Origin of the sequence: Spirabiliibacterium pneumoniae, from assembly GCF_014884995.1 — a bacterium.
Classification (GTDB): Bacteria; Pseudomonadota; Gammaproteobacteria; order Enterobacterales; family Pasteurellaceae; genus Spirabiliibacterium; species Spirabiliibacterium pneumoniae.
This window is the reverse complement of sequence record NZ_JABMII010000005.1, coordinates 1-57,671: the sequence shown is the minus strand read 5'-3', so window position 1 is coordinate 57,671 and position 57,671 is coordinate 1. Positions and strand designations below refer to the sequence as shown.

Sequence of the window (57,671 nt, the reverse complement as noted above, 5' to 3'; positions counted from 1 at the left end):
AGCCAATTAGGGCTGCGTAATACTGAAATTCAAATTGTGTGTGGGTATCGTGCGCCAGCAACCAATGCTGCAATGCGTCGTCGTAGCCGTGGCGTTGCCAAAAATAGCTACCATACGCGTGGTCAGGCGATTGATTTTCGCATTGATGCCGTTTCGCTTGCTCAGGTGAGAAAAGCGGCTATGGGGCTGAATAATGGTGGCGTAGGTTATTATCCACGCAGTAATTTTGTACACATTGACACAGGTCCTGTGCGCACTTGGCGAGGTTGATATGCATGTGGAACTGATTCCTGTTTCGGCGTTTCAACAAAATTGTAGCCTCATTTGGAATGATGATAAAAGTGCGGTTATCATTGACCCAGGTGGTGAAAGCGCGCGTTTAATTCAATTTATCGAAGAGCATGGTCTGAAGCTGGAGAAGATTTTACTCACTCATGGGCACCTTGACCATGTGGGGGCGGCGAAAGCCTTGCAAGATCATTTCAATGTCGAAATAATTGGGCCGCACGTTGACGATCAATTTTTGTTTGACTCCTTACCTGAGCAGTCTGCTCGTTTTGGTTTGCCTGAAATCAGTCCATTTTTGCCTGATTGCTGGCTCACGGAGGGCGAACAAATCACCTTCGGTGATATGACATTCGATGTGTTGCACCTGCCAGGGCATACCCCCGGACATATTGGCTTTATTGAAAAAAGTAAAAACGTGGGATTCACAGGGGATGTGCTATTTCACGGTAGCGTTGGGCGCACAGACTTCCCACGCAGCAATCATGCTGATTTAATTCACGCCATCAAAACCAAATTGTTCGCATTTAATGACGATCTGATCATTATCCCTGGTCATGGGCCAGCGACCAATATTGGGCGAGAGCGCAAGCTCAACCCGTTTGTACAATAAAAAAGTGCGGTTTGTGACCGCACTTTTGTTTTTTCCGCACTTTACTAATTCACATCGCACGTTAGATTAATCCTGACCGCACTTTGAGTTTTAATCATCGTAGTATGGCGGCATACCCTCCTCAGGGCGCGTTTTGAAACGGCGGTGTAGCCACATATATTGCGTGACATCTTTTTCAATTTCATGTTCAACCACTTTGTTCATTTGGGTGGCGACTTGTATCTTGCTTTCGCCACGGGTAAATAAAACAGGTGGTGAGATGGATACATGGTAGCCACTGCCGTCGTGCTGGCGCAATGGGGCGAATGGCACGATGGTTGCATTGGCATTTGCTTTGAGTAAGAAATAGGTGCCTGTGGTGGTGGCGGCATCACTCACGCCAAAAAAAGGCACAAAGACTGCGTTTTTCCGCCCATAATCGTGATCGGGCGCATACCATACAGTTTCGTTATTTTTTAAGGCATTTAACACGCCACGCAGGTCTTTACGATCAAGCAACAATTTGTTAGAACGAATGCGGCCACGGTATTGAATCCAGTCAAAAACAGGGTTGTCGTTTGGGCGATAAACGCCCACACCAGGGTGCTGCATACCGATAATCCGAGCCCCCAATTCAAGGGTTAAAAAATGTATGCCCACTAACACAATGCCGCCTTGACTGTGGGCTTTTAAATGTTCAAGTCCCGAGATGGTTGACCATTTTTTAATACGCCAATCAGGCCAAAACCACGCCATGCCTGTTTCAATGATCGCCATACCCACCGCACGCAGGTTTTGCGCCAAGATTTCTTCACGCTCTTGAGCTGATTTTTGCGGGAAGGCTAATTCAAGATTACGTCGTGCGATGCGCGCGCGGCGTTTACCGATTTTAAGGCGAATAAACAGCCAACTTAAACCGTGTCCCAGTTTGAGCAGCACAGGGTAGGGTAGCCATAAAATCAGGCGAAACAGCCCAACGCCAAGCCACAAAAGCCAATAGCGTGGATGTAAAAAAGCCAGTTTAAATGGCGGAAGGTGGTGTTTATCACTCATAGGGTATCCTTGTTTGAAAACGCTATTTTACCGAAGATGACAAAAAAGATAAACCAATGCAGGCAAATTGCGCATCAGGGCGTGATTTTTCTGTCAGCGCGGGGGAAATATGTTAAAATCAGCAAAAAATTTGGAGCAGGTATGACGCAATATATCACACAGTTTAATCATGCCAGTGTGCTGGTGCTCGGCGATGTGATGTTGGATCGCTATTGGTTTGGCGCAACGCAACGCATTTCGCCAGAGGCGCCAGTGCCTGTGGTGCAGGTCAATCGTAATGAAGAGCGAGCAGGTGGCGCCGCGAATGTGGCGATGAACGTTGCTGGGCTGAATGTGGCGGTGAAGTTGCTGGGGCTGGTGGGCAATGATGAGCCTGCGCAGACTTTATCCACCATGCTAAGTGAGGCGAATATTGAATGTGATTTTGCCCATGTTGCCTCGCATCCAACCATCACCAAATTGCGTATTCTGTCGCGCCATCAACAATTGCTGCGCCTTGACTTTGAAACGCCTTTTGAACAAGGGCAAAGTGCGGTTTTATTGGATAAATTAAAAGCTGCCGCACCGCACTTTGGTGCGCTGGTGCTTTCTGATTATGGCAAAGGCACGCTGCACAGCGTACAAGAGATGATTGCCATTGCCAATGCGCATAATTTGCCCGTATTGATTGACCCCAAAGGCACTGATTTTGCCCGTTATCAAAATGCAACCTTGTTGACGCCGAATTTATCGGAATTTGAGGCTGTGGTGGGCGTGTGTCACGATGATGAAACATTGTGTGCCAAAGGGCTTGCATTGATTGAAGAGCTTAATCTTAAAGCGCTTTTGATCACCCGCTCAGAAAAAGGTATGACCTTGCTGCAACTCAATCACCCTCCTTTGCATTTGCCAACCCAAGCCAAAGAAGTGTTTGATGTCACTGGCGCAGGTGATACCGTGATCAGTGTGCTGGCAACGGCGATAGCCGACGGTCGCAGTCTGGAAGAAGGCTGTTATCTCGCAAACGTTGCGGCGGGTGTCGTGGTCGGGAAAGTGGGCACCTCGACCATCAGCCCTGTTGAACTGGAAAATGCGGTGCATCAACGCACGGAATCAGGCTTTGGCGTGGTGGATAAAATGCAGTTGCAGCAATTGGTGCGTGATGCCAAAGCGCGCGGTGAGAAAATTGTCATGACCAATGGCTGCTTTGATATTCTCCATCCAGGCCATGTGTCATATCTTGAAAATGCCCGCAAACTGGGCGATCGCTTGATTGTAGCGGTAAACAGCGATGACTCTGTGCGTCGCCTGAAAGGCGAAACGCGCCCAATTAATGATTTACAGGCGCGTATGGCAGTGTTGGCAGGCTTGGCGTCGGTCGATTGGGTTGTACCGTTTGAACAAGACACCCCACGTGATCTGATCGCCGATATTCTGCCAGATTTGCTGGTCAAGGGGGGCGATTATAAGCCCGAAGAGATTGCTGGCAGCCAAGAAGTTTGGGCGAATGGTGGCGATGTGCAGGTGTTGAATTTTGAAAATGGTTATTCCACCTCAGGCGTGGTAGAAAAAATTAAATTACAAGGTTAGGAGTTAGCGATGAAAGTTGTGGTGTACAGCACAAAAAAATACGATAAAAATTATCTTGAACTAGTGAATGTAAAATATGGATTTGAGTTGGAATTTTATGATTTTATGCTCACTGAACGCACCGCCAAAATGGCAGAAGGGGCAGATGCGGTGTGTATTTTCGTCAATGATGTGGCGGATCGTCGTGTGCTTGAGCGGCTGAAATCCTTAGGCATTGGCATTGTGGCGCTGCGTTGTGCAGGATTTAATAATGTTGACATTGAGGCTGCCGCCGAGCTTGGCATCAAAGTGGTGCGCGTGCCGGCTTATTCGCCTGAGGCAGTCGCAGAGCATACGGTAGGCTTAATGCTCACGCTTAATCGCCGTATCCACCGCGCCTATAACCGCACGCGCGATGCTAATTTTTCCCTTGAAGGATTGATGGGGTTTAATATGTATGGGCGTACTGCGGGGGTTATCGGCAGTGGTAAAATTGGGATTGCCGTAATGCGTATTCTCAAAGGGTTAGGCATGAACTTGCTGACCTATGATCCCTACGAGAACCCTCTGGCGATAGAATTGGGTGCAAGATATGTAGATTTAGATACGCTTTACCATCAATCCCATGTGATCACGCTGCATTGCCCTGCCACCCCTGAAAACTACCACATGCTCAATAAAGCGGCGTTTGACAAAATGCGCGACGGCGTGCTGATTGTTAACACCTCGCGTGGTTCGTTGATTAACACTAAAGATGCGTTGCAGGCGTTGAAATCGCGTAAAATTCGTGGCCTTGGCATTGATGTGTATGAAAATGAACAGGGTTTGTTTTTTGAAGACAAATCCAATGATGTGATTCAAGACGACACCTTCTCATTGCTGGCGGCCTCGCATAATGTGTTGATGACAGGCCATCAGGCTTTTTTAACCGAAGATGCCATCACTAACATTGCGGAGGTAACATTGCGCAATATTGCTGATGTCGTGCTGAATATCCCTTGTGCCAATGAGGTGAAGCCCTAAGGCAGTTGCATAAAAGTGCGGTTTAGTCTTATTTGTACTGCAAGACTTGAAAAATCGTGCATTAGCCCTTATCCTGATAGCATCACTAAACAGTAAAGGATGGAAAAATGAGTGAAGTATTACATGTAACAGATGCCAGTTTTGAAAAAGACGTTTTGCAATCCGACATCCCTGTGGTATTGGATTTTTGGGCACCGTGGTGTGGCCCTTGCAAAATGATTGCGCCAATTTTAGATGAAATTGCAGCAGAATTAGGTGGCAAAGTGAAAATTGCTAAAATTAATGTTGATGAAAACCAACTGGTTGCCGCTAAATTTGGTGTGCGTAGCATCCCGACCTTGGTGATTTTCAAAGAAGGTAAAGCGGTAAACACACAAGTGGGTGCCTTGCCGAAAACACAATTGACTGCATTAATTGAAAAATCAATTGCGTAATGTCGAACTCATGCAAAAGTCTCTCGAAATGAGAGGCTTTTTTGTGTAGACTGACCGCACTTTTGTATCAAAGTGCGGTTTTGTTTTATTGTAACCCGCAGTCTAAGCAGTACAGATATTGCCCGTTAGGGTCGTTGAAGTGGCTCAGCGTGCCCAATTGCTGCGCTGCCATGCCCAGTGGAGATTGCGGTGTGATGCCAAACGCATTAAGCACGATCTGCTTGGCTTTGGCTTGCCCATCACTAAGCAGTTTGCCCAGCAGGCTGTCGTCTTGTTCAACGAACCATTGCACTTTCACATGCTCGGCGTTGGCTAGCCCTGCTTGGGTGCGTTTTGCATTGATCAGCGTGATGGTTTCATCCACTGCGGTGTTGAAATCGCCCAGTTGATCGACCAATTTTTTATCAAGTGCGGTTTGCCCAAGCCAAACTTGCCCTTGCGCCACGCTATCAACTTGCTCACGGCTCATATGCCGCCCTTGTGCCACAAGGGTTAAAAATTGTTGATAACCATGCTCAATACTCAGCTGTAAATATTCTTCCACCGCTTTTGGCAGTGGATTGGTTAGCGCCACTTGGCTCAGCGGGCTGGTGGCGACACCGTCGCTGTGAATGCCAAGTTTAGCCAAACTTTTTTCCACGGTGAAAAAGGCGGAGAAAATCCCAATGGAGCCTGTCAGCGTGTTAGGGCTTGCGATGATTTTATCGGCATTGGCTGAAATCCAATAGCCTCCAGAGGCTGCCATGCCGCCCATTGATACCACCACAGGCAAACCTTTGGCTCTAAGGGCTTGTAGAGATTGACGAATTAACTCGCTAGCAAAGGCGCTGCCGCCAGGGGAGTTAACCCGCAAAATCAGCCCTTTCACGCTGTCATCACGGCCAACGCGCTCAAGTTGTTCAACCACGCTGTCGCCACCCACCGCTTGCGCTGTGCTGTAACCATCAATGATTTCACCTTCCACATTGACGACAGCAATTTTATTTTCAGCGTCAATATCAAAACGACTTGGCAGCAGGGCAACATAATCGCTGAGCGTGATGTGTTGATAGTGGCCATCCTCATCTTTGCCGAATACGCCAGCCAATTCATTGTTAATGGTGTGATCATCTGCCAGCGCGCTGACAAAATGATGATTCAAGGCATATTGCGCGCTGTCGCCATCATTGGCTTTGAGCTGAGCGATCAGCTGTGCGGGCTCAGGTAAAATCGCACTTTGTTCAATGTTGCGGTTTTGTGCGATGGTGCGCTCGTAGTTTTGCCACAGTTGGTTTAGCCAAAGTGCGGTATTGGCTTTGGCTTCGACTGACATATCATCACGCATAAATGGCTCGACAGCGGCTTTATAGGTGCCCACGCGGAAGATATGCGGGGTGACATCGAGCTTATCTAACAAAGATTTGAAAAAGAGCGTGTTCGTTGCCACGCCTTGTAACTCCACTTCACCAACAGGGTTAAGAAAAATTTTATCAGCGTAGCTTGCCAGCAGATATTGTTTTTGCGAATAATTATGCCCTAGCGCATACACAGGCTTGCCGCTGGCCTTAAAGTCTTTTAACGCATCACCGATAAACTGCAAAGAGGGCACATCTCCGCCGATAAAATAGTTGAGATCCAACACAATGCCTTTAATACGATCATCCCGCTGCGCTGTTGTAATCGCATTCACCACATCAAAGGTTGAAATTTGGCGTGGCATATTGCGCTCATCAAATTCTTGCAATAAGCCCAAAACATCGCGTGTTGGGCGATTGTCAGCTAAAAAGCCATCTAAGTTGAGCACCAGTGCGCCAGCAGGCTCGGGAATGTCGCTGCTACTGCGGATAAAAAGTGCGGTTACGCCAAAACACAGCAGCACAAACAGCACGAAAAAGACATTCAACACCAAATCGCGCACAAAGCACAGCGCGCGCCACACGAAACGCAGCAATGAAAGGATCGCTTGCATAAAATTCCTTAGTGATTGATTAAAAATGGGGTATATTGTATCAATAATTTTGTGAAAACATAGCCTTAAGGAGTAAAAAATGCACGCTTTGGATCTCTTGCTACAACGCCGTTCAAACAAAAAACTCATTGCCCCTGCGCCGAATGCCGAGCAGCTGGAAAAAATGATCCAAGCGGCAATGCACGCACCTGATCATGGCAAACTCAAACCTTACCGTTTTGTGGTGATTAATGAAGCAGCACAAGATAAACTGGAATCTTTACTCGTTGATGCGGTTGAGGAGCTAAATCTTGGAGAGGAGCGCAAAGCCAAAGCGCATAGTGTGAGCCATCGCGCGCCGATGATGATTGCGGTGGTGGCTAAAATTAACCCTGATCTCGAAAAAGTGCCAGGTTGGGAGCAAATGCTGTGTGCGGGGTGCGCCACCTATGGCTTGCAATTAGCGGCTAATGCGCAAGGTTTTGATAATGTGTGGGTAACTGGCCCATGGGTGGAGGGAAGTGCACTGCGTGCAGCACTGGATTGCAAGGAGCACGACAAAGTGGTGGCGCTGGTAATGGTTGGCACGGCAGAAAATAAAAGCGATGCCTGCCGTGAATATGCTATTGATGACTATCTCAGCTATCTTTAGTCTGTGCACGATAGCGGCTAGGTGACACACCTGCGTGGGTTTTGAACACTTTAGAGAAATGGGACTCCGACTGATAGCCTGCTTCAAGTGCGATGTTGAGCACTGATTTATTGGAGTTTTTCAGCAGCATTTGCGCTTTTTGCATTCTTAAATCCAGTAAAAATTTACCCGGCAGCGTGTTGGTTTTTTGCTTGAACAGGCGAATAAAATTAGCACGCGACATCGCGCACAGCTCGGCAAGTGTCACCATATTCCATGGTTTTTCAGGGTGTTTCAGCATGGCATCCACAGCGTGAAACAGCCGTTTGTCTTGTAGTGCGGCAAAAATGCTGTGCCCGAGCGCATCGCCACGGTGAATATAATCGCGAATTAAATAGGTCAACAGCACATGACACAAGCCGTTGATAATTGCATGGGAACCGAGTTGCGCTTTAGCCTCTTGCTGTAAAATCATCACAATCGGCATCGTCACTGTCTCTTGACCAGAGAGAATCCAATAATCGGGCATCACTTTAGGCAACAGCGCGCTTTGCGTGTAGTCAAAATAGCCACAAAACATCTCAAAATCGTATTCTTCACTGCTTTGATGCAGCTCAAACACCCCGTGTGAACGGGGTTTAAGGGCGTTGTTGACCGCACTTTGTGTTGATGTGCCGAGCAAATGACACAAGCCATTTGGAAAAAAGAGAATGTCACCTTTTTGCAACTGGTGGGTTTGCTTGCCAATTTGTACGCGACATTGCCCAAGTGTAATGATGTGAAATACACCACGTGGCTGTGTTTCATGGCGAAGCTGCCACTCACCACAAAAGCGGCAGAGCACATTGATTTCCCCACGCACATCGGCGAGCTGAATCAAATTATCGAGATAGTCCATCAAAATCGCCCTTTATATTAAAAAACCAAAAATTGATACTATTTAGCAAGAATTTATGTCCTAAAGTATCAATAATACCCTCAGTCAATCACGAAGTGAAACACTTTAGTTAAGTTAAGGAGAAATTATGTTTACAGATTGGAAAAACCACACCGCATTGGTGAAAAAAGCGTTTGGCAAATTGGGCCAAAAACACCCTAAAATGCTTCAAGCCTACGGCGCATTAAGCAAAGCTGCCGCTGAAGGCGATGTGCTGGATGCCAAAACCCGTGAGCTGATCGCACTCGCTGTGGCCGTAACCACTCGCTGTGAAAGCTGCATTTCTGTTCACGCGCAAGAAGCTGTTAACGCGGGTGCCACTGAAGAAGAAGTGGCTGCGGCTTTAGCCACAGCAATCGCATTGAATGCAGGTGCTGCTTACACCTATTCATTGCGCGCATTGGAAGCTTTTGAAGAGCAAAAATAATTTTTGATTTAAAATAAAACCGCACTTTGCAAAGTGCGGTTTTTTCTGTTTTATTTTTCCCCTTGAGCCAAAATGAAGGCTCGCAGTTCATCCAAGTTAGCTTCACGCAGCGGACTTGTCGGCTCATTTAACAGGCAAGATACCGCAAAAACACGTTGTTTAACCAATGAATATGCCAACACATCTAATTTTGCACGCGCCGCCCAGTCGATAAATGTGATTAAATACGAATAGCCCAACTGCTGCCATGTTTGATAATTGCCTGCTAAATACACTGCCGCAGCGCGCAGCATATTACGCGCCTGTGGTTCTTGGATAAAGCCGAGCGTGAAACATGCGCGAGTCAGCCAGATAAAGCGCACTAATTCAGAGCCAGCGCTATTGACATTCCTATCTTGCTCAGCAATCAGATAGCCAAAATCACGTAGGCATTGATCATATTGTTTAAAGTGCGGTATGCTGCTGATCATCTGTTCTTCTTGATGCAGCACAGATTGCCAAAGCGCTTGCATAGCAGTCATCGCACTGTCGTTATCGGTGACTTTCCATGAAGTTTGTAACATCGCTTTCAGCTCAGTTAAACCTGCATCATTGGGTTTCATGCCTTCAAGGGCGTTGAGATACATCGCATCTGTGCCTGTTAAAGCGTAATGCGGATTGCGCTCAAGCTCAATTAAAGCACTATTTTGATTTGAGCAAATTAACGTCACTTCATAAAAACTTTCTGCCAGCGCGGCAAATTCTTCCGCTTTATTTTGCAAGGCAAAGTGCGGTTTGGCAGTTTTCAACGTGCCAAAAAAGCACCGCCCCAACGGCTGATTGGCTCTTTTGACAAAAAGCAAGCTGAGAAATACCTTAAACGCCGTATAAAGCCCCAAAATCACCAACCCAATGATTAGCACCCAGCGTGGTAATGCTTGCGAAGGCGATATAAAGGTGAAATAGCATAAAAATAATAGCGCCAATAATGGCATCAAAAAATTAAATTGCTTTAAATACAAGCGCTGCTTGAGGTTCATGATAATGCTCTCTATTTTATCTTATCTTATTTCAAGCGTATCAAATGATTTCACCACATCATCCACAGCTTTTACGCGGGTTAAAAAGTCTTCCAACAGGTTCAATGGCAGTGCACTTGGCCCATCACATTTCGCTTTGTCTGGATTAGCGTGAGATTCTAAAAATAACCCAGCTAAGCCTGTAGCCATGCCTGCCAGCGCTAAATCAAGCACTTGGTCACGACGCCCGCCAGAGGCCGCCGCACCTGCTTCACGTTGTTGCAATGAGTGAGTGACATCAAAAATAATCGGCAAATTGTCACACACCTTTTTCATCACCCCAAAGCCGAGCATATCTACCACCAAATTGTCGTAACCAAAATTGGCGCCACGCTCGCACAAAATCAAATCATCGTTACCCGCTTCATTGAATTTTTCCACAATGTTTTTCATCTGGTGCGGGCTTAAAAATTGTGGCTTTTTAATATTGATAGTGCGCCCCGTTTTCGCCATCGCCACCACCAAATCGGTTTGGCGCGCCAAAAATGCTGGCAACTGCAGCACATCGCATGTTTCCGCAACTGGTTCACACTGCCACGGTTCATGCACATCCGTGATCACAGGCACATTAAACTCACGTTTCACTGCTTGAAAGATTTTCATCCCCTCATCAAGCCCCACCCCGCGATAAGAGTGGATTGAAGAGCGGTTCGCCTTGTCAAATGAAGCCTTGAAAACATACGGAATGCCTAGTTTATTCGTCACCTTGACATATTGCTCACAGGCGCGCAGCGTAGAATCCAAATCTTCCAGCACATTAATGCCACCGAAGAGCGTGAAGGGGGAGGTGTTTGAGAGTATGATTGTATTTCTAGTAGACATTCTTTTTCCTTACTATGATTTAAAAGTGCGGTCAAACCGCACTTTATGTTTTATATTGCCACTTTGTCGCATGCCACTTGATGGTGTTCTGAGCCTTTGAGTTCAGGTTTATTCAGGGCGCAGGCGCTGTCAGCCAGTGGGCAGCGGGTGCGAAATACGCAGCCAGTGGGTGGGTTAATTGGTGACGGCAGATCCCCTTCAAGCAATTGAATATGTTTGTTGCGCTCAAGGTTAGGATCAGGAATGGGCACAGCTGACATCAGTGCTTTGGTGTAAGGGTGCTTGGTGTCGGTGTACACTGACACATAATCGCCTAATTCGACGGCATTGCCTAGATACATTACCAATACGCGATCAGAAATATGCTTGACCACGGCTAAATCGTGGGCGATAAAAATTAACGATAGCCCCATTTCTTTTTGTAATGATTTTAAGAGGTTGACCACCTGCGCTTGAATAGACACATCCAGTGCGGAGACAGGTTCATCACAAATAATCAGTTTCGGTTCAATGATTAGTGCGCGTGCAATCCCAATGCGTTGGCATTGTCCACCAGAAAATTCATGCGGATAGCGGTTGACTAAGTTGGGCAATAATCCAACTTTTTCCATCATCGCTTGTACTTTGGCTTTAACCTCTTTGCGGCTCAGTTTGGGCTGATAGTTTTTTAATGGCTCAGAGATAATATCACCAATCGTCATGCGCGGATCGAGCGATGCGAGTGGGTCTTGGAATATCATTTGAATGTCGTTGCGAATGGCATGCCATTGCTTTTGACTTTGCTTGCTTAAATCTTGCCCAAGCCACACCATTTTTCCACCTGCCGATGGAACAAGCCCAATAATGGCGCGCGCTAGCGTAGATTTACCACAACCTGATTCACCTACGATACCCAGTGTTTCACCTTGGTAAAGTTTGAACGACACATGATTAACCGCTTTGAGCGTTTGTGTTTTGGTAAAAAAGCCTTTTTTTTCATTTTTAATATGGAAATGAACGCTGAGGTTGTCCACTTCCAGCAGTAATTTTTTATCGATTTCAGACATTATATTTCTCCCACAGGAATAAAGCATGCACGTAGGCGATTACCGTCAAATCGGGTTAGCTCTGGTGTTTGCATACATTGCGCACTGGCGCGTCGGCAACGTGGTTGGAATGGACAGCCACCTGGCAAATTAAGCAAATTTGGTGGGTTGCCTGGAATGGTGGTGAGATGGTGACTCTCTTCATTGAGCTTGGGCACTGCTTCAATCAGCCCAATGGAGTACGGATGTGTTGGATTGTAGAAAATCTGTTCCGCATTGCCATATTCCATCGTGCGCCCTGCATACATCACCAGCACGTTATCACAAATACCCGCCACAACCCCTAAGTCATGGGTGATCATGATGATCGCCGTATTAAATTCCCGCTTTAGCTCGTTAAGCAATGTCATGATTTGTGCTTGCACCGTCACATCAAGTGCGGTTGTTGGCTCATCAGCAATCAGTAATTTCGGCCGACAGAGCAAAGCCATGGCAATCATAACACGCTGGCGCATGCCGCCTGAAAATTCGTGTGGATACATCTCCATGCGCTTTTTCGCCTCGGGCATTTTCACGGCATCAAGCATGGCGAGTGATTCATTGTAGGCCGTTTTTTTATCCATGCCTTTGTGCAGCATTAAAACTTCCATCAGCTGATCTTTGATTTTCATATAAGGGTTCAGCGATGTCATGGGGTCTTGAAAGATCATGGAAATTTGTTCAGCGCGAAAGCGATTTAATTCACGCTTTGGCAAGTTTAGTATTTCTTTGCCATTAAATTTGGCAGAGCCTTCAATTCGACCGTTATCGGCCAGTAAGCCCATAATAGCAAAAGCTGTTTGTGATTTGCCTGAGCCTGATTCTCCCACAATGCCGAGCGTTTGCCCCGCTTTGAGTGAAAATGTCAGATTGTTGACCGCGGTGACATCACCGTCGTGCGTGCTGAAAATAACACGCAAATTGTTAACATCTAATAGTAAATCTGATTGTGTATTTTGCATTATTATTATCCTTAGCGATCTTTGGGATCAAGCGCATCACGCAGGCCATCGCCGATGAAATTAAAGCAAAATAGCGTGATAACCAAGAACAGAGCTGGGAACACTAGCAGCCATGGCATAAATTCCATTGAGCGTGCGCCGTCGTTTAATAATCCGCCCCAGCTGCTCAGTGGCTCTTGCGTACCTAATCCGAGGAAGCTTAAAAAAGATTCAAATAAAATCATACTTGGTACTAAAAGTGACGCATACACCACCACCACGCCCAACACGTTAGGCACAATGTGCTTCCAAATGATTTTACGAGACGACGAGCCGCACACGATAGCTGCTTCGACAAATTCTTTGCGTTTTAAACTTAATGTCTGCCCACGTACAATCCGTGCCATATCCAACCATGACACCATGCCGATAGCAAGGAATATTAAAAAGATATTTTGTCCAAAAAAGGTGACTAGCAAGATCACGAAAAACATAAATGGAAATGAGTTGAGGATTTCTAAAATCCGCATCATCACAGCATCCACCTTGCCGCCTACATAGCCTGAGGTAGCACCATAAAGTGTGCCAAACAGTACGGCAATTAATGCACCGGCAATGCCAACCATAAGTGAAATGCGCCCACCAATAGCCACGCGCACCAATAAGTCACGACCAGATGAGTCGGTGCCGAAATAGTGCATGGTGTCAAAATCAGGCGGATTTGACATCATACCCCAGTCGGTGTCATCAAATGGGAAAGGGCTGAGCATTGGTGCGAAAATAACAAACAAGGCAATGCACACGAGTACAAACAAGCTCACTAAAGCAGCCTTATTGTGAAAAAATCGACGGCGAGCATCTTGCCATAGGCTGCGTCCTTCAATTTCAAGCGTTTGTTCGGCCACTTTTTGTAATAATTCACTATCATCTTTTTTTGTTAACATAATATTTTCCTTGAATAGTAAATTAGTAGCGAATCTTCGGATCTAAAATCGCGTACAAAATATCCACCACCGCATTAAAGGTGATGGTTAGCGCACCGACTAAAATGGTTAAGCTCAAAACCAATGAGTAGTCGCGGTTAAGTGCGCCATTAACGAAAAGCTGCCCAATCCCAGGTAAGCCAAAAATACTTTCAATTACCATTGAGCCTGTGATGATCCCTACAAAAGCAGGCCCCATGTATGAGATTACGGGCAGCAGAGCAGGACGCAGAGCGTGCTTTAAAATGATTCGGCGTGTAGGAAGCCCTTTTGCTTTAGCTGTACGGATAAAATTAGAGTGCAGCACTTCAATCATTGACCCACGGGTAATGCGTGCAATGCTGGCAATATAAGACAATGAAAGTGCGGTCATCGGTAAAACAATATTGGTGAATTGCCCGCTATTCCAGCCGCCAGCAGGTAGCCAGTGCAATACAATAGCAAAAAATAATACTAGTAAGGGGGCAACAACGAAACTCGGGATCACGACCCCTGTCATCGCAAAAGTCATGATGAGATAGTCAAGCCATTTATTTTGTTTTACTGCGGCTAACGTACCAGCACTGACACCGACCACAAAGGCTACAATGAAAGCAAAAAAACCCAGTTTTAATGACACTGGAAAAGACTCGGCGAGAAGTTGATTTACAGTGAAATCTTTATATTTAAATGATGGTCCAAAATCACCATGGGCAAGGTCAACAAGGTAGTTTCCATATTGGGTTAAAATAGGTTCATTGAGATGATATTTTGCCTCAATATTAGCCATCACTTCGGGCGGATAGGCTTTATCACTTGTAAATGGGCTTCCAGGTGCAAGCCGCATCATAAAAAACGACAGTGTGATCAACACAAAAAGTGTTGGTATCGCTTGAAGCAACCGTCGAAAAATAAGTTTTAGCATAATCGTCTTATCAGTTAGTTAAAAAGGGAAAAGTGCGGTTAAGAATAATCTCGACCGCACTTTGCGATTATTAAATATTAATGTTTAACAATATAAACGTCTTTAAAATAGTAAGACTGCGTTGGGTTAAGCGCAGCAAAACCTTTCACATAGCTTTTTACTAAACGTGGTTGTACATAATGATATACATTGATGGCAGGCATATCTTTATTTAGCAACTCTTCCGCTTTTGCGTAATCCGCAAGACGTTGTTCATCTGTTGGGGCAACTTTAGCATCAGCTAACAGTTTGTCATATTCTGGATTATTATAAAATGCTGTATTTGCAGGGAAGTTTGACAGATAATAATTCAAGAAAGTAGTCGGTTCATTGTAATCTGCGCACCAGCCTGCACGGGCGATATCATAATTACCACTGTGACGGGTATCAATGTAAGTTTTCCACTCTTGGTTTTCAAGTTTTACATTAACAATACCATCAAGATTTTTCTTCCAGATAGAGCTTGCAGCGATAGCCGCTTTTTTATGATTTTCATCGGTATTATAGAGCAGATTGAAGTTCAGTGGATGTGATTTATTAAAACCAGCCTCAGAGAGCAGTTTTTTCGCTTCTTCGTTACGTTGTTGTTGACTCCAATTTGCCCATTCTGGATTTTTAATGCTTTGAGAATCCGCTGTTGATGGTGGTGTAAATACATAGGCAGGGGTTTGACCTTGTGCCAAAACTTTGTCTGTGATGATGTTACGATCAAGTGATAATGCTAATGCTTTGCGAACGCGTGCATCATTAAATGGTGCTTTTTTATTGTTAATTTCGTAGTTATATGTACATAAGATAGGACCAACTACTAGTTCGTTAGGTAATTCTTTTTTTAATTTTGGAAACATTTCAGGCGGTAATGTTTTTCCTGTAATGTCAACTTCACCAGCGCGATAGCGATTCACATCTGTGCTACCTTCAACAATTGGTAAGAAGGTGACTTTGTTTAACACTGTGTGTTCATTATCCCAGTAGTGAGGATTACGAGTTAAAACAATTTTCTCGTTCACTCGATGTTCGTCAAGTTTAAATGCACCATTGCCAACGATATTGCCAGCTTTAGTCCATTGATCACCATATTTCTCAACCGTATTTTTGTTAACAGGGAGTAATACATAATGCTCAACTAATTTATCCACATATGGGATTGGTGCATCAAGATCTAATTGCAGAGTATAATCATCAACAGCTTTAACACCGAGTTCACTAACTGGTTTTTTGCCTTCAGCAACGTCTTTAATATTTTTCATTGAAAGAAATTCAAGATAGGTTTGATAAGGGCTAGCTGTTTTAGGATCAGTTAAGCGTTGCCATGAATAAACAAAATCATGTGCTGTTACGGGTTCGCCGTTTGACCATTTCGCATTATCACGTAAATGGAATGTCCACGTTTTATAGTCATCAGAGTGTTCCCAAGATTTTGCCACACCAGGTAAAATATTGCCTTTTTCATCAGAATTAACTAGTCCTTCATAAAGTTGGTGCGCTAATCCACCTTCGACATCTCCTTGAATTTTTGCTGGGTCCAAACTCGCTGGCTCGGCTGAGTTATTAAAGATGACCTCTTGTTTCTCAGCTAATTCTGTTCCAGCAGGCACTTGAGCGGCAAAAGTATTGGCACACAGTGCACTGACTCCTAGAGCCATAGCAAGGCTAAGGCGTGATAAATGTAATGTCATAATCGATCTCCTTCAAGACAGTAAAAAATAGGTACACATATTGTGTGCGAATAGGGGTATTTTTTCATAAAATCAGCATAATTTAAATAAAACATTTTTTAAAAAGAGAAAAATTGGTATAACGTGATATATTTTTTAAAATAATGTTTATTTTTTGCACAAATTTGTATAAATCCTAGTATCAAAATACAAAGTGCGGTTGTATGCTATGCTATCTACAGTGAAAATAGAGGTGTTATGAAAAAGACAGAAGAATACGATGAACAACAGTTTAATGATGTGGTGAGCGATGTGATTCGTTTGACACAATATAGCCACGGCGCAGGGTGTGGTTGCAAAATTGCCCCAAAAGTGTTGGATAAAATTTTACACTCAGAAGCAGGTAAATGGTGTGACCCAAATTTGCTGGTAGGTAATGATAGTCGAGATGATGCTGCTGTGTACGACATTGGTAATGGCACAGGGATCATTTCTACAACCGATTTTTTTATGCCTATCGTCGATGATCCATTTACTTTTGGTCGCATTGCTGCAACCAACGCTATTAGCGATATTTATGCCATGGGCGGCAAGCCGATAATGGCGATTGCGATTTTGGGTTTCCCGATTGATAAATTGCCGCCAGAGGTGGCTCGGCGCATTGTTGATGGTGGGCGAACAGCTTGCAAAGAGGCGGGCATTTCGCTTGCTGGTGGGCATAGTATTGACTCGCCAGAGCCGATTTTTGGGCTTGCCGTAACAGGCATCATTGCCACCGATCAAGTCAAGCAAAATAATCAAGCCAAAGCAGGGGATAAGCTGTTTTTAACTAAGCCCCTCGGGATTGGCATATACACCACGGCAGAAAAAAAAGGCAAATTAAAGGCGGAACACAAAGGAAAGGCAGCTGATTTGATGTGTCAAATGAATAAAATTGGTGCTGCATTTGCGCATTTGCCTGGTGTACATGCAATGACTGACGTTACAGGCTTTGGGTTGCTAGGGCATTTAAGCGAAATTTGTCAAGGCTCGAACTTACAGGCAAAAGTGCGGTTTGCAGATGTGCGGTGCTTGCCTGACTTAGATTATTATCTTGAAAAAGGTTGTATTCCTGGCGGTAGCAAACGTAATTTTGATAGCTATGGGCATTTAATTGCGCCAATGACAGAAAAACAACGCGCGATTTTGTGTGATCCACAAACGTCAGGTGGTTTGCTAATTGCAGTGAGCGATGAAGCCGTGGAGGCGGTGAAACAGTTGGCAGCAGAAAGCGGCGTTGCACTTTATGGCATTGGTGAACTGAGCGAATTGTCTGACAACGATGTGATAATTGAGGTTGTTTAAAAAGGAAAGTGCGATCAGGTTAAGACCGCACTTTTGTTTCATACAGATTATTTGCCGTCCCAAGCTTTGAGCGCATCATTGCGTACTTTGAGCTTGCCTTGGCCGTCTTTTTTGAAATAACCTTCAGCTAAACCGCCTTCCCAGTCACCATAATTCGGGTTGGGTAACATGATGAATTTTTTGCCAAATAGGGCTGCGTTTTTGGCGACAAAATCACGACGTTCGCTGTTGGCTTTGTGGTAGGTTGCATCACCAAAGTCATTGAGATTATCACCGACATAGAGCACAATCTCATAGCCCTGTTTTTCAATTTCAGCAAAACGTGCGGATTTAGCGGATTTATCGGTTTTTAATAATAAAGTTTTATCGTTGACCCCCGTGAAACCGAGTTGTTTCATATTGTCCACTGTGCCATCAAGCTCACCTTTGGCTTTGCGGTTGGAAACGTAAAACATGGTGCCGCCGTGGCTATTAACATAGTTAGCAAAAGCCACCGCACCTGGCAAAGCGAGCGCTTGGCGAGCATTGACCCACTGCGTCCATGTTTCTCCGCTAAAACTTTTGCCATTTTTGGCCTGCCATGCAGCATAGGCGCTATTATCGACTAATGTTTCATCTAAATCAGCGACAACAGCTTTTTTCTTGCCTTTGTGGGTTTTGGCTTGGTTAAATGCTACTTTAGCGGTGTTAAACGCCTGATAAGCCAGCGCTTGGTATTCACCTGATTGTTGCATCCAGTTGACCCCCAGCACGCTTTGTTGAGCTAATTGTGCTTCACTGTTGTCAGAATGTGCAGCGCAACCTGTTAATGCAACCAATACAGACAACGACAGCACGCCAAGTTTCCATTGTTTCATACAGCTTCTCCTTGTGATCAATTTTCGTGCATACTCTAGCATAAAAAAACGGCGAGTGAGTGGTAAATATACAAAATTGTGACTAAGCTTTGATTTTTTAATGATGCAATTTGCGGTAGAATAGCCCAATAATAACAACGAAGGAGAAATTATGTCTGCACAAAGCGGAATTTTGTTAGAGCACTGTCGCGCGGGGATTTTTATTGAAGCGCAAGTGCAGGATTTGGCGTTGGTTAAACGCGAATGTTGTACTTTTTTATCGAATATCAGTGAATTGCAGCACCAATATCCTGATGCAGGCTTGGGGGCCGTGTTGGCATTCGGTGACACGATTTGGAAACAAATTGGGCCGGCTGGCTCGGCAGTTGAACTCAAGGCATTCACGCCATTAGGCAAGGGTAATTTGCGTGCACCAGCCACGCAGCGCGATATGATCATTCACATTCAAGCGTTGCGCCAAGATGTCTGTTTTTCAGCAGGGCTAATGGCGATGGCGGTATTTGGTGCGGGTATCACGGTGGAAGAAGAAACGCATGGTTTTCGTTGGGTTGACGAGCGCGATCTCACTGGATTTATTGACGGCACTGAAAATCCTGTGACAGCCGATCGCCCGCGTGTGGCAGTGATTGCTGACGGGCAAGACGCTGGCGGCAGCTATCTTTGTGTACAGCGCTATGAGCATCAACTTGATAAATGGCAAAAGTTAAATGATGCCAAACAAGAAAAAGTGATTGGGCGTACTAAGCCTGACAGTATAGAGTTAGATGATGTGCCCGATACTTCACATGTGGGACGGGTGGATTTGAAGGAAAATGGAGAAGGCTTAAAAATTCTGCGTCAAAGTCTGCCTTATGGCAAGGTCAGCGGCGCCCATGGGCTCTATTTTGCTTCTTATTGCGCGCGGTTGCACAATATTGAGCAGCAGCTGCTGAGTATGTTCGGTGAGCTTGATGGCAAAACCGACCGCATTTTAGGTTTCACCAAAGCGGTCAGTGGCGGGTATTATTACGCGCCATCGGTTGAGCAGCTTGAGGCATTAAGTGGCGAATAACATCAAGTGCGGTTTGAATAAAAGTGCGGTTTGAATAAAAGTGCGGTTGGCTGAGGCGAACCGCACTTTTTGATATTAAAAAACAATAAAAAAGCCGATGGAACATCGGCTTTTTTGGGTAAACGTAAAAATTAACGTTTTGAGAATTGTGGACGACGACGTGCTTTGCGAAGACCCACTTTTTTACGTTCAACGCGACGAGCATCACGTGTCACGAAGCCTGCAGCACGTAGTGCTGGGCGAAGGGTTTCGTCGTATTCCATCAATGCGCGAGTGATACCGTGACGGATAGCACCAGCTTGACCAGAAATACCACCACCTTTGACAGTGATGTAGAGGTCTAACTTATCGGTTAATTCCACTAATTCCAACGGTTGACGTACGATCATGCGTGAAGTTTCACGACCGAAATAAGCGTCAAGTTCACGTTGATTGATAGTGATTTTACCACTGCCCGGTTTGATAAACACGCGGGCTGAAGAGCTTTTGCGGCGGCCTGTGCCGTAGTTTTGATTCTCTGCCATAGTCTTGACCCCGTGATTAAATGTCTAATACTTGTGGTTGCTGTGCGGCATGATTATGCTCAGCGCCAGCATACACTTTCAATTTACGATACATCGCACGACCCAATGGGCCCTTTGGCAACATACCCTTAACTGCGATTTCAATCACACGCTCAGGACGACGTTCGATCATCTCAGCAAAAGTCGCTTGCTTGATTCCACCGATGTGGCCTGTGTGCCAGTAATACATTTTATCGCTGTGTTTTTTGCCAGTAACAGCAACTTTCTCAGCGTTGATTACGATGATGTAATCACCTGTATCGACGTGTGGAGTATATTCAGCTTTGTGTTTACCACGTAAGCGACTTGCGATTTCCGTAGCGAGGCGACCTAATGTTTTACCTGTCGCATCAACCACATACCAGTCACGTTTTACGCTTTCTGGTTTTGCTACAAAAGTTTTCATTAAAAATACCATTTATAAAAATTTAAACCCTATGCTCAAAGAGCACACCTTAAACTGTCAAGCCACCCCTTCGAGTGTTTGTTACAGTCAAAAATTTTACACGGCTGGGAAAACCAATGTAATAACAGGGTCGCAAGATTATACTGAATCTAAAATCAAATTGCGAATTTTTTTCGCAAAAAACGTGCCTTGCGTGGCAAAAATGCGTTTTAGGGTTAGACATCGGGCAAATTCCGATTATAATTCATCTGTTACTGTTTGATTTTATTGCTAGGAGGGATTATGGAGCAACTTACATCCACACAACAGTTATGGCTTATGGGTGTTGGCGGGTTAATTATTGGTTTTGTGATTGCATTTTTTGTCATTCGCATTAGCAGCGGCAATGTGCGCAAACAATTGCAAACGCAATCTGAACTCAAACAAATGCGCCACGAGGTGGACGAGCAAAAAGCCAAACTGGAGACTCACTTTGCTGAAAGTGCAGATTTGATGAAAACCCTTGCGCAGGATTATCAAAAGCTCTACAAACATTTAGCCAGTTCTTCTGTGACTATGTTGGCAGAAGACAAATCAAAAGCGTTATTTAATCAGACCGCACTTTTAGCGCCCGTTGAAGCGAAAACAGTAACAACGCTGGAAGGTGAGGCTGAAAAAATAGCAGAGATTACTACTAGCGAGCCACCGAAAGACTATTCTAAAGGCTCTTCAGGCTTGCTGAAAACAGAACAAAAATGATTTTAACCCAGCGCAAGCTGGGTTTTTTATACCCTACCGCACTTTATTAAGCTTAGACTAAAGCACAAAAAATTAAGCGATTTAGTCAATCATTATGGTTGATAGCGTTGCTATACTAGGCTCTCATAATGTAACAAATGCACGAAGGATAAAAATAATGCAAAAAAAACTCTTAACTTTGCCGATTAGCTATTTCAGCATTACTTTAGGATTATTTGCCATCGGCCTTGGCTGGCGACAATATGAGGCGATGCAAGGACTTGAAAGTGCGGTTTCAAGTGCGATATTGATGGCCTCCAACAGCATTTGGCTGCTGTTTGTGCTGTTTTATGTGGCCAAATTTATGTTCAACTTTGCTCAGGTGAAAACGGAATTTTTAAATCAAGTGCAGTGCTGTTTTTTCAGCCTGATTCCGATAACACTGATGCTGTTCAGCCTCAGCATTAAACCGCACTTTCAAGCACTGGCAGGTGTACTGATTGGCGTTGGCACACTGGCGCAACTTGTGTTTTCTGCTTACCGTTCAGCTGGCCTTTGGCGTGGTGGGCACCCAGTTGAGGCCACCACGCCGATTTTGTATTTGCCTACCGTAGCGGCTAATTTCGTGAGTGCTATCGCATTGAAATCACTGGATTTGCCTAATTATGCGATGTTATTTTTTGGTATGGGAATGATCTCTTGGCTCACTCTCGAGCCTGCTATTTTGCAACGCCTGCGCAATGCAACGCCTATCGCAGAAGCCACGCGCCCGATTTTAAGCATTCAACTCGCCCCTGCGTTTGTGGCGGTGAATACTTATTTGCACATCGTTGATGGCAAACTGGATTATTTTGCGCTTGCGCTCATCGGATATGGGCTATTGCAATTGCTCTTTTTGCTGCGCTTGTTGCCGTGGATTGTGCAAAATAGCTTTAAAATTTCGTTTTGGGGCTTTTCATTCGGCTTGGCCTCCATGGCCACGGCGGGGGTGTATCTCATGGGCTCGCCTGAATGGGGCATGGACACCTTAGGTTATGTGTTCTTTGTGTTTGGCTCGGCGTGCATCGCGCTTTTAGTGCTCGGCACCTTGGTGCAGCTGCTGCGGGGCAAATTCTTCCCCGCCTAATGTAGGCATAAAAAAACGCACAGCGATTGACTGTGCGTGTTAAATGGCGGAATGGACGGGACTCGAACCCGCGACCCCCTGCGTGACAGGCAGGTATTCTAACCAGCTGAACTACCACTCCTAAATTAGATGACTACTCACGTTGAGTGAAAAAGTTGGCGGAATGGACGGGACTCGAACCCGCGACCCCCTGCGTGACAGGCAGGTATTCTAACCAGCTGAACTACCACTCCGCGCTAAAGTGGGGGCATAATATAAGGGTTGAGCGATTCAGTCAACCCTTTTTTGACAATTCTTTTTTATTTGCTTAATCCATAGCCGAATTAGTGCACGCGTTTTTGCCACAGGCAGTTGTCGCCACTTTTTTTGTTAATCAGCTTCATATATTCCTCGTGGGCAGCACGTTCCTCATGGCTTGGCTCTAGCACCCGCAAATTGGCCACCACCTGCTTCGATAGCTTGACCGCACTTTGCCCCGCGCCACCTCGTTGGGCGGATTGCTCGTCTTCAAACAAAGTAAATTGCCCGCCAGTCATTTTCAAATAGACATCGGCGAGAATCTCGGCATCGAGTAACGCGCCGTGCAACGTGCGGTTGCTGTTGTCGATGTTTAGGCGATCGCACAAGGCATCCAAATTATTGCGCTTGCTAGGGTATTTTTTCTTCGCCATTGTTAGGCTGTCGGTGACCACGCAAAGATCGGCAATTTTTTGTGCTTGAATTGGCTTGACCGCACTTTTACTGAATTCATAGTCTAAAAAGCCGACGTCAAACGGCGCATTGTGAATAATGAGTTCGCTGTCGCGGATAAATTCAATAAAGTCTTGTGCGATTTGGTCAAAATCAGGCTTGTCGGCGAGCATTTCATCGGTGATGCCGTGCACGGCGACCGCCTCTGGGTCAACACTGCGATCAGGCTTGATATACACATGAAAGGTGCGCCCCGTTAGGCGGCGGTTGATCATTTCCACCGCACCAATTTCAATTACACGATGCCCCTCAAAGTGCGGTTTACCTGCTTCGGTGTTCATTCCTGTGGTTTCCGTATCCAGCACCACTTGCCGTGTTGGGGTTATGGCAGTCATAATGTTCCTTATCCGCTAGGGATTTTGACAATTTTAAGGTATTCTTGCGTGGTTAAGGAGTTTATCACAGTGACAGATAAGATTGAAATATTCACCGATGGATCCTGTTTGGGTAACCCTGGTCCTGGCGGCATAGGCGTGTTGTTACGTTATAAACAGCACGAAAAAACGATTTCGCAAGGGTTTATGTGTTCTACTAATAATCGCATGGAGCTTTTGGCGGTGATTGTGGCACTCGAATCGCTTAAGCGGGCGTGTCATGTGGTGCTTTACAGTGACAGCCAATACATGAAAAATGGCATTAATCAGTGGATTCACAACTGGAAACGTAATAATTGGCGCACGAGCGCGAAGCAGCCAGTGAAAAATAAGGATTTATGGCAGCGATTAGATATCGCTATTGCGCGCCATCAAATTGAATGGCAGTGGGTGAAAGGGCACGCGGGGCACACCGAAAATGAACGGGTGGACGCGTTGGCTCGGCAAGGTGCTGAAAACCCAACACAGCGTGATGAAGGTTACGTTGAGGTGTGCGAAGAAGCACTTTGACGGGAGGTCAGCGCGGCACTTGGTTGCAACAGGGGCTGGCGAAACCGCACTTTTTCGGTATTCAAGGTTGGCGATAGCACCGTTTTGCGCGCAACAATGACGCGCAAGTGATTGCCTGAAAGTAGGGATAGGCGTGCGAGAGAGGCTTGTTCGATGATTTCAAAGCCTAACAAATCCAGCCAGTCGATCACACGCCAAAGAATAAACTGGCGAAAAGGCAAAGTGCGGTCGTGCCTGTGTTGATCTTGAAAATGGCGTTTGCATACAAGAGTGCTGCATGGGTTGAAAAGCGACAGAAAAAGATAGCCGTCATCGCAGAGCACACGGTTGACCTCACGCAGCACTTGGTGCGGGTCAGGGCTGAAATTTAAGGTGTTGATAAGCCAGCAGTTATCCACACAGTTTTCCACTAACGGCAGGTGATGGAGATCTGCTTGTAGGAGCACACGAGCTGGGTTGTGAGTGAAGTGCGCAGGATCGGGGCTGAGTTGTAAATGAATGTTTTGTGTATCAGGCGCGATAATTTCACCACTGAGATTGCCGAGAAATGCGTGAGACAACCCTTTGCGCTTATTCGCCCACGGCATGAAAAATGCGCTCAATGCCTGACAATAGCGTTCGCCTTGTTTGAGTTGTTGCCAGCTGTATGGCTGACGAAGTGGCATGCTGGATTTAGCGCGCCGCATAGCATTCTCCCAATAGTGAAGGACATATATTATGTTGATACCATTAAATGCGTTAAATGACAACTATATTTGGCTTTATCAAAGCCATCAGCGTGGCGTGTTGATTATTGATCCTGCTGAAACACAACCTGTGTTGGATTATCTCAGCGCGCGCACTATTGAACCTGTAGCCATTTTGATTACGCACAATCATGGCGATCACACGGGCGGCATTGATGGCATTTTAAGCCAATACCCCACATTGCCTGTGTATGCGCCCGAAGAGGTGCAAGGTGGTTTTCATTGTGTTGTACCAGATAGCACGTTGACCATAGGTGGTTATACGGTGGCGGTAATCCCAACGTTTGGGCATACGGCTGGCCATGTCAGCTATTTTATAGAAGGGCACTTGTTTTGTGGCGACAGCTTGTTCTCTGCAGGTTGCGGGCGGGTATTCACAGGCGATTATGCGGCGATGTTTGCAGGCTTGCAGCGGCTCAATGACTTGCCAGCAGAGACGATCATCTGCCCTGCCCATGAATACACGTTGGCAAATTTACGCTTCGCGCAGGCGGTTAAGCCAAGTGCGGTAATCACAGAGGCTATGGCACGCGTTGAAAAATTGCGCGCGCAAGGCAAGCCATCATTGCCGAGCACACTGGCGCAAGAGCGTAAAATTAATCCATTTTTACAAGCGCAAACAGTGGCGCAATTTACGCAACTGCGCCAAGCGAAAGATAATTTTTAAACCGCACTTTTATTTGGATCGCGCGTTTTGTCGTTCCAAGGTGCTGCCCACATCAGGCAAAGCATGCCAGGAATGGCGATGGCGAAGCAGAACCAAAAGTAGTGATAGTAGCCAAAAAATTCAATTAAAGCGCCTGCAAAGGAGTTGAAAATGGTGCGCGGCAGGGCGGCTAGGCTGGTCATCAAGGCAAGCTGTGTGGCGGTGTAAAGCGGATTGGTTTCGCGCGCCATAAACGCCACAAAGGCGGCGGTACCGAGCCCAATGCCAATGTATTCGGCCGCTACCACAATGGTTAAAGCGACCAACGCTTTCGTGTCCACCACGTCAAAATGCCCGAAAGATGCCAGCCACGCAAAGCCTAAAATAGTGACAATTTGCACCAGCCCAAACAGCCACAGCGCACGGTTAATGCCAATTTTGAGCATAATCACGCCGCCAGCAATGCCCGCGAGCAACATCGGCCAAACGGAAGCATTTTTCACCACCAGTCCAATTTGGGTTTTACTAAAGCCCATATCATAATAAAACGGCGTGATCAGTGCGGTGGCCATCGTGTCGCCAATTTTATACAAAAAGATAAACAGCAAAATGCCCAGCGCTGAGAGGACGCCTTTGCGGGTGAAAAATTCGTTGAAAGGCTCAAGCACCATCGCGCGCAAAGTACGGTTGCGCCCAAGCTCAATTTTTGGCTCAAACGCTAAAAATAAGGTCATTAAAATGCCAGGCAACATGAAAAGTGCGGTGATCATAAACACGCTGCGCCACGGCAGAATGTCGGCTAAGATCAAGGATAATGAACCAGGAACAAAGCCTGCAATGCGATAAGCATTCACACTCAAAGAGTTGCCCAAGCCCAGCTCTGCATCAGGCAGGATTTCACGCCGATAAGCATCAATGACAATATCTTGCGTTGCGGAAAAAAACGCCACCAGTGTGGCAAGAGCGGCAATCAGTGAAAGCTGGCTGTGTTCTTTCGGGTCAAGAAAGCCAAAAAGACCAAGTGAGACGATTAACAACACTTGTGAAATCAGCATCCAGCCGCGCCGACGACCAAGAAAGGGAGGGACATAGCGGTCGAGTATCGGCGACCAGAGAAATTTCCAAATATACGGCAATCCAGTGAGAGCAAAAAAACCGATGGTTTTCAAATCCACTTCTTGGGTGCGCAACCACAGCGGAATCAGCGAGATAATGATATACAGTGGCAGGCCAGAGCTGAATCCCACAAAAAGGCAGATCAGCATTCGGCGGGTGAAAATCTGTTGCATTAAGGTTGGCGTTTGCGCGCTCATGAAAAGTCCTCAAACAAACCGCACTTTGTATTTGTATCAAAAGTGCGGTTTAGGGTTAGTCGTTGTAGCCGTTCGGGTTATTTTTTTGCCAATTCCACGTGTCTTGCATCATCTGCTCAAGGCTAAACTGTGTTTTCCAGCCCAGTTCACGCGCGGCGCGGCTTGGGTCGGAATAGCATGTGGCGATGTCGCCTGGGCGGCGTGGCACAATGCAGTATGGAATTTTGATCTGATTAGCATTTTCAAAGGCATGCACCATATCCAGTACGGAGTAGCCTTGCCCTGTGCCCAAATTATAAATATGCAAACCGCTGTCATCTTGGTGGCGATCCAGCGCTTTCAAGTGCCCGAGCGCAAGATCAACCACGTGGATGTAGTCGCGCACCCCTGTGCCGTCTGGCGTGTTGTAATCATTGCCGAAAATCGACAGCTCTTTGAGTTTGCCAATCGCTACTTGGCTGATATACGGCAGCAAGTTGTTTGGAATGCCGTTTGGATCTTCCCCGATTTGGCCACTTGGGTGCGCCCCCACTGGGTTAAAATAACGCAATAAGGTCACGCTCCAGCGTGGATCGGAGGCGACTACGTCGGTTAAAATGCGCTCAACCATAAATTTTGATGTGCCGTACGGGTTAGTGGTGCCTCCCACAGGGCAATTTTCGGTAATCGGCACGGTTTGCGGATCGCCATACACGGTGGCAGATGAGCTAAACACAAGAGTGAACACGCCTGCATTGCGCATTTCATCGATCAAATTCAGCGTGCCTTCAACATTATTGCGATAGTATTCGATCGGTTTTTGTACGCTTTCTCCCACCGCTTTAAGCCCTGCAAAATGAATAACCGCCGAGATTGCATATTGCTTGAAAATATTTTGCAAGGCGTCGCTATCATTGATGTCGGCGACACAAAATGGAATGGTTTTGCCGCTGAGTTGCGCAACACGTTCAATGGATTTAGCGCTAGAATTGGAAAGATTATCAAGCACGACAACCTCTTGACCTGCGTTTAATAACTCTAGCACTGTATGAGAACCAATGTAGCCTGCGCCACCTGTAACTAAAATTGCCATAATTTAATCCTCTGAAAATAATTCGCTTTAGTTTATAGCGTTTTGCTGTAAATTGCATTGCTCAACGTCACAAAAAAAGCATCAATTAAAACAAAAAACACTGTTGCAAAAATTTTGAATAAGCTGATGGATTATTAATCCAGCATTGAGTAAAATAGCACCGCACTTTTTCTAACCAAAGGAACTTTTATGAATGCTCAAACTCCATCGAGCGAGCGCGGTTGGCTCGACAAACATTTCTCTTTGTCATCTCGCGGCAGCAATGTCCGCCAAGAGGTGATTGCGGGTTTAACCACCTTTTTGGCAATGGTTTATTCTGTGATCGTGGTGCCCAATATGCTTAGCGCCGCAGGTTTTCCACCCGAATCCGTTTTTATCGCAACCTGCTTGGTTGCAGGCCTAGGTTCGATTTTAATAGGTTTTTGGGCCAATGCACCGATGGCGATTGGCTGTGCCATTTCGCTTACGGCGTTTACCGCATTTAGTTTAGTGCTCGGCCAGCAGGTGAGTATTCCTGTTGCGCTTGGTGCGGTATTTTTAATGGGGGTGGTGTTCACCTTGATTAGTGTGACAGGTATTCGCAGTTGGATTTTGCGCAACCTGCCAAGTGCGATTGCTAACGGTGCAGGCATAGGTATCGGGCTATTTTTGTTGTTGATCGCTGCCAATGGTGTGGGCTTAGTGATTAAAAATGATGCAGGCCTGCCAGTTAAAATGGGGGATTTTACCTCGTTTCCTGTAATGATGGCGTTGCTTGGTTTAGCGGTCACTATTGGGCTTGAAAAGCTAAAAGTAAAAGGCGGTATTTTATTGGTAATTATCGCTATTACCATCATCGGCTTAGTAGCCGACCCTGCCGTCACCTTTAACGGTGAAATCTTTAAACAGCCCTCATTTGGTGAACATTCGTTAGTGATGGAGTTGGATATTTTAGGCGCGCTGCAACCCGCCATTTTACCCGTGGTGTTTGCGCTGGTGATGACCGCTGTATTTGATGCCACAGGTACTATCCGCGCGGTGGCTGGTCAAGGTAATTTGCTTGACAAACAAGGGCAAATCATTAACGGCGGCAAAGCGCTGACTTCAGACTCCGTAAGCAGTGTGCTTTCAGGTTTCTTAGGCACTGCACCTGCAGCTGTGTATATTGAATCCGCCGCAGGCACCGCAGCAGGGGGCAAAACAGGCATCACGGCGATTGTGGTGGGCGTGCTATTCCTGTTAATGATCTTTTTCCAACCACTGGCATTTATTGTGCCTGCTTATGCTACCGCGCCTGCGTTGATGTACGTTGGTCTGTTGATGTTAAGCAACGTGTCAAAATTGGATTTTAATGATTTTGTTGGTGCGATGAGCGGCTTAATTTGCGCCGTCTTTATCGTGTTGACTGCCAACATCGTCACTGGCATTATGCTCGGCTTTGCTAGCCTCGTGATTGGGCGCATTGTGTCGGGCGAATTTAAAAAGCTCAATGTCGGCACCGTGATCATCGCCATCGCGTTGGTTGCATTTTATGCTGGGCACTGGGCGATTTAACCGCACTTTGACGTTGAAAATCCGCCCTTGTGGCGGATTTTTTATATCTGTACGTTGAACACCCCAAGGGCGGCAATCAGTTTGTCGTCAATAAAAATCAACGGCGTGCGTGTGCGTTGCCAAGGTGGAATGGCCCATTTTTGCCACAGTTTTTTGATGTCTGTATTGCAAGTATTCGGGCGCAACCGCACTTTGCCACTGTAATCAAACCGCACTTGCACACGATCAGTCACAACAGGCAGGGAAAAAGTGCGGTCATTCCAGCGAAGCGTTCCTTGAATTAACATCAATTGCCCAAGCCCGTCAGGCAGCGTGAGGCTTTGCCTGTCTTGCAGCCAGCCTTGCCAGTGTCGAGTGGGGGCAAAGTGCGGTGTCAGATACAGCCGACCTTGAAAACGCCGCACCACCATTTCACCGATGCTCACCTGCGGGCACGCGTCGCATTTCGCACCAACCACACTTTCAAGCACCGCAGCCAGCTGTTTTTGGCTCGGCGGTGTGGGCAGAAAATATGCAAGCCAGTGACGCAGCAACGCCTGTTGTAACGCAGGGGAGAGTGTGCTCAATGGCGCAGTAGCAAAACTGCCATCATCAGGATTAAAATGCGGTGTAAAGTGCGGTTGCAACAGTTCACACAACAACGTATGCTGCTGCGCGCACAGCTCGGCACTTTGGGCGATCATGCGGTCAATCTGCCTCCAGCGCTGACGTAGTGGCGGCAAAACCGTATGCCTAAGAAAGTTGCGATCAAAACGTGTGTCAGTGTTGCTTTCATCCTCCACCCACGCCACGTTGTGCGCTTGCACAAAGGCAAGCAGGCTATCGCGCGTTTGCGTCAGCAGTGGGCGAAAATGCACCATCTCGTCACAGAGTTTCAGCACGGGCATGGCGCTTAAGCCTTGCAGGCCGCTGCCACGCTTAAGCGCGAGCAAAAAGGTTTCGCTTTGATCTTGGGCGTGATGCGCGGTGACAAGATATTCATTAGGGAGGCATAACCGACGAAACGTGGCGTAACGCGCCACTCTGGCGTGTGCTTCAATATTTTGTGAGTTGACGTGCACTCGCTCAAGAATCAGCGGTACGCTGAGTTGTTTACATACGCTTTGGCAGTGTTCAGCCCATGCGTCGGCCTGTGGGCTTAAACCATGGTGGATATGCACTGCGCGCAGCTGAATGTGAGGGTGTTGGCGTTTAAATTGGGCGAACAACAGCAAAAGTGCGGTTGAATCCAGCCCGCCACTGAAAGCGAGCAGGAAACGCATTTGCCGTGGAGCATAGCGTGCGAGTGTGGCACAAAAGTTGGAATACAGCGCCACAGCTAGACCTTAGGCGATTTTCTCAGCGCGGTAGTTGCTTTGCGGCTGCATAATTTCACGCCGTGCTGCGACAATTTGCAATTCATATTTGCCCGCACGCTGGGTGGCGCTCATCACATCATTGACGGCATTGGCGGTGTGTTCAAAGGCACTGACATCATCCATGCCGTTAAGCAAGTTGGCCAAAAACACGCCACTGGTCAAATCCCCCACGCCGACAGGCTCACGCGCGACAAACTCATGCAACGGGCGGCTGATGTGCCAAATACCCGCGTGTGTTGCGAGGATCATCTCAAATTTGGAACTGTCTTTGCCGACTTTGCTTAAGTGCTTCACCAGCACTTTTTTCACCCCACGGTTGATCAAGTGCTCAATGGCGTTGAGCGCACCGCTGAAATTTTCAACGGTTAAGCCAGTTAGCTCACGCAATTCAATTAAATTTGGCGCAAGAATATCCGCCTGCGCTACGGCGTCATGAATTAAAAATTCGGCAACCCCTGGGGCGACAATGCAGCCTTTGTCTGGGTGCCCCATCACGGGGTCACAAAAATAGAGCGCATTGGGATTCAGCGCTTTAACACGCTGCACGGTGTTTAATATTTCTTGGCCTTGTTCTGCTGCGCCAATGTAGCCTGAAAGCACCGCGTCGCACTCGTGTAGGGCGTCAATTTCTGCGATGCCTTGTGTGATCTCCGCGATCTGTTCTTTGGGGATCACCATGCCTTTCCATTTTTGGTATTGGGTATGGTTGGAAAATTGCACGGTATTTAACGGCCACACATCCACGCCTAATAACTGCATTGGCAGCGCGGCGGCTTTGTTGCCCGCATAGCCATAAACCACATGGGATTGAATCGATAACACATTTTTCATGGATGTACCTTAGCAGTAGCCATAGCTCATCAACCGCTCATAGCGTCGAGTGAGCAGCGCATCGCTGTCTAGGGTGCTTAATTCATTGAGATCAGCAACAATGCGGGCTTTCAGCTGTTGCGCCATCGCTGGCACATCACGATGGGCGCCACCTAGTGGCTCTTTAATAATATTGTCAATGAGTTTAAGCTCTTTTAAGCGTTTAGCTGTAATGCCCATTGCTTCAGCGGCCAGTGGCGCTTTTTCCGCACTTTTCCATAAAATAGATGCACAGCCTTCAGGCGAGATGACGGAATAGGTGCTGTATTGCAGCATATTGACTTTATCTCCCACACCAATGGCCAGCGCACCACCTGAGCCGCCTTCGCCAATTACTGTACACACCACGGGGACTTTTAAGGTTGACATCTCACGTAAATTGCGTGCAATAGCCTCAGATTGGCCGCGCTCTTCTGCGCCCACACCAGGGTAGGCACCTGGGGTGTCGATAAAGGTGATGATCGGCATGTTAAAACGCTCAGCCAATTGCATCAAGCGCAGCGCCTTGCGGTAACCTTCAGGTGCAGGCATACCAAAATTACGATAAACTTTTTCCTTCACGCTGCGTCCTTTTTGATGACCAATCACCATCACAGGCTTGCCATCAAGGCGAGCAATGCCCCCAACAATGGCTTTATCGTCTGCAAAAGCGCGATCTCCTGCAAGCTCTTCAAATTCGGTGAAAATTTCACTGATGTAATCGAGCGTGTGAGGGCGCTGTGGGTGGCGCGCCATTTTAGACACTTGCCATGGGTCAAGATTGGCAAAGGTTTTTTTGGTCAGTTCTTCGCTTTTCTTGCGTAAGCGTTTGATTTCATCATCAAGATTGATTTTGTCATCTTCGTGAGTGACCGCGCGCAACGACTCAATTTTGGCCTCTAATTCGGCGATCGGTAATTCAAAATCTAAAAATTCTTGGCTCATCATATATCCTTAAATCAAGGTGTTTTGGTGTATTTTCGCAGTATAGCACAGATTAATCAAATTCCAGCTCCACTTGTTGTTCACCGAGCATGGCATATAAGTGATCAAGCAGAGTGTCGTTTGGTGTGATCCGCCACTGAGTGCCTAAGTGGAGACGCGCTCGCCCATGGCGGCTGTGATAATAGATATGCACGGGCAGCACGCCTTCGCTGTGTGGGCTGAGCGTGTTTTTAAGCTCACTGACAAAGTGCGGTGTTAAAACGCTTTCACTGACACTGAGGGCTAAACTTTTGGCATAGCGCGTGCGCGCTTGATCGAGTGTTTGCAGCTCGCGTACATTCATGCGATTGCCTTGAGAATAGTCGTCATAGCTAATTTGACCAGTGAGAATTACGATGTTATCTTTGCTTAAAAATTGCCCGTATTGCTCTAAAGTTTCGCCAAAGAGTGTGGCATCAAGTCGTCCAGAGCGGTCATCGAGAGTGATGATGCCAATGCGGTTGCCTTTTTTCGTCACGGCGATACGCGAGTTAACAATCAGCCCGCAGGCACTGTCAAGCTGGCCACGACGGGTTGGTTGTAGGTCACTGATGCGGTTTTTGCAATAGTGCGACAGCTCCTTTAAATACGGGCTGATCGGGTGGGAGCTGAGATAAAGCCCCAATGTGTCGCGCTCGCCTTCAAGAATGGTTTTTTCTGACCATTTTGGCGTGTTGGCGTAGGCAATTTCTACTTCTTCAGGTGCTTGAGTGAGCACCCCGAACATATCCGCTTGCCCCATGGCTTCATCTTTAGCGTGTTGGTCGGAGGCTTTAAGCGCATCTTGTAAGTTTTTCGCTAGCGCCGCGCGGTGCGGGCCGAGTTTGTCAAACGCGCCTGAGATAATCAGGCTGTCAAACGTGCGGCGGTTGATTTTTTTCAAATCGACCCGCGCGCAGAGATCGAAGAGATCTTTAAAGCGCCCGTCTTGCTCGCGTGCTTCAATAATGGTGCGAATAGGCGCTTCACCCACGCCTTTTATCGCGCCTAAGCCATAGACAATTTCGCCTTTTTCATTCACGCTAAAACGGTATTGTCCGTTGTTGATATCTGGCGGCAGCACCGTCAGCCCCATGCGCAAACATTCGTCATAAAAACCGACGATCTTATCAGTGTTGTCCATCTCGGAGGTCATCACTGCTGCCATAAATTCCGCAGGGAAGTGTGCTTTAAGCCATAGCGTTTGGTAAGACACCAGCGCATAAGCCGCAGAGTGAGATTTGTTAAAGCCGTAGCCAGCGAATTTTTCCACCAAGTCGAAAATCTTCATCGACAAATCACCGTCGATGTTGTTTTTGATTGCACCTTGCTCAAACACACTGCGTTGTTTAGCCATTTCTTCAGGTTTTTTCTTACCCATTGCACGGCGTAGCAAATCTGCACCACCAAGCGTATAACCTGCGAGCACTTGGGCAATTTGCATTACTTGCTCTTGGTAGAGAATGATGCCATAAGTCGGCTCTAAAATTGGTTTAAGTGACTCGTGTTGGTATTGTGCGTCAGGATATGAGATCTCTTCCTCGCCGTGTTTACGGCGGATAAAATTGTCCACCATGCCTGATTGCAGCGGGCCTGGGCGGAACAGTGCCACCAGCGCGATGATGTCTTCAAAGCAGTCGGGTTTCAGGCGAGAGATCAAATCTTTCATACCGCGGGATTCCAGCTGGAACACCGCGGTGGTTTGGGCATCGAGCAGTAGTTTGAATGAGGCCTCATCATCGAGTGGGATGCGCTCAATAGCAATAGGGTCTTTGCCCTCGCGTGCCATGCGTGCGTTGATCATATCCACTGCCCATTTAATAATGGTCAGCGTACGCAGGCCTAAAAAGTCAAATTTGACTAATCCAGCATACTCCACGTCATTTTTGTCAAAATGCGTGACAGGATGTAGCCCCTCTGGGTCGCAATAAAGGGCGGCAAAATCAGTGATAGTGGTCGGGGAAATCACCACACCACCGGCGTGTTTTCCCGCGTTACGGGTCACACCTTCGAGCTTGCGCGCCATGTCGATCAGTGCTTTGACCTCTTCATCGCTTTCATACATTTGTCCTAATTGTGGCTCTTCTTCAAAGGCTTTCGCCAATGTCATGCCAGGGGTCGGCGGGATAAGTTTGGCAATGCGATCAACAAAGCCATACGGGTGACCGAGCACTCTTCCAACATCACGAATGACCGCTTTAGCGGCCATGGTTCCAAAGGTGATAATTTGTGACACCGCGTCACGTCCGTACATATCGGCGACGTGTTCAATCACGCGGTCACGCCCGTCCATACAAAAATCAACGTCAAAGTCTGGCATTGAAACCCGCTCTGGATTCAAAAAACGCTCGAATAGTAAGTCAAATGCCAGTGGATCAAGGTCGGTGATTTTCAGTGAATAAGCCACCAGTGAGCCAGCACCTGAGCCGCGCCCTGGCCCGACAGGAATGTCGTTATCTTTTGACCATTGGATAAATTCCATCACGATCAAAAAGTACCCAGGGAAGCCCATTTGGTTAATCACCTCTAGCTCAACTTGCAGGCGCTCATCATAGGCGGGGCGCTTTTCCGACCGCACTTTAGGGTCAGGGAAAAGTGCGGTTAGGCGTTCTTCTAAGCCCTCTCGTGCGCGTTTGACGAGGTAGTCTTCGGTGCTGAGTTCACCAGTTGGAAATTGCGGCAGGAAATACTGCCCTAAGCGAATGGTCACGTTGCAGCGCTCGGCAATGCGCAAGCTATTTTCCAGCGCCTGTGGAATGTCGGCAAACAGCTCACACATCTCTTGTTCACTTTTGAGATATTGCTGTGGACTGTAAAGCTGTGGTCGTTTGGGATCATCCAGCGTATAACCGTCGTGAATGGCGACGCGAATTTCGTGAGCGTCAAAATCATCTTGCTTTAAAAAACAGACTTCATTGGTCGCCACCACGGGGATTTGCTGTGTTTGCGCCAAAGTGATGGCGTGCTGAATATACAACTCTTCATTTTCACGCCCTGTGCGCACTAGCGTGAGATAATAGTGATCAGGGAAATGAGTTTGATAAAATGAAAGTGCGGTCAGAGCCGCGTCTTGTTGACCATTGACTAAAAAGCGCCCCACATCACCGTTGCGCCCACCAGAGAGAATAATCACCCCTGCTTTATGTTCAATCAGCCAATCTTGGTCGATCCAAGGCTTGTTGAAATAGCCTCGCTGGTAGGCTTTGGAGATCAACAACGTGATATTCTTGTAACCTTCGTTATTTTTTGCCAGCAGTGTGAGCGCGAAAGGCTCTTGCCCTGCCAACTCGCTTTTCACCAAAACATCAACGCCGATAATCGGCTTGATCCCTTTGCCTAATGTGTCACCATAAAAGCGCACTAAACCACAAAAGTTACTAAAATCGGTCAGCGCCATCGCCACCATGTTGTGTTCGGCGCATTGCGCAACCAGCGGCTTGACTTTGGCGAGGCCATCAATCATTGAAAAATCGCTGTGCACTTGCAAATGCACAAAACGAGCGCGGTCTTGAGGCTGAGTATCCGTCATATTATTTTGATAAATAGGCGTTGAGGTCATCATTTTGTTTGTGTTTCACAAGGCGGCTAGCTGGGCGGAGATAATCCTCTTTGTTTGGGTCAACCTTTTTAGCCTCTTGAATCATTTTTTCAATGGTAACACCTTGCACTAAAATAGAAAACATCACCACGGCGTAGGTCATCACCAAAATCACATCGCGCACATCTAGCCCACTTTCGCCAAGCATCGCCACCCCACCTGGAATAGACAATGCCATGGCTAGTGCCAGCCCGCCACGCAACCCGCCCCATGTCATAATTTTTAAGGTGTAAGGGTTATAAGTGCGGTATAAGCTAAACACTTTATAAGGAATCCACAAGCTGACATAGCGAGACAGTAGGCAAATAGGAATGGCGAGCACCAGTAAAATGAGGCTCTGCCATGATACTGTGATTAACAACAACGCCAGCCCGATAAGCAAGAATAGCAGGGAATTGAGGAAGTGATCGATCATTTCCCAGAAGTGATCCAAATAGCGTTGACTTTGCTCTGAAAAGCCTTTGGTGCGCGTCCAGTTGCCCACCATAATGCCAGAGACCACCATTGCCAAAGCGCCCGAAACATGCAGGTGGTTGGCTAAAATAAAACCTGCGGTTGGAATGGTTAGCGTGAGCAAAATCTCCATGCTGCCGTCGTCAGTGGCGGAAATTAAGTAATGCGCTACAATGCCAAGGGCAAAACCAAAGGCAATGCCGCCAATCGCTTCATGCAAAAAGAGACTAAAAATGCCGCCTAAAGTGGGTTCTTGACCACTGAATGCCACGGTGAAAATAGTGACAAAAATCACTAAGCCCACGCCATCATTGAATAAAGATTCCCCTTCCACTTGCATAGAAAGGCGCTTAGGTGCGCGTAAATTTTTGATGATCGCCAACACGGCAATCGGGTCAGTGGGGGAGATTAGCGCGCCAAAGAGTACACAATAGATAAACGGTATCGGTAAAGCGATAAGTAGTGCAGCAAGATAAATCAACCCTCCGATAAAAAATGTGGAAGCCAAGGTAGAAAATAACGCAAAGACTGTGATTTCCCATTTTTGATCGCGCAAAATCGGAATTTTAATGCCCAAAGCGCCTGCAAATAATAAAAAACCTAAAATCCCATTAAGCAAAAAACTTTTGAAGTCAATTTGTTGCATTACATTAGTGGCGAGATTTTCAACACTAAACCAGCCTAGCGAACCACTGATCAGCAGCGCTAAAGAGCCGACCATGGCGGCGGCACTGATGGCAATGGTTGATTGAATGCGGTCACTGATTTTGCTGGTGATAAACCCAATAAGAATGGACAACGCGGATAAAAAACAAATATAGGTATAAATACCCATAAACCGTCCTTTTTTTCAATTTAATTGGGCAAATTAAACCAATTCCCCCCTCGTATGTAAAGCAATAAATTGTTATATTACCTTTAACGCATGTAAGCATGGCAAGAAAATGAGACAAAAACGTAAAATTGGGTGGCTGTTGGTGGCCGTTTTGGGAGTGGCAGTGGCTTATCATTACATAAAACCGTTGAAAATTTTCTCTCAGCCAGAGATTGACACCATCAATCTGCCTGCTCCTGCACATAGCGAGCTGATGGCGCAAAGTACTCATAATTTGCGCTGTTTTGAACATGCGGCCCTCGCACCCATTCGTGACAAAACGCGCTTTCGCTTGGTGGATTGGAACATACACAAAGGCGAAGACGCGGGTTGGCAGCAAAAGTTGAGTCACTATGCGAAACATGCTGATTTTTTGCTGTTACAAGAGGCTACACAAAATAATCACCTCGAGCAACTTTTGCCGCGCGAGAAGTCGTGGCACGGCATTCATGCAGGCACATTTTCTTATCATAATGATATGTCTGGTGTGATGTTGCTGGCAACCTATTTGCCTCAGCGCTATTGTATTGCCTCTGAGCAAGAGCCATGGATTCGCATTCCTAAAATTGCGCAAGCAGCACATTTTCCCTTGCCTGATAACCGCACTTTGCTGGTGATCAACGTGCATTTGGTGAATTTTGAGTGGAATCCCAAAAATTACGAGCAGCAGCTGAAAGCCATGTTTGACATCATAAATCAGCATGACGGTCCGATTATTCTCGCGGGGGATTTCAACAGTTGGCGGGCGCGGCGGATGCGCTTGCTGCAGCGGTTAGTAGCACAATACGGCATGCAGGCAGTGAAGTTTAATCCTGATTTTCGCAAGCATTTTATGCACAACGTGCTGGATCATATTTTTGTGCGCGACATCAAGGTGATCAACGCATGGACAGAGCAGACTGACGCGTCAGATCACAATCCATTGGTGATGGATTTTAGCCTTGAGTGAACCGCACTTTTGCCTGCTGCACGCGCTCTATACGCGCTTTGGTCAGCTGTTCGCGGATTTGTACGCCTTGAAAGCCTTGTGCGATGATGGCTTGCACGTCGACGTGGTTGGCGGCGGTGAATAGCGCGAGTGCAATGTCCGCTTGCGGGTATGTTGCATTTTCAAAGCCCAATCGACCGTGTAAGTCTGCGCGGCACACCAATGCTAAATCCATCAAATTATCGGGCTTACGCCAAGCGTCAATCTGATCAAAAAAGCGCACAATGGTGCTTGGTTTCATCTCCATAATGCGGTGAACATGGGTGTGAAAGCGGCAACTGAGTTGTGCAAAGTGCGCCACGGTGTTGGGCACCTTCAGCCGTTGGCACAGCGCTTTAACGCTTTTTACGCCGCGCTCTTCATGGCCGTAGTGATGCGGCAAAATCTCAGGCTTAGTTAGTGCTTTGCCTAAATCATGGGTGAGGGCGGCGAACCGCACTTTGACTTTGTGCGCGGTGTCATCATCAACACTCAAGCGCGCGCTTTGCTCAAGCACCATAAGGGTGTGAATGCCACTGTCAATCTCGGGGTGATGTTTGGCGGGATTAGGCACGCCAAAAAGCCCTTCAATTTCTGGCATTAAAACCGTCAGTGCGCCACACGCATGCAGTGCGCTGAAAAAGCATTGTGGGCTTTGGCTCGTTAAGGCTTTTTCGCATTCAAGCCACACCCGCTCGGGGGTAAGAAAAGCCAGTTCGCCGCTATCGGTGATGCAACGCATCAGCGCCATGGTTTCGGGCGCAATGGTGAAACCTAAGTGGGCAAAGCGGGCATAAAAACGTGCTACGCGCAGCACGCGCAGTGGGTCTTCCGCAAATGCGGGGGAGATGTGGCGCAAAGTGCGGTTTTCAATATCTTTTATGCCACCGTAGGGGTCAATTAATTTGCCGTCTGGGGATTGCGCAATGGCGTTAATGGTCAAATCGCGGCGAATTAAATCTTGTTCAAGGGTGACGCTGGGCGTGAAATCAAAAGCAAAGCCTTGATAGCCGTGGCCATCCTTGCGTTCGGTGCGCGCTAGTGCATATTCCTCATGGCTTTCGGGGTGCAAAAACACTGGGAATTGTGCACCTACTTGGCGAAAGCCTTGGCGTAGCATGGACTCAGGCGTGGAACCCACCACGACATAGTCGCGGTCTTTCACCTCAAGGCCGAGCAGGGCATCGCGAACTGCGCCGCCGACAAGATAAATGGATGCGTCGACCGCACTTTGCATATTATGCCCAGCCATCACGGCGACGGCGCGGGAACAAGCGTGGGATAATCAAGCCCAACAGCAAGCCGACGAGCATCACCGAGCCGCCGTATAAAAACCAGCGGATAATGATTTCTTGTTTTTCTGCGCTCAGTAACGCCTCATATTCTTTATTTTTGTTTTGCACTGTCACCAGTTGGCGTTTGAGCTGACTATTTTGCTCTAATAATTGGCTGCTTTGGGTTTCAGCTTGGCGGGTGCGGCGTTGCATTTCACTCACCCGTTGTTGCCATTCCTCATCAATTTTATTGAGTTTCAAACTCAACTCTTGAATTTGGTTTTTCAGCGCAGGCACCTGAATTTTTGCACTCGGTTCACTTGAGAGTTCATTGCTTAAAATCCAACCTTCGCGGTTGCGGCTATCACGAATGAGACTGTATTTGTCTTTTTGATTGAGCACATTAACTTTTTCGCCCGCTTTGATCGAGCCAGAAATGCGATATTCATCACCAGCCCCTTTGCGCATATACGTGCTGAGATCATCGGTCACATAACGCGTGTCGGCCAACACTGGGGCGGTGAGCGAAAGTGAAAGTGTGGTGAGCACGAGTGTTATCAGTCTATTTTTCATAGAAATCCTGTTTATAGTTATGTGGTCGGCCACTCCTGACCGACCTAAATTGACTTAGTGAAAGATAGCGTGCAGTAAATAATAGAAAATAATAGCAAATAATGCGCCAGCAGGTAAAGTAATCACCCAAGAGGCGAAAATATTGCGGATCACGCCGAGATTAAGCGCGGCAATCCCACGGGCAAAGCCCACGCCAAGTACAGCACCTACCAAGGTTTGTGTAGTTGAAATAGGCAAGCCCGTGCCAGATGCCACAACCACTGTGATGGCTGTGGCAAATTCAGCTGAAAACCCACGGCTTGGGGTGAGATCGGTGATCCCGCCACCGATGGTACCCATCACGCGGTAGCCCATCAAGGCTAAGCCGAACACAATCCCGATAGCACCGAGAGGCAAAATCCACCAAGCAATGGCACTTTTGGCGGCAATCACGCCACCACCATGAATAATCGCTACTACGGCAGAAAGCGGCCCGATAGCGTTGGCTACGTCATTTGAACCATGGGCAAACGCCATTGAACACGCAGTAAGCAACATTAGAATACTAAAAACTTTTTCCACGCCACCAAATGTACCGCCTTGCACACGATTTTCAAATGATTTACTGCGGAAATAGAAATAACAAAAGATGATTGACGAGATACTAATCACCAGTGAGATCAAAAAGGTTTCAAGGCCTGAAAGGTGTAATCCTACGTGTTTTAACCCCTTGGTCATGGTGACAATACTTAAAATAAAGCTTGTTAATCCCATGTAGTAGGGACCGTATTTTTTAGCATTATCAAGCGGAGTCTCAGTGTCGAAAATGAGCTTTTGTGTGCTGATGAAAATGGTGTAGGCTACAATGCCTGAAATCACTGGCGTGATAAACCAACTGCCAACAATGCTTTTTACTGTACTCCATTCGACGGTATGGGGGCCAACAGTCACACAAGCAAATCCAATTAGTGCGCCCACAATAGAGTGTGTAGTAGATACTGGCCAGCCCATATAGGAAGCGATCAAAAGCCAAGCGCCAGCAGAGAACAGTGCGGACATCATTCCCAACACCAGCGTTTGTGGCTCACCTTCAAATAAAGCGGGGTCAACAATCCCACTTTTGATGGTTTGTGTTACTTCACCACCTGCTAAATAAGCACCAGCAAATTCAAAGATCATCGCAATTATCACCGCTTGTTTTGCCGTGATGGTTCCAGAGCCAACAGAAGTGCCCATAGCATTGGAAACATCGTTGGCGCCAATACCAAACGCCATCAAAAGTCCCGCTATAGCAGTGATGATGACAATTAACTGCCCATATTGTGCAATAAATTCCATAAAAGATCCTTGCCTGAAGCCTCGTTATGAGCGCGCAAGCATAAGTTCAATGCGCGAGCCTACACGTTGTGCTTGATCCGCCAGCACCCCAATCCATTCAATGATTTTGTATAAGAAAATCACGTCAATTGGTTTGAATTGGTCTTCAATGGCCATCAATGCACGGCGCAACACAACTTGTTGGTGATCGGTGTCATCTTCAATACTATCGAGAGAATTAATCATCTTATTGACAAAGCTTAATTCACGGCCTTTAAAACCCGTTTCAAGCAAACTTTCCATTTCTTCGATCACCAAATTAGCTTGGTGGGAGGCATCTAAGCTACGTTTGACATAGGCAAGAAAATCCGCTTGTAGTGATTCAGGAATATACAAATGGCGACCAATCACACGCCCTGAAACGTCTTTGGCATAGTTAGCGAGTTTATCTTGTTGGGTCACTAACTCTAATAAATCAGTGCGATCAACGGGCATAAACAGACCGCGTGGCAAGCGTAGACGAATTTCACGTTTTAATACATCCGCTTCGCGCTCGGCCAGTGAAATCTGCTCGCGCAGCGCTTCGGCTTTCTCCCAATCTTTGGCAAACGAGGCTTCAAAAAATGGGATTAAATAATCGCAACATTCGCTGACTTTTTTGGAGTGTTTTTCAAGGGGTTTAAGAGGCGAGTGAGCGAAAAGCCCTAAGATATTGTTGATCGGCATTGTTTGACTCCTTAAAAATGGATGGTGACAACGGTGTCATTATACCTAAAATCGCGTCATTGCACATTGAAAAATCACTTTCGTGCCCCTTGTTACAACCGCACTTTTGCCTTTTTGACATCACAAATTATAAAAACACTGATATAATCAAGCCCTAAATATAAATAAAAGGATCGTTATGTTGCCTGAAGTTGAAGTTAAACTCCTTGTAAAACAAAATGTTGCAACATTCTTAAGTCAAGCGATGAGTGATTATCGCCTGTTGTCTCACACTCAAGCGGTGCTGGGAAATTGTTATTATGACAGTGATGATCGTTTTTTCTCGCGCCATAAAATGGGTTTGCGCGTGCGCACAATCAATCAATCCTTTGAATTGACATTAAAACTTTCAGGCCATGTGACAGGCGGATTGCATCAGCGGCCAGAATATAACGTGCCGCTCGCCAGTCCTAAGCCAGACTTAAGCCGTTTTGCGCAATTTCCTGAGTTACAATTTGACACGCCACTCACGGTGTTGCAAGCCAGCCTGAAAGCCATTTTTAGCACCGATTTTTTGCGCCAAACGTGGACGGTGGAGCTCGGCACTGGCTCAGTGATTGAAGTTGCCCTTGATCAAGGGGAAATCATTTCGGGAGAACATCGTGCGCCAATTAGCGAAATTGAATTTGAACTTAAACAGGGCAGTGTAACCGATTTGTTGACCTTTGTTTCACACATTACCGCCATGGATGGCGCGCGCTTCGGCCAGCTAAGCAAAGCGGAGCGTGGCTATCAGCTCAGTGGTATTGCGCCGAGCCAACCGCTGCCTCCTTTGCAGTTGCCAAAGGTGTTAGATGAAACCCATCTAGATCGCCTGTTAGCACATGAGTTGAGTTTGATTGAGCTTATTTTGCGAGGCGATAGTGATTTGCGTGAGCTGACCGCACTTTATCAATTTTGGCAAGCGCAACAAAGCGCAATGGCGGCTATCATACAGAAAAAAAGTAAAGTGCGGTTGCTGGATCTGAATGAGCACTTTTTTGATCTCAATGTGCGGCTATTGCGTAAATTTGAAGCGATTGAGAATATGCAAGAAGAGGCGCAACGTGCGGCGCTGGATAACGTGTTTTATTCCAATATTTGTACTCGTCGGCACCTTTTTTTAATTCAACTTAGCATTGGGTAGTTATGGCAAAAGCAGCAAAAAAAGCGTTTGTATGTAACGATTGTGGCGCGGAATATGCCCGTTGGCAAGGCCAGTGTCACACCTGCAAAGCGTGGAACACCATCACTGAAGTGCGCATTGCGCCAGCAGTGACCAAAGGCAGCCGCTTTAGTGGTTATGCGGGCGAGCAAAATAGCAAAGTGCAAACGCTTTCGGAAATTTCACTGCAAGAGCTGCCGCGCTTTTCCAGCCAGTTTCATGAGCTTGACCGTGTGCTTGGCGGCGGTGTGGTGCCTGGCAGTGCGATTTTGATTGGCGGTCACCCAGGGGCGGGTAAAAGTACTTTGCTGTTACAGGTGATGTGTGCTTTGTCGCAAAAGATGAAAACCCTCTACGTCACGGGGGAAGAATCGCTGCAACAAGTGGCCATGCGCGCTAATCGTTTAAGCCTGCCAACGGATCAATTGCGTATGCTGTCGGAAACGTCTGTTGAGCAAATTTGTGCCACCGCTGATCTAGAAAAGCCACAAATAATGGTGATCGATTCCATTCAAGTGATGCACTTGGCCGATATTCAATCTTCACCAGGTAGTGTGGCACAGGTGCGTGAGTGTGCAACATTCCTTACGCGCTATGCTAAAACTCACCATGTGGCGATTATTATGGTGGGTCATGTGACGAAAGATGGTACGCTTGCAGGCCCCAAAGTGCTTGAGCACTGCATTGACTGTTCCATTTTGCTGGAAGGCGAAGCCGATTCGCGCTACCGCACTTTACGCAGCCAGAAAAACCGTTTTGGCGCGGTCAATGAGCTTGGCGTGTTTGCGATGACCGAGCAAGGTCTGCGGGAGGTGAAAAATCCTTCTGCCATTTTCTTAAGCCGCGGTGAGGAGCAAACGCCAGGCAGTTCGGTGATGGTCATTTGGGAGGGCACTCGCCCATTATTGGTTGAAATTCAAGCGTTGGTTGACCATTCTATGTTGGCTAATCCGCGCCGTGTTGCGGTGGGATTGGAACACAATCGCTTGGCGTTATTGTTGGCGGTGTTGCATCGCCACGGCGGGCTGCAAATGTCGGATCAAGATGTGTTCGTCAACGTGGTTGGCGGCGTGAAAGTGACTGAAACGGGAGCGGATTTAGCCTTGTTACTGGCGCTGATTTCAAGCCTGCGCAACCGTCCTTTACCGCAGGATTTAGTGGTGTTTGGCGAGGTTGGGCTGGCAGGTGAGATTCGCCCTGTGGCCAGTGGGCAAGAGCGCATTAGTGAGGCCGCCAAACACGGATTTCGCCGCGCTATCGTACCCTTTGCCAACAAACCGAAACACGCCATTGCGAATATGCAAGTGTTCACCGTGAAAAAACTCACCGATGCCCTTGACGTGCTAGACGGCTTCTAAACACTATGGCAGACAACTATCGTACCCGTGTGAAAAAAGCCTTTGCGACTAAAGGCACGCTGGCAGAGCATATTCAGGGCTTTCAGCCCCGTGCGGAGCAAACGACGATGGCGAGTGCGGTGGATGAGGCGATTGCGACAAAATCGCAATTAGTGATTGAAGCAGGCACGGGCACTGGCAAGACATTTGCGTATTTAGTGCCCGCTATGCTGTCGGGCAAAAAAACGATCATCTCCACGGGTTCAAAAAACTTACAAGATCAGCTCTACAAACGTGATTTGCCCACCATTCAAAAAGCGTTGCAATACAGTGGCAAGCTGGCGCTGCTCAAGGGGCGTAGCAATTATCTCTGCCTTGAGCGACTGGATAAACTCATTGCCGAAGGCGTGCTCGGTGATCGCAGTGTGCTGGCCGATCTCAGCCGCGTGCGTCAATGGCAAGCGCAAAGTAGCACGGGGGATTTAAGCGAATGTGAGAGCATTGCTGAAGACAGCCCGCTGTTGAGCCAGCTGACCAGCACCAACGAAAATTGTTTAGGTTCAGATTGCCCGCAGTTTAAGGAATGTTATGTGCTTAAAGCACGCAAAAAAGCGCTGGACGCGGATTTAGTTGTTGTCAATCATCACTTGTTTTGTGCGGATATGGCGGTGAAAGAGGGCGGTTTTGGCGAGCTGATTCCCAATGCGGATATTGTGATTTTCGACGAAGCGCACCAGCTGCCAGATGTGGCAAGCCACTATTTTGGCATTTCGCTGAGTGCTCGCCAACTGTTCGATCTTTGCCGTGATGCGATATTGTGTTATCGCACGGAACTTAAAGATGCCAAGCAGCTCAACACAGCAGCTGATCACCTCAACAAAATTGTACAAGATGTGCGCCTGCTGCTCGGTGATGGCAATCAGCGTGGCAATTTGCGTGAGCTGCTGCAATCCAGTGCGGCACAAAGTGCGGTTGACACATTGGCGAAAAATTTGGCCTTTTTGCGTGATGTTGTCAAAGGGCATCTTGGGCGTAGCCCGACGATCGACAGTATTTTTGAGCGCATCAACAGTCACATCGCCACCCTTGAGCGCATTTGCCAAACCAGCCAGACAGGCTATTGCTATTGGTATGAAACCTTCAACCGTTTGTTTACGTTACACATCACGCCACTGACAGTGGCGGAAAAATTTGGTCAGCAACTTAAAGAGCACGACGCCGCGTGGGTGTTTACGTCCGCCACGTTAGAGGTGGGGGGAACGTTTGCGTTTTTCTGTCAACGTATGGGCATTACTCAAGCGCGCGAGATTGTGCTTGCCTCACCATTTGATTATCAGCAGCAAGCAATGTTGTGCGTGCCGCGCTTTTTACCTGCCAGCAACCAACGCCACACCGCTGCCAAACTCGGCGAGATGTTGCAAAGCGTGATTGAAGCTAATCATGGGCGCTGCTTTTTGCTGTGTACGTCGTATCAAATGATGCGGGATTTAGCTCAGTTCCTGCGTGAAAATTCGGCGCTTAATGTGCTTTGTCAGGGCGACAGCAGCAAGCTGGCGTTGTTGGATAAATTTTCACGCGAGCCAGAGTGTGTATTGGTGGCCACAGCCAGTTTTTGGGAAGGGGTGGATGTGCGTGGGGCGGCGTTGAGCTTGGTGATTATCGACAAGCTGCCTTTCACGGCACCCGATGAGCCACTGCTGAAAGCGCGCATTGAAGATTGCCGTTTGCGCGGGGGGGATCCGTTTTACGACATTCAATTACCCAGTGCGGTCATTACCTTAAAACAAGGCGTGGGGCGGCTTATTCGTGATGTCAGCGATCGTGGTGTGATCATCATCTGTGACAGCCGCTTGGTGATGCGCGCTTATGGCCAAACCTTTGTGAAAAGCCTGCCTAACGCCAAACGTACCCGTGATTTAAACAAGGCAATCGCGTTTTTAACCGACACGCCGTGAGCATTGGCGAGCATAAAAGTGCGGTTCACAACCTGCGCTGATGGATTTTAAAAGCGCACTTTTATGTTAAAATAACAACATTCAATTTAGCGCATAAACGACATTTTAGGGATAATCGTATGACAACATTATTGGCACTGGATACCGCAACAGAGGCGTGCTCGGTGGCATTACTGCGTGGGGGAGAAGTGCTGAGTTTGGACGAACTTAGCCCCAAAGCGCACACCAAACGCATTTTGCCGATGGTGGATGAAATTTTAACGCAAGCGGGCATTGCCTTGCGTGATGTGAATGCGTTGGTGTATGGGCGGGGGCCAGGCAGTTTTACTGGCGTGCGCATTGGCTGTGGTATTGTGCAAGGGTTGGCGCTAGGTGCGGATTTGCCTGTGATTGGGGTATCGAATTTGACTGCGATGGCGCAAGCGGCCTATCAAAAGTGCGGTGCGCAAACCGCACTTTGCGCCATCGATGCCCGCATGGGTGAGGTCTATTTTTCCGCGCTTAAACATCACACGATAAGCCACGAGGGGCAAGCGTTTGACAGCTGGCAGCCGCTGCTTGATGAACAAGTGCTGCCACCTGAATGTGTGTTAGCGTTGCTCAAAACGCATCAAATTAATGCAGATATTTGTGTGGGCACAGGCTGGGGGGCGTATCCTGCGCTGGCATCGTTGACGCAAAGAGCGGTTGAAATCACGTTGCCATCCGCGCAATATATGTTGACCTTAGCGCAAGCGGCATGGGCGTGCGGTGAAACGCAAAGCGCACTTGAGATCGAGCCTGTTTATATCCGCAATCAAGTCACTTGGAAAAAACTACCTGGTCGGGAGTAATGTATGAAAATGAAATTATTTGCAATTGCACTGGCCAGCAGTGCGCTTTGTGCCTGTCAACTGGCGCCGCAAGGATTGGAGCGCGGTGAACACACGTTAATTAGCTTTGATCAATTATCTGCCGCTGACAGCCAATGCCAGTGTATTGGTGTGCGGCTTGGAGGCAAAGTGATTGCAGCCAAAGCGTTGAGTCAGGAGCAAAGTGAGCTGGAGGTGCTTAGCCTGCTGGTAGATAAATACAGTGCTAAACCTATCCCTGAAGCCCACAGCAATGGGCGATTTATCGTGCGTGTACCGCACTTTGTCGATCCATTAAGCATTAAAGATCAGTATATTACGGTAAAAGGAAAATATATCGGCGAGCGTGAAGGAAAAATTGATCAGGCGGATTACCGCTTCCCTGTGATCCGTGCTGAGCGAGTGCACCAGTGGCAAACGTATGTGGAGTATTACAACGATGAGGATCCGTGGTATGGTGTGCGTTCGCCGTTTTTCTTGCAAGGGGGATTTTTAGAACTTCCCGTGATAAAAACGCGGATAGCATTGCAATAAGCCGATTAACTTGTTATAAAGCCTAAAAAAATAACGGATAACATCTATTATGGAAAAAATTTGGTTTGATAATTACCCACCCGATGCTGAGCGCGAAATTAAAACGGATAAATACCGCACTTTGCTTGATATGTTCGACACCGCGGTGCGTGAGCGCCCTGATCAAGCTGCCTACATTAACATGGGGCAAGTGCTGACTTGGCGCAAACTCGAAGAGCGCTCGCGCGCCTTTGCGGCTTATTTACAAAATGAATTGAAACTCAATCAAGGCGACCGCGTAGCCTTAATGATGCCGAATTTGCTGCAATACCCCATCTCGCTATTTGGTGTGCTGCGTGCAGGCTTGATTGTGGTGAACGTCAACCCGCTATATACACCACGCGAGCTGGAGCACCAGCTGCAAGACAGCGGCGCCAAAGCCATTGTGGTGGTCTCCACCTTTGCCGCTACGTTAGAAAGTATAGTGAAAGAAACTGACGTGAAACATGTGATCCTAACACGCATGGGGGATCAACTCTCGTTTGGCAAGCGCAATCTGGTCAATTTTGTGGTGAAATACATCAAAAAATTGGTGCCGAAATACAAACTCCCTGGTGCCGTGACTTTTCGTGAAGTGCTGCGCATTGGCAAATTCCGCCAATACGTGCAGCCTGTGGTTAAGGGCGATGACATCGCCTTTTTGCAGTACACTGGCGGAACCACTGGTGTTGCCAAAGGCGCGATGCTAACGCATAAAAATATTTTAACCAACATTTTCCAAGCCAAATGGGTGGCAGAACCTTTTTTGCGCCATTCACAACATCGCGAGGCGATCATTGCGCTGCCTCTCTATCATGTGTTTGCCTTGACTGTCAATTGCCTCTTATTTGTGGAGTTAGGATTGACGGGTATTTTGATTACCAATCCACGGGATATTAATGGTTTTGTGCGAGAGCTTAAGCGTCATCCATTTGTGGCGATAACAGGCGTTAACACACTCTATAATGCGCTACTTAACAATGAAAACTTCCGTGAGTTGGATTTCTCTACACTATTGTTGACCGTTGCAGGCGGTATGTCGGTTAACCAATCTGTGGCGCAACGCTGGCACAAGCTTACAGGCTGCAACATCATTGAAGGTTATGGTATGACTGAATGCTCGCCACTGATTGCCGCCTGTCCGCCGCACGCTAAAGAGCATAACGGCAACATCGGTGTACCAGTGCCTAACACCGATATTAAAATTCTCAACGATGAGGGCGAAGAGGTTGGCATTGGTGAGCGTGGTGAGCTATGGGTCAAAGGCGATCAGGTGATGAAAGGTTATTGGCAGCGCCCAGAGGCAACGGCGGAAGTGCTTAAAGATGGCTGGATGGCAACTGGCGACATTGTTGTGATGGGTGAGGATCTCAATCTCAAGATTGTTGATCGCAAAAAAGACATGATTAACGTCTCTGGCTTTAATGTGTTTCCAAATGAGATTGAAGACGTGGTGATGCTCAACTATAAAGTGGCTGAAGTGGTGGCGATAGGGGTGCCAGATGCACGCAGTGGCGAAAAAGTGAAAATTTTTGTGGTGAAACGCGATGAAAGCCTGACACCAGATGAGTTGCGGACTCATTGTCGTCAGCATCTGACAGGGTATAAAGTGCCGCGTGAAATTGAATTTCGTCGTGAATTGCCGAAAAGCAATGTGGGCAAAATTCTCCGCCGCGTAGTGCGTGATGAAGAATTAGCAAAGTTTAAGCAAAATAAAGAAAAAAACGATGATTAATATCCCACCCCAAATCGATCATCTCTGGATTGATAACGATACTTTGCTAGCGAAAGTATGCGCGCAGGCGAGTGAAAAAAGTGTTGTGGCGTTGGATACTGAGTTTATCCGCACTCGCACATTTTATCCTCAATTGGGGCTGATTCAGCTTTATGATGGGCAAACATTATCGTTAATCGATCCGTTATCTATCCAGGATTTTTCCCCTTTTATTGCGTTGTTGCAAGCGAAGAACGTGTTAAAGGTGCTGCATGCGTGCAGTGAAGATTTGGAAGTGTTCGCGCATTATTTTAATCAGCTGCCAAGGCCGTTAATCGACACCCAAGTCATGGCGGATTTTATGGGGTTTAATAGTTCGACGGGCTTTGCCTCTCTGATCGAGCATTATTTTTCCATTTCATTGGACAAAGGCGCATCGCGCACGGACTGGCTTGCCCGCCCGCTGAGCGAGACGCAGCTGCGTTATGCTGGCGCCGATGTGTATTATCTGTTGCCGCTGTTTAGCCAAATGCGTGAAGCGTTGCCGACTCAGTGGCAAAGTGCGGTTATGCAAGAGTGTGACTATTTGTGTGAAAAGTGCCTGCGCCAGCCTCAGCCTGAACAGGCGTATCTGACTATTGGCAACGCTTGGCGGCTGCAAGGTGAACGGTTGTTGGCACTGAAACTGCTGGCACAATGGCGGTTAACGTTGGCGATTGAAGAAGATATCGCACCGAATTTTATCATCAGAGAAACCGCACTTTTCAACGCAGCGCAAGCGATGATAAAACAACCGTCAGCATTGGTGGAGTTTGATGTTCACCCGCAAACGATTCGCCGTTATGGCAAAAAAATCGTGCAACTCATTGCGCAAGCACATAAAGCGCCTGCTGAGAGCCATCCACCTGCGATTGAGCAAATTGCCACACAGGCAAGCTACAAAAAGCATATGAAACTGTTGCAACAACAACTCGTTGAGCTTGTTCCAGAAACTATTACAAAAGAGCGCATTGCCAGCCGTAAATTCTTACACCAATTGATTAAATGGCGTTGGTATAATCCTGAGCAAGACCTCCCGTTACCACGTTTACTGCAAGGCTGGCGGCAGCCCTTTGGTGAAGCGTTGCTCGCCAGTTATGAAATTGCAATGCAGCACAACGCTATTTAATCGGCGTGCCTTTCAATAACTTGCGCACCCAAGTGCGGTTGGGATTGAGGGCAAACAATAGGGATTGCGCCAGCGGTATCGGTTCATTGGCCACCAGCGAGGCGAGACTTTCTGCCAAAAGTGGTGCGCTGGTTAGCCCGCGAGAGCCCAGTGCGCCAAGAAGATATAGGTTTTTCCAATATGGCGCGGGGGCTATGGGTTGTTGACGGCGGCGCAGATTAAACAAGTTAGCGTAGGCGTGCGCCATTTCATCAAAGTGCGGTACGTTCCCCATCATAGGCAGCCGCTCCCGCGTACCACAACGCACCCCCACATTTCCCTGCATGCCAGAAATATCAATCTCTTGCGCCCACGCTAGCCCAATATTATTGGTGAGGCGGATTTTATTGGCTTGCTGTTCTTGTGCGGAAAAATCACAGGCTACCTGCTCACGCACATGGCTTGCGCCAAGACAATGCTGCTGTTGTTGATTGTGCGGGGTGAGATAACCATCAAAACAAACCACCGCTTTTAGTGCTTGCAACGCAGGGGTCGTCGGAATATAGCTGACTTGCCCGCGCACGGGGTAGAGCGGTAATTTCTCGGTTTGTGAAAAGTGGGTCAGCTTATGCCCACAAGCCAGCACCACCGCGTCATGGGTAAAAGTGCGGTTGCCAGCATCAAGCTGCCAGCGGCTATCAACGAGCGGGCTTAGCTGCTCAATCTCAGTGCGGGTGATAATATTGACACCGCACTTTTGCAGATAGCGTGCGCCGCGTTGCATCAGCTGCTTTGGTGACAGCCAACCTGCGGACGCAATAAACCCTCCTTCGTGTGGGATTTCAATGCCACAAAGTGCGGTCAATGCTTGCGCTGATTTTAATTCAAAAAGGGGCGGCGGCCAGTGGCTGGCGATCTTCGCTAATTTTTGTTTTACCTTACAGTTGTAAGCGCAAAGGGCTACACCATGCCAGCCTTGTTCGACACCGCCGAGCTGTTCGCATAATGGTGGCAAAATGCGTTTTGCGTAGAGAAAACTGTGTGCATAAATGGCGCAGTTGCGCTGATCATCATCACTTAATTGGGGATAAAGTGCGCCTTGTGCGTTGCCTGATGCGCCTTGACCTAGCGCATCGTCTTGACAATAAAGCGTAACGGCGATCCCACGTTTACGCAATGCCAGTGCGGTGAACAGGCTTGCCACACCCCCACCAATGATCGCCACATCGCGCGTGTTTTCTCCGCTGTTGAAAGCGCTCCATGGGTAAGTAAACGTAACCGCACTTTCCGTTGGCTTGAAGCCGATAAGCATCTCCCGTTTATGGGCAAAACCTTTGCGTTTGCGCACTGTAAAGCCTGCTGCCTCAAGCCCCAACCGCACTTTACTGGCTGCGGTGAAGGTTGCAAATGTGGTGCCTTGATGACTTAAACGAAACATCTGTTGATAGAGCGAATCATTCCACATATCAGGGTTTTTGCTCGGCGCAAAGCCGTCTAAAAACCACGCATCCACGCGCCCTTGGTAATAATCTCCCAGTTCAGGTAAATTGTCATGTAGATCACCAAGCCACAGGTCAAGCGTGATAGCACTGCCAAAGTGGCAGCGGTGGCAGCCTGTAATGGGAATGTCTACCCACTGTTGCGTGAGTTGCTGGCAATAAAGTGCCAGTGAATCAAGCCCGCGATGGCTTTGGGTGAGGGCTTGGCGCGTGAGTGGGAATTTTTCAAATGAGATAAAAAATAAGCGTTTGAGTGGTGTATCGGGGTGTTGGGCGCGAAAGGCATCAAACAGTGCGCAGCAGGCGAGAAAGTTTAACCCCGTACCAAAGCCCGTTTCTGCAATGACAAAGTGCGGTTTGTGCCAAGTTTGCCAGCGCTCGAGCAGCTGGTTGCCGTCTAAAAACACATAACGGGCTTCGTCAAGCCCGTGCGCAGGCATAAAATAAATGTCATCAAATTGCTCAGAATAGGGCGTGTTGTGTTCATCAAAGTGAACGTGTGCAAAGTCGGTTTGGGTTGTCATAGCGTGCCTTTTTTCGTTTTTGTGTATTGTACGCGAAAGGCCAATGAAATGCCTGTTAAATTGATTAAAAATTAAACACAAAAACAGCAATTATTAAGAATTGCGGGATAATGCTTGCAATGTTTTTATTTTATAGTAACGTATTCAGCTAACAGTTGTACGTTGAAACACTCACAGTTAAAGAAAGGTTTAAAGATGAAAAGAGCAGTGATTACAGGTTTTGGTATTGTGTCAAGCATTGGCAACAATGCACAAGAAGTGCTTGACGCGCTCAAACAAGGCAAATCGGGCATTCGTGCTATGCCTGAATTTGCTGAGATTGGTATGCGCAGTCAAATTGCGGGTACGCTAAAAATTGAACCTAAAGAGCTGATCGACCGTAAAGTGATGCGTTTTATGGGCGATGCAGCCGCTTACGCTTATCTTTCTATGCAACAGGCAATCGACAGTGCAGGTCTGAGTGAAGATCAAGTGTCCAACACGCGCACAGGCTTGGTTGTGGGCGCAGGTGCTGGCTCACCACATAATCAGATCGTAGCAGCCGATGCTATGCGTGGACCACGCGGAGTGAAAGCCATTGGGCCTTATGCTGTGACCAAAACCATGGCATCGAGCGTGTCAGCGTGCTTGGCAACCCCGTTTAAAATCAAAGGCGTGAATTATTCTATCAGTTCGGCGTGCGCCACCTCCGCCCATTGTATTGGGCATGCTGTTGAGCTTATTCAACTTGGCAAGCAAGATGTGGTTTTTGCAGGCGGCGCTGAAGAATTGGCGTGGGAATGTGCCTGTGAATTTGATGCCATGGGCGCGCTGTCAACCAAGTACAACGATACGCCAGAGCTGGCTTCTCGCACCTATGATGCGGATCGTGATGGCTTTGTGATTTCAGGCGGCGGCGGCATTGTGGTAGTGGAAGAGCTAGAGCATGCACTGGCGCGTGGGGCAACCATTTATGCTGAGATTGTCGGCTATGGTGCTTCATCGGACGGTTATGATATGGTGGCACCAAGCGGTGAAGGAGCCGCACGCTGTATGCGTCAAGCGATGGAAAATCTCGACACTCCAGTGGATTATCTCAATGTACACGGCACCTCCACCCCCGTGGGTGATGTGAAAGAACTTGAAGCGGTGCGCGAGGTGTTTGGCGACAACACCCCAGCCATTTCAGCGACTAAAGCGATGACTGGCCACGCACTGGGTGCGGCAGGGGTGCACGAGGCGATTTATTCGCTGTTAATGTTGAACCACGATTTTATTGCACCAAGTATTAACATCAACACGCTTGATGAAAAAGCCCAAGGCATGAATATCATCACAGCGCCGAAAATGGGCGTGAAACTGAACACTGTGATGTCCAATAGCTTTGGTTTTGGTGGCACGAATGCTACATTAGTGTTCAAACGCTATGCGTAGCGAAACAGTCAGCCGATGCCCGCCTACGAGCGGGCTTTTTTGTTTAAAATAATGTGAAAATCAAGTAAACTGATACCGCACTTTGTGATGGGAACTGTTATGTCTAAAAAAAATAATAAAGTACTTGATGCGACCGACATCAAAATTTTGCAAGAATTACAGCAAAACGGCAAAATCTCCAATATTGATTTATCCAAAAAAGTGGGGTTGTCACCAACGCCTTGCCTTGAGCGTGTACGTCGGCTGGAAAGACAGGGCATTATCATGGGGTATCGTGCGCTGCTCAACCCTGAATTGCTTGATTCACCGCTGCTGGTGATTGTGGAAATCACGCTGGTGCGCGGCAAGCCTGATGTGTTTGAAGAATTTAACCAAGCTGTACAAAAACTCGATGAAATTCAAGAGTGTTTTCTTGTCTCAGGCGATTTTGACTACCTATTAAAAACCCGTGTGCCAGATATGGCGGCTTATCGCCAACTGCTTGGCACCACATTGCTGCGCTTGCCTGGCGTGAACGACACCCGCACTTATGTGGTGATGGAAGAGGTGAAAAAAAGTAACCTGATTCAGATTAAAGCGAAAAGCAAAGCAGAGTAGATTATGATTCAACGATTTAAACCCCCTTACAGTGCCAAACACTATCTTCTTGAACTGATTTTAGGGCTATGCGTGCTTTTTGGTGTTTATTTGATTATCGCGTGGTCAAGCTATAGCGCGTTTGACAACGCTTGGACGGTGGCTAGCCCACAGCAAGACACCCTTAACAAAGCTGGCCACTTTGGCGCGATGTGCATCGATATTTTGTTTGCTTTGTTTGGCTCATTGGCCAATTTTATTCCGTTTATGTTGGTGATTTCCGCGATTTTGTTGCTGCGCAACCGTTGGAAAGACAATTTCAGCAAAGGGCGCGTGTTAGTGCGCGTGTTTGGCTTTACCCTGCTGATGTGCGGCTTGACTGCACTGGCGTCCTTATTGCTTGCTAATAGTGAAATTCACCTTGCAGGTGGCGTGCTGGGGGCTTTCATTGTTAAGCATCTCTACCCGACTTTAGGCATGTTTGGCACCTTTATGGTAGCGTTTTGTGCGGCTGTGGTGGGCTTTATTTTAAGTGCGGGTATGTCGTTGGTGATGCTGCTTGTCAGTGGTTATTATTGGCTGACGGCAAAATATGATGATGAAGAAACACAACAACACGAGCTTGATCCACTCTTTATGCCACCGCGCGAAGAGCCTGCTCCTGTTGTGGTAAAAAGCCCTGAAGAGCTTGCCGAGCTTGAGCCGATTGAGGTTGAAAGTGCTGTTGCGCTTAAGCCATTGCCGCCGATTGACAATATGCCCATGGTCAAACAAGATGATGAGATGCCTGATTTTTCACACGCAACGGTAGCAGTGGAAGAACCTGAGTTGCCAGCAGTGAGTATCCCAACCATTCGTTCAATGAGCGAAATTGCGCAGAATATGAGCAAAGAAACACCTGACAATAAAAAAGATGAACTCTTTGATCTCACCTTGCCTGACGAGCTGATGATGCAAAGTCAAAGTGCGGTTGAAACCGATAATGACGAGGGGCTTTTCGACCCAGTGCAGGCGCAACTAGCGAAAGCCTTTGCAGAACAAGAGCGCCAAAAAGAGCAAGATAGGGAGCAGCGTGCCAAAGCGCTTGGGGTTGAAGAAGATCTGGCGAAAATTCAAGTCCAAGTTGAGCCGAAACAGCCACCACAATATCAAGACTATGCTGCTCACGGCACGCTGATTCACCCGCTGTTGCAAAGCAGTATGCCAAGCAAAAAAGCCAAGCCTAGCACCGCACTGCCAACACTGGATTTGCTTGAGCCGATGAAAATCCAGAGTTTGTCGGTCGACAAAAGCGAAATCCACGCCACTTCGGCACGCATTGAGCAGCAGCTGGCCAACTTCCGCGTGAAAGCGCAGGTCAAAGACGTGCTGGTCGGCCCTGTGGTCACCCGCTATGAGCTTGAACTGGAACCTGGCGTGAAAGCCTCTAAAGTCTCAGGGCTGGATAGCGATTTGGCGCGGGCGTTGATGTTCAGTGCCATTCGGATTGCCGAAGTCATCCCAGGCAAGCCGTATATCGGGATTGAAACGCCAAACAAGCACCGCCAAACCGTGGGATTGCGTGAGGTGTTTGACAGCCGTGAGTTTAGAGAGAGCAAAGCGTTGTTGCCGATGGCGCTGGGCAAAGACATCAGTGGCGAGCCTGTGGTGGTGGATTTGGCCAAAATGCCACACTTGCTGGTGGCCGGTGCCACCGGCTCGGGGAAATCCGTGGGTGTGAATAGCATGATTTTGAGTTTGCTGTATAAACGCAAGCCTGAAGACGTGCGCATGATTATGATTGACCCGAAAGTGGTGGAACTCTCCATTTATCAAGACATACCGCACTTATTAACCCCCGTTGTGACCGACATGAAAAAAGCCGCTAATGCGCTGCGCTGGTGTGTGGACGAAATGGAGCGGCGTTATCTGCTGTTGTCAGCCCTTTATGTGCGCAATATTGAAGGCTTCAATGACAAAATCAAGCAAGCCGAACAGATGCAAATGCCGATTCCAAATCCAATCTGGAAACCGCGCGACAGCATGGACAGCGCACCACCGCCGCTGGAAAAAATGAGTTACATTGTAGTGGTGGTGGATGAGTTTGCGGATTTAATGATGGTGGCAGGCAAACAAGTGGAAGAACAAATCGCCCGCCTAGCGCAAAAAGCCCGTGCGGTGGGTATTCACTTGATTTTAGCCACCCAACGCCCATCGGTGGATGTGATAACGGGCTTGATTAAAGCCAACGTGCCAAGCCGTATTGCCTTTACGGTTGCAAGCAAAATTGATTCACGCACCATCTTAGACACCAACGGTGCAGAAGCACTGCTTGGGCGTGGGGATATGCTTTACGCAGGCCCAGGCACCTCCGAGCTGGTGCGTATTCATGGTGCGTTTATGACTGATAGTGATGTGCAAAATGTCGCCGATGACTGGCGCGCACGCGGCACGCCGCAATACTTAGACGAAATTACTATCTCCCAAGACGAGGACGAAACCCAAAGTGCGGTCGGCGTGGGCGATGACGAGTTGGATGAGCTGTTTGACACGGTGGTGGAATTTGTGCTCAACACAGGCACAATCTCCATCTCGTCTATTCAACGCAATTTTAAACTCGGCTTTAACCGTGCTGCACGCATTGTCGATCAAATGGAAGCACAGGGGATTGTCTCT

At 47.4% G+C, this 57,671-nt stretch carries 52 protein-coding genes and 2 tRNA genes (1 of these 54 running past the window's edge); 25 read left to right on the top strand and 29 right to left on the bottom strand.

The annotated features are described in order from the left end of the window. On the top strand, positions 1-270 hold the 3' portion of the coding sequence (locus HPC38_RS04650; protein ID WP_208120118.1) for a YcbK family protein. Its footprint begins 288 nt before the window's first position; 270 of the gene's 558 nt are visible here — the last part of the coding sequence; the start codon falls outside the window, past its left edge; the stop codon is at positions 268-270. 1 nt (position 271) lies between these two features. Next, a complete protein-coding gene (locus HPC38_RS04645; protein ID WP_208120117.1) occupies positions 272-898 on the top strand; it encodes an MBL fold metallo-hydrolase in 627 nt (208 codons plus the stop codon). Positions 899-988: 90 nt separating this feature from the next. Here HPC38_RS04645 and HPC38_RS04640 read toward each other — a convergent pair whose 3' ends face one another. Next, positions 989-1,930, bottom strand: coding sequence for a Kdo(2)-lipid IV(A) acyltransferase (locus HPC38_RS04640; RefSeq protein ID WP_208120116.1), 942 nt, complete (start codon positions 1,928-1,930; stop codon positions 989-991). Positions 1,931-2,071: 141 nt separating this feature from the next. Here HPC38_RS04640 and hldE point away from each other — a divergent pair, with 141 nt between their 5' ends. From hldE to trxA, 3 genes are all read left to right on the top strand, one after another. Further along, the gene (gene hldE, locus HPC38_RS04635; RefSeq protein WP_208120115.1) at positions 2,072-3,499 is read left to right on the top strand and encodes a bifunctional D-glycero-beta-D-manno-heptose-7-phosphate kinase/D-glycero-beta-D-manno-heptose 1-phosphate adenylyltransferase HldE; all 1,428 of its coding nucleotides are present in this window, start codon (positions 2,072-2,074) and stop codon (positions 3,497-3,499) included. A 9-nt stretch (positions 3,500-3,508) separates the two neighbouring features. Then, a complete protein-coding gene (locus tag HPC38_RS04630; RefSeq protein WP_208120114.1) occupies positions 3,509-4,501 on the top strand; it encodes a 2-hydroxyacid dehydrogenase in 993 nt (330 codons plus the stop codon). 107 nt (positions 4,502-4,608) lie between these two features. Beyond that, a complete protein-coding gene (gene trxA, locus HPC38_RS04625) occupies positions 4,609-4,935 on the top strand; it encodes a thioredoxin (RefSeq protein ID WP_208120113.1) in 327 nt (108 codons plus the stop codon). Positions 4,936-5,020: 85 nt separating this feature from the next. Here the strand turns inward: trxA and sppA are convergent, their stop codons facing one another. Continuing rightward, positions 5,021-6,883 carry a signal peptide peptidase SppA gene (gene sppA / locus HPC38_RS04620; RefSeq protein ID WP_208120112.1) on the bottom strand — a complete coding sequence of 621 codons (1,863 nt, stop codon included), beginning with the start codon at positions 6,881-6,883 and terminating at the stop codon, positions 5,021-5,023. Positions 6,884-6,962: 79 nt separating this feature from the next. On the opposite strand from sppA, the gene HPC38_RS04615 reads away from it, so the two are divergent. Beyond that, positions 6,963-7,514: a nitroreductase family protein gene (locus HPC38_RS04615; protein ID WP_208120111.1), complete on the top strand. Its 552-nt coding sequence runs from the start codon at positions 6,963-6,965 to the stop codon at positions 7,512-7,514. On the opposite strand, the gene HPC38_RS04610 is transcribed toward HPC38_RS04615, so the two are convergent. Further along, a complete protein-coding gene (locus HPC38_RS04610; RefSeq protein ID WP_208120110.1) occupies positions 7,501-8,391 on the bottom strand; it encodes a helix-turn-helix domain-containing protein in 891 nt (296 codons plus the stop codon). The two genes, HPC38_RS04615 and HPC38_RS04610, sit on opposite strands and share 14 nt — an antisense overlap. Before the next feature lie 127 nt (positions 8,392-8,518). On the opposite strand from HPC38_RS04610, the gene HPC38_RS04605 reads away from it, so the two are divergent. Then, positions 8,519-8,857 carry a carboxymuconolactone decarboxylase family protein gene (locus tag HPC38_RS04605; protein ID WP_208120109.1) on the top strand — a complete coding sequence of 113 codons (339 nt, stop codon included), beginning with the start codon at positions 8,519-8,521 and terminating at the stop codon, positions 8,855-8,857. A 50-nt stretch (positions 8,858-8,907) separates the two neighbouring features. On the opposite strand, the gene HPC38_RS04600 is transcribed toward HPC38_RS04605, so the two are convergent. The 7 genes from HPC38_RS04600 to HPC38_RS04570 form a co-directional block, all read right to left on the bottom strand. After that, positions 8,908-9,876, bottom strand: coding sequence for a DUF1266 domain-containing protein (locus HPC38_RS04600; protein ID WP_208120108.1), 969 nt, complete (start codon positions 9,874-9,876; stop codon positions 8,908-8,910). 21 nt (positions 9,877-9,897) lie between these two features. Further along, a complete protein-coding gene (gene kdsA, locus HPC38_RS04595; protein WP_208120107.1) occupies positions 9,898-10,737 on the bottom strand; it encodes a 3-deoxy-8-phosphooctulonate synthase in 840 nt (279 codons plus the stop codon). 50 nt (positions 10,738-10,787) lie between these two features. Continuing rightward, positions 10,788-11,783: a murein tripeptide/oligopeptide ABC transporter ATP binding protein OppF gene (gene oppF, locus HPC38_RS04590; protein WP_328805236.1), complete on the bottom strand. Its 996-nt coding sequence runs from the start codon at positions 11,781-11,783 to the stop codon at positions 10,788-10,790. Further along, the gene (gene oppD, locus HPC38_RS04585) at positions 11,783-12,763 is read right to left on the bottom strand and encodes an ABC transporter ATP-binding protein (RefSeq protein ID WP_208120105.1); all 981 of its coding nucleotides are present in this window, start codon (positions 12,761-12,763) and stop codon (positions 11,783-11,785) included. Before oppD ends, oppF begins: the two co-directional genes overlap by 1 nt. 11 nt (positions 12,764-12,774) lie before the next feature. Beyond that, complete coding sequence (oppC, locus tag HPC38_RS04580) at positions 12,775-13,686, bottom strand: oligopeptide ABC transporter permease OppC (protein ID WP_208120104.1); 912 nt, start codon at positions 13,684-13,686, stop codon at positions 12,775-12,777. Between the two features lie 22 nt (positions 13,687-13,708). Further along, on the bottom strand, positions 13,709-14,629 hold the full coding sequence (gene oppB, locus HPC38_RS04575; protein WP_208120103.1) for an oligopeptide ABC transporter permease OppB: 921 nt from the start codon (positions 14,627-14,629) through the stop codon (positions 13,709-13,711). A 77-nt stretch (positions 14,630-14,706) separates the two neighbouring features. After that, a complete protein-coding gene (locus HPC38_RS04570; protein WP_208120102.1) occupies positions 14,707-16,347 on the bottom strand; it encodes an ABC transporter substrate-binding protein in 1,641 nt (546 codons plus the stop codon). 282 nt (positions 16,348-16,629) lie between these two features. Here HPC38_RS04570 and selD point away from each other — a divergent pair, with 282 nt between their 5' ends. Next, positions 16,630-17,670 carry a selenide, water dikinase SelD gene (gene selD, locus HPC38_RS04565; RefSeq protein ID WP_208120200.1) on the top strand — a complete coding sequence of 347 codons (1,041 nt, stop codon included), beginning with the start codon at positions 16,630-16,632 and terminating at the stop codon, positions 17,668-17,670. A 47-nt stretch (positions 17,671-17,717) separates the two neighbouring features. Here selD and HPC38_RS04560 read toward each other — a convergent pair whose 3' ends face one another. Next, entirely contained in the window at positions 17,718-18,527 is an 810-nt protein-coding gene (locus HPC38_RS04560) for a 5'-nucleotidase, lipoprotein e(P4) family (RefSeq protein ID WP_208120101.1), read from the bottom strand. 151 nt (positions 18,528-18,678) lie between these two features. On the opposite strand from HPC38_RS04560, the gene HPC38_RS04555 reads away from it, so the two are divergent. Then, positions 18,679-19,578: a Dyp-type peroxidase gene (locus HPC38_RS04555; RefSeq protein ID WP_235977633.1), complete on the top strand. Its 900-nt coding sequence runs from the start codon at positions 18,679-18,681 to the stop codon at positions 19,576-19,578. A 131-nt stretch (positions 19,579-19,709) separates the two neighbouring features. On the opposite strand, the gene rpsI is transcribed toward HPC38_RS04555, so the two are convergent. After that, positions 19,710-20,102, bottom strand: a complete 393-nt coding sequence (gene rpsI / locus HPC38_RS04550; RefSeq protein ID WP_208120100.1) for a 30S ribosomal protein S9 — start codon at positions 20,100-20,102, stop codon at positions 19,710-19,712. 16 nt (positions 20,103-20,118) lie between these two features. After that, positions 20,119-20,547 (bottom strand): 50S ribosomal protein L13, encoded by a 429-nt coding sequence (rplM, locus tag HPC38_RS04545; protein WP_208120099.1) that lies wholly within the window; start codon positions 20,545-20,547, stop codon positions 20,119-20,121. Between the two features lie 282 nt (positions 20,548-20,829). On the opposite strand from rplM, the gene HPC38_RS04540 reads away from it, so the two are divergent. Both HPC38_RS04540 and tehA read left to right on the top strand, forming a co-directional pair. Continuing rightward, positions 20,830-21,285 (top strand): YhcB family protein, encoded by a 456-nt coding sequence (locus HPC38_RS04540; protein WP_208120098.1) that lies wholly within the window; start codon positions 20,830-20,832, stop codon positions 21,283-21,285. Between the two features lie 157 nt (positions 21,286-21,442). Then, positions 21,443-22,390 carry a dicarboxylate transporter/tellurite-resistance protein TehA gene (tehA, locus tag HPC38_RS04535; protein ID WP_235977632.1) on the top strand — a complete coding sequence of 316 codons (948 nt, stop codon included), beginning with the start codon at positions 21,443-21,445 and terminating at the stop codon, positions 22,388-22,390. A 44-nt stretch (positions 22,391-22,434) separates the two neighbouring features. On the opposite strand, the gene HPC38_RS04530 is transcribed toward tehA, so the two are convergent. The 3 genes from HPC38_RS04530 to dnaQ form a co-directional block, all read right to left on the bottom strand. Continuing rightward, positions 22,435-22,511, bottom strand: a tRNA-Asp gene (locus HPC38_RS04530). A 35-nt stretch (positions 22,512-22,546) separates the two neighbouring features. Next, positions 22,547-22,623: transfer RNA gene (locus HPC38_RS04525), tRNA-Asp, on the bottom strand. Positions 22,624-22,713: 90 nt separating this feature from the next. Next, positions 22,714-23,475, bottom strand: coding sequence for a DNA polymerase III subunit epsilon (gene dnaQ, locus HPC38_RS04520; protein WP_208120097.1), 762 nt, complete (start codon positions 23,473-23,475; stop codon positions 22,714-22,716). 69 nt (positions 23,476-23,544) lie between these two features. Here dnaQ and rnhA point away from each other — a divergent pair, with 69 nt between their 5' ends. Next, positions 23,545-24,024, top strand: coding sequence for a ribonuclease HI (gene rnhA / locus HPC38_RS04515; RefSeq protein WP_208120096.1), 480 nt, complete (start codon positions 23,545-23,547; stop codon positions 24,022-24,024). On the opposite strand, the gene HPC38_RS04510 is transcribed toward rnhA, so the two are convergent. Continuing rightward, a complete protein-coding gene (locus HPC38_RS04510; protein ID WP_208120095.1) occupies positions 23,994-24,710 on the bottom strand; it encodes a methyltransferase domain-containing protein in 717 nt (238 codons plus the stop codon). The genes rnhA and HPC38_RS04510 overlap by 31 nt on opposite strands. A 31-nt stretch (positions 24,711-24,741) precedes the next feature. Between HPC38_RS04510 and gloB the strand changes: the two genes are divergently transcribed. Continuing rightward, entirely contained in the window at positions 24,742-25,437 is a 696-nt protein-coding gene (gloB, locus tag HPC38_RS04505) for a hydroxyacylglutathione hydrolase (protein ID WP_208120094.1), read from the top strand. Here the strand turns inward: gloB and HPC38_RS04500 are convergent. Beyond that, positions 25,434-26,729 (bottom strand): AmpG family muropeptide MFS transporter, encoded by a 1,296-nt coding sequence (locus HPC38_RS04500; protein ID WP_208120093.1) that lies wholly within the window; start codon positions 26,727-26,729, stop codon positions 25,434-25,436. The two genes, gloB and HPC38_RS04500, sit on opposite strands and share 4 nt — an antisense overlap. A gap of 55 nt (positions 26,730-26,784) precedes the next feature. Next, entirely contained in the window at positions 26,785-27,801 is a 1,017-nt protein-coding gene (gene galE / locus HPC38_RS04495) for a UDP-glucose 4-epimerase GalE (protein ID WP_208120092.1), read from the bottom strand. Between the two features lie 189 nt (positions 27,802-27,990). Here galE and HPC38_RS04490 point away from each other — a divergent pair, with 189 nt between their 5' ends. Beyond that, positions 27,991-29,334: an NCS2 family permease gene (locus tag HPC38_RS04490; RefSeq protein ID WP_208120091.1), complete on the top strand. Its 1,344-nt coding sequence runs from the start codon at positions 27,991-27,993 to the stop codon at positions 29,332-29,334. Positions 29,335-29,375: 41 nt separating this feature from the next. Here the strand turns inward: HPC38_RS04490 and tilS are convergent, their stop codons facing one another. From tilS to HPC38_RS04465, 5 genes are read right to left on the bottom strand one after another with little or no spacing between them, the layout of a single operon-like run. Beyond that, entirely contained in the window at positions 29,376-30,650 is a 1,275-nt protein-coding gene (tilS, locus tag HPC38_RS04485; RefSeq protein WP_328805235.1) for a tRNA lysidine(34) synthetase TilS, read from the bottom strand. Between the two features lie 9 nt (positions 30,651-30,659). Further along, the gene (gene pdxY / locus HPC38_RS04480) at positions 30,660-31,523 is read right to left on the bottom strand and encodes a pyridoxal kinase PdxY (RefSeq protein WP_208120090.1); all 864 of its coding nucleotides are present in this window, start codon (positions 31,521-31,523) and stop codon (positions 30,660-30,662) included. Between the two features lie 9 nt (positions 31,524-31,532). Next, complete coding sequence (gene accA, locus HPC38_RS04475; protein ID WP_208120089.1) at positions 31,533-32,486, bottom strand: acetyl-CoA carboxylase carboxyl transferase subunit alpha; 954 nt, start codon at positions 32,484-32,486, stop codon at positions 31,533-31,535. A gap of 52 nt (positions 32,487-32,538) precedes the next feature. Continuing rightward, positions 32,539-36,033, bottom strand: a complete 3,495-nt coding sequence (gene dnaE / locus HPC38_RS04470; protein WP_208120196.1) for a DNA polymerase III subunit alpha — start codon at positions 36,031-36,033, stop codon at positions 32,539-32,541. Between the two features lies 1 nt (position 36,034). Then, positions 36,035-37,390, bottom strand: a complete 1,356-nt coding sequence (locus HPC38_RS04465) for a cation:proton antiporter (protein ID WP_208120088.1) — start codon at positions 37,388-37,390, stop codon at positions 36,035-36,037. Positions 37,391-37,499: 109 nt separating this feature from the next. On the opposite strand from HPC38_RS04465, the gene HPC38_RS04460 reads away from it, so the two are divergent. Continuing rightward, a complete protein-coding gene (locus tag HPC38_RS04460) occupies positions 37,500-38,378 on the top strand; it encodes an endonuclease/exonuclease/phosphatase family protein (protein ID WP_208120087.1) in 879 nt (292 codons plus the stop codon). On the opposite strand, the gene HPC38_RS04455 is transcribed toward HPC38_RS04460, so the two are convergent. From HPC38_RS04455 to HPC38_RS04440, 4 genes are read right to left on the bottom strand one after another with little or no spacing between them, the layout of a single operon-like run. Continuing rightward, complete coding sequence (locus tag HPC38_RS04455) at positions 38,365-39,648, bottom strand: multifunctional CCA addition/repair protein (protein ID WP_235977631.1); 1,284 nt, start codon at positions 39,646-39,648, stop codon at positions 38,365-38,367. The genes HPC38_RS04460 and HPC38_RS04455 overlap by 14 nt on opposite strands. Further along, a complete protein-coding gene (locus HPC38_RS04450) occupies positions 39,635-40,243 on the bottom strand; it encodes a TIGR04211 family SH3 domain-containing protein (RefSeq protein ID WP_208120086.1) in 609 nt (202 codons plus the stop codon). Before HPC38_RS04450 ends, HPC38_RS04455 begins: the two co-directional genes overlap by 14 nt. 54 nt (positions 40,244-40,297) lie before the next feature. Further along, on the bottom strand, positions 40,298-41,560 hold the full coding sequence (locus HPC38_RS04445; RefSeq protein WP_208120085.1) for an inorganic phosphate transporter: 1,263 nt from the start codon (positions 41,558-41,560) through the stop codon (positions 40,298-40,300). 24 nt (positions 41,561-41,584) lie between these two features. Continuing rightward, positions 41,585-42,265 carry a TIGR00153 family protein gene (locus HPC38_RS04440; RefSeq protein ID WP_208120084.1) on the bottom strand — a complete coding sequence of 227 codons (681 nt, stop codon included), beginning with the start codon at positions 42,263-42,265 and terminating at the stop codon, positions 41,585-41,587. A gap of 178 nt (positions 42,266-42,443) precedes the next feature. Here HPC38_RS04440 and HPC38_RS04435 point away from each other — a divergent pair, with 178 nt between their 5' ends. From HPC38_RS04435 to rnd, 7 genes are all read left to right on the top strand, one after another. Continuing rightward, positions 42,444-43,430, top strand: coding sequence for a CYTH domain-containing protein (locus HPC38_RS04435; protein ID WP_208120083.1), 987 nt, complete (start codon positions 42,444-42,446; stop codon positions 43,428-43,430). A gap of 2 nt (positions 43,431-43,432) precedes the next feature. Then, a complete protein-coding gene (radA, locus tag HPC38_RS04430) occupies positions 43,433-44,806 on the top strand; it encodes a DNA repair protein RadA (RefSeq protein ID WP_208120082.1) in 1,374 nt (457 codons plus the stop codon). A 5-nt stretch (positions 44,807-44,811) separates the two neighbouring features. Beyond that, complete coding sequence (locus tag HPC38_RS04425) at positions 44,812-46,740, top strand: ATP-dependent DNA helicase (protein ID WP_208120081.1); 1,929 nt, start codon at positions 44,812-44,814, stop codon at positions 46,738-46,740. Between the two features lie 119 nt (positions 46,741-46,859). After that, positions 46,860-47,573: a tRNA (adenosine(37)-N6)-threonylcarbamoyltransferase complex dimerization subunit type 1 TsaB gene (tsaB, locus tag HPC38_RS04420; RefSeq protein WP_208120080.1), complete on the top strand. Its 714-nt coding sequence runs from the start codon at positions 46,860-46,862 to the stop codon at positions 47,571-47,573. Positions 47,574-47,576: 3 nt separating this feature from the next. Next, a complete protein-coding gene (locus HPC38_RS04415) occupies positions 47,577-48,125 on the top strand; it encodes a Slp family lipoprotein (protein WP_208120079.1) in 549 nt (182 codons plus the stop codon). A 49-nt stretch (positions 48,126-48,174) separates the two neighbouring features. After that, positions 48,175-49,878 carry a long-chain-fatty-acid--CoA ligase FadD gene (gene fadD, locus HPC38_RS04410; protein ID WP_208120078.1) on the top strand — a complete coding sequence of 568 codons (1,704 nt, stop codon included), beginning with the start codon at positions 48,175-48,177 and terminating at the stop codon, positions 49,876-49,878. Continuing rightward, positions 49,871-51,025: a ribonuclease D gene (gene rnd / locus HPC38_RS04405; RefSeq protein WP_208120077.1), complete on the top strand. Its 1,155-nt coding sequence runs from the start codon at positions 49,871-49,873 to the stop codon at positions 51,023-51,025. The genes fadD and rnd overlap by 8 nt, the downstream gene beginning before the upstream one ends. Here the strand turns inward: rnd and mnmC are convergent. Continuing rightward, the gene (mnmC, locus tag HPC38_RS04400; protein ID WP_208120076.1) at positions 51,018-53,027 is read right to left on the bottom strand and encodes a bifunctional tRNA (5-methylaminomethyl-2-thiouridine)(34)-methyltransferase MnmD/FAD-dependent 5-carboxymethylaminomethyl-2-thiouridine(34) oxidoreductase MnmC; all 2,010 of its coding nucleotides are present in this window, start codon (positions 53,025-53,027) and stop codon (positions 51,018-51,020) included. The genes rnd and mnmC overlap by 8 nt on opposite strands. A gap of 195 nt (positions 53,028-53,222) precedes the next feature. Here mnmC and fabB point away from each other — a divergent pair, with 195 nt between their 5' ends. The 3 genes from fabB to HPC38_RS04385 all read left to right on the top strand — a co-directional run. Then, positions 53,223-54,440, top strand: coding sequence for a beta-ketoacyl-ACP synthase I (gene fabB / locus HPC38_RS04395; protein WP_208120075.1), 1,218 nt, complete (start codon positions 53,223-53,225; stop codon positions 54,438-54,440). A gap of 99 nt (positions 54,441-54,539) precedes the next feature. Further along, positions 54,540-55,037: a leucine-responsive transcriptional regulator Lrp gene (lrp, locus tag HPC38_RS04390; RefSeq protein ID WP_208120074.1), complete on the top strand. Its 498-nt coding sequence runs from the start codon at positions 54,540-54,542 to the stop codon at positions 55,035-55,037. Between the two features lie 3 nt (positions 55,038-55,040). Next, the coding region (locus HPC38_RS04385) for a DNA translocase FtsK (protein ID WP_208120073.1) at positions 55,041-57,671 on the top strand (2,631 nt) is incomplete at its 3' end.

Excerpts from the sequence above, each read along its gene's own strand:
- HPC38_RS04640 (WP_208120116.1), bottom strand. The coding sequence starts at position 1,930 with ATGAGTGATAAACACCACCTTCCGCCATTTAAACTGGCTTTTTTACAT.
- oppD (WP_208120105.1), bottom strand. The coding sequence starts at position 12,763 with ATGCAAAATACACAATCAGATTTACTATTAGATGTTAACAATTTGCGT.
- pdxY (WP_208120090.1), bottom strand. The coding sequence starts at position 31,523 with ATGAAAAATGTGTTATCGATTCAATCCCATGTGGTTTATGGCTATGCG.
- rplM (WP_208120099.1), bottom strand. The coding sequence starts at position 20,547 with ATGAAAACTTTTGTAGCAAAACCAGAAAGCGTAAAACGTGACTGGTAT.
- HPC38_RS04615 (WP_208120111.1), top strand. The coding sequence starts at position 6,963 with ATGCACGCTTTGGATCTCTTGCTACAACGCCGTTCAAACAAAAAACTC.
- HPC38_RS04600 (WP_208120108.1), bottom strand. The coding sequence starts at position 9,876 with ATGAACCTCAAGCAGCGCTTGTATTTAAAGCAATTTAATTTTTTGATG.
- HPC38_RS04570 (WP_208120102.1), bottom strand. The coding sequence starts at position 16,347 with ATGACATTACATTTATCACGCCTTAGCCTTGCTATGGCTCTAGGAGTC.
- HPC38_RS04610 (WP_208120110.1), bottom strand. The coding sequence starts at position 8,391 with ATGGACTATCTCGATAATTTGATTCAGCTCGCCGATGTGCGTGGGGAA.
- HPC38_RS04540 (WP_208120098.1), top strand. The coding sequence starts at position 20,830 with ATGGAGCAACTTACATCCACACAACAGTTATGGCTTATGGGTGTTGGC.
- HPC38_RS04630 (WP_208120114.1), top strand. The coding sequence starts at position 3,509 with ATGAAAGTTGTGGTGTACAGCACAAAAAAATACGATAAAAATTATCTT.
- accA (WP_208120089.1), bottom strand. The coding sequence starts at position 32,486 with ATGAGCCAAGAATTTTTAGATTTTGAATTACCGATCGCCGAATTAGAG.
- HPC38_RS04560 (WP_208120101.1), bottom strand. The coding sequence starts at position 18,527 with ATGAAACAATGGAAACTTGGCGTGCTGTCGTTGTCTGTATTGGTTGCA.
- oppC (WP_208120104.1), bottom strand. The coding sequence starts at position 13,686 with ATGTTAACAAAAAAAGATGATAGTGAATTATTACAAAAAGTGGCCGAA.
- sppA (WP_208120112.1), bottom strand. The coding sequence starts at position 6,883 with ATGCAAGCGATCCTTTCATTGCTGCGTTTCGTGTGGCGCGCGCTGTGC.
- oppF (WP_328805236.1), bottom strand. The coding sequence starts at position 11,783 with ATGTCTGAAATCGATAAAAAATTACTGCTGGAAGTGGACAACCTCAGC.
- oppB (WP_208120103.1), bottom strand. The coding sequence starts at position 14,629 with ATGCTAAAACTTATTTTTCGACGGTTGCTTCAAGCGATACCAACACTT.
- HPC38_RS04440 (WP_208120084.1), bottom strand. The coding sequence starts at position 42,265 with ATGCCGATCAACAATATCTTAGGGCTTTTCGCTCACTCGCCTCTTAAA.
- tehA (WP_235977632.1), top strand. The coding sequence starts at position 21,443 with ATGCAAAAAAAACTCTTAACTTTGCCGATTAGCTATTTCAGCATTACT.
- rpsI (WP_208120100.1), bottom strand. The coding sequence starts at position 20,102 with ATGGCAGAGAATCAAAACTACGGCACAGGCCGCCGCAAAAGCTCTTCA.
- kdsA (WP_208120107.1), bottom strand. The coding sequence starts at position 10,737 with ATGTCTACTAGAAATACAATCATACTCTCAAACACCTCCCCCTTCACG.
- HPC38_RS04435 (WP_208120083.1), top strand. The coding sequence starts at position 42,444 with ATGTTGCCTGAAGTTGAAGTTAAACTCCTTGTAAAACAAAATGTTGCA.
- dnaQ (WP_208120097.1), bottom strand. The coding sequence starts at position 23,475 with ATGACTGCCATAACCCCAACACGGCAAGTGGTGCTGGATACGGAAACC.
- HPC38_RS04445 (WP_208120085.1), bottom strand. The coding sequence starts at position 41,560 with ATGGAATTTATTGCACAATATGGGCAGTTAATTGTCATCATCACTGCT.
- tsaB (WP_208120080.1), top strand. The coding sequence starts at position 46,860 with ATGACAACATTATTGGCACTGGATACCGCAACAGAGGCGTGCTCGGTG.
- HPC38_RS04450 (WP_208120086.1), bottom strand. The coding sequence starts at position 40,243 with ATGAAAAATAGACTGATAACACTCGTGCTCACCACACTTTCACTTTCG.
- mnmC (WP_208120076.1), bottom strand. The coding sequence starts at position 53,027 with ATGACAACCCAAACCGACTTTGCACACGTTCACTTTGATGAACACAAC.
- HPC38_RS04490 (WP_208120091.1), top strand. The coding sequence starts at position 27,991 with ATGAATGCTCAAACTCCATCGAGCGAGCGCGGTTGGCTCGACAAACAT.
- rnd (WP_208120077.1), top strand. The coding sequence starts at position 49,871 with ATGATTAATATCCCACCCCAAATCGATCATCTCTGGATTGATAACGAT.
- HPC38_RS04510 (WP_208120095.1), bottom strand. The coding sequence starts at position 24,710 with ATGCGGCGCGCTAAATCCAGCATGCCACTTCGTCAGCCATACAGCTGG.
- fabB (WP_208120075.1), top strand. The coding sequence starts at position 53,223 with ATGAAAAGAGCAGTGATTACAGGTTTTGGTATTGTGTCAAGCATTGGC.
- HPC38_RS04460 (WP_208120087.1), top strand. The coding sequence starts at position 37,500 with ATGAGACAAAAACGTAAAATTGGGTGGCTGTTGGTGGCCGTTTTGGGA.
- dnaE (WP_208120196.1), bottom strand. The coding sequence starts at position 36,033 with ATGACGGATACTCAGCCTCAAGACCGCGCTCGTTTTGTGCATTTGCAA.
- hldE (WP_208120115.1), top strand. The coding sequence starts at position 2,072 with ATGACGCAATATATCACACAGTTTAATCATGCCAGTGTGCTGGTGCTC.
- HPC38_RS04645 (WP_208120117.1), top strand. The coding sequence starts at position 272 with ATGCATGTGGAACTGATTCCTGTTTCGGCGTTTCAACAAAATTGTAGC.
- lrp (WP_208120074.1), top strand. The coding sequence starts at position 54,540 with ATGTCTAAAAAAAATAATAAAGTACTTGATGCGACCGACATCAAAATT.
- radA (WP_208120082.1), top strand. The coding sequence starts at position 43,433 with ATGGCAAAAGCAGCAAAAAAAGCGTTTGTATGTAACGATTGTGGCGCG.
- galE (WP_208120092.1), bottom strand. The coding sequence starts at position 27,801 with ATGGCAATTTTAGTTACAGGTGGCGCAGGCTACATTGGTTCTCATACA.
- trxA (WP_208120113.1), top strand. The coding sequence starts at position 4,609 with ATGAGTGAAGTATTACATGTAACAGATGCCAGTTTTGAAAAAGACGTT.
- HPC38_RS04425 (WP_208120081.1), top strand. The coding sequence starts at position 44,812 with ATGGCAGACAACTATCGTACCCGTGTGAAAAAAGCCTTTGCGACTAAA.
- gloB (WP_208120094.1), top strand. The coding sequence starts at position 24,742 with ATGTTGATACCATTAAATGCGTTAAATGACAACTATATTTGGCTTTAT.
- HPC38_RS04555 (WP_235977633.1), top strand. The coding sequence starts at position 18,679 with ATGTCTGCACAAAGCGGAATTTTGTTAGAGCACTGTCGCGCGGGGATT.
- HPC38_RS04605 (WP_208120109.1), top strand. The coding sequence starts at position 8,519 with ATGTTTACAGATTGGAAAAACCACACCGCATTGGTGAAAAAAGCGTTT.
- HPC38_RS04455 (WP_235977631.1), bottom strand. The coding sequence starts at position 39,648 with ATGGCTGGGCATAATATGCAAAGTGCGGTCGACGCATCCATTTATCTT.
- HPC38_RS04500 (WP_208120093.1), bottom strand. The coding sequence starts at position 26,729 with ATGAGCGCGCAAACGCCAACCTTAATGCAACAGATTTTCACCCGCCGA.
- HPC38_RS04465 (WP_208120088.1), bottom strand. The coding sequence starts at position 37,390 with ATGGGTATTTATACCTATATTTGTTTTTTATCCGCGTTGTCCATTCTT.
- HPC38_RS04415 (WP_208120079.1), top strand. The coding sequence starts at position 47,577 with ATGAAAATGAAATTATTTGCAATTGCACTGGCCAGCAGTGCGCTTTGT.
- fadD (WP_208120078.1), top strand. The coding sequence starts at position 48,175 with ATGGAAAAAATTTGGTTTGATAATTACCCACCCGATGCTGAGCGCGAA.